The following is a 55,210-nucleotide window of genomic DNA, read 5'->3' as shown; positions in this document are numbered from 1 at the left end:
CAGGCGCAGGCCGCGCTGCCCGTCGCCGAGGCCCGCAGCACCGACTACGCCGCCGGGTTGGGGTGCGCCGACAACAGCTCGGCGGCGGCGTGTCTGCGGAGCCTGCCCGCCGACCGGCTGCGGGAGCCGGTGTGGTTCTACCGCATCGGTGACGACGAACTCACCGGTCCGGTGACCGACACCGCGGCGCTGCCGGACGACCCCGTGGCCGCGATTGCCTCCGGACGCGCTGCGCGGGTGCCGGTGCTCATCGGGACCACCCGCGACGAATTCACGCTGTTCGTCGGGTTGCAATACCTGCGCGAGAACCGGACCTACACCGATGCCGACTACCCGGAGCTGCTGGCGGACACCTTCGGCGCCGATGCGTCCGCGGTCGCCGAGCGGTACCCGCTCAGCGCGTTCTCCAGCGTGGCGCTGGCCTATGCGGCGAGTGTCACCGACGGGATGTTCGCCTGCGTCGGTGACCGGCTGGCCCAGGACCTGGCCCGCGCCCAGAGCGTCTACTTCTATGAGTTCAACGATCGAGGCGCCCCGGCTCCGGAGCCGCTGCGCACGCTGCCGTTCCCGGTCGGCGCGAGCCACTCGCTGGAGTTGCGCTATCTGTTCGACATCGGGGGTGCCCCACCCCTCGACGCCGCCCAACAGCGGCTGGCCGACCAGATGATCGACTACTGGTCGGCGTTCGTGAAGACCGGCGCACCTGTCGCCGCGGGCCAGCCGGACTGGCCGCAGGTCGACGCCGGGGTGATGTCGCTGCAGCCCGATGGCAGCCGCATGGTGGACGACTTCGCCCGGGTTCACCAGTGCCCGTTCTGGGCGGGCCTGCGGTGAGGTGACGGCCTGCGACGCCCATCGCGGGGCTTGGGTAGGCTGACGGTCGGTTTTGCGCACGTCGGGCCCATGCTCGGCGGCCGGACCGGGGATTTGGATCAAGCCCCCGGTCTGAGGCATACTGTTCGGGTTGCCTTGAGCCGGAACGTGCCGTCACGGACGTCCGGTGCGGGCATGCGACCGGCGCCCTAGCGGGCGCATCCGGTTTCCACCTCGTTCGCGACGATTCCGACGCAGACGAGTGTGCGCGAGGGTGACACACCCGACCGCGGGGGCCGGTGGACCACAGACAGAAAAACAGCGGCGGCACAGCCAGGCCCGACAGGGCTGCCAACGGCGAGGCCCGTGTGAGTAGTGAGGTAGGAGAAGCGTGGCGGGACAGAAGATCCGCATCAGGCTCAAGGCCTACGACCATGAGGCCATTGATGCCTCAGCGCGCAAGATCGTCGAGACGGTCACCCGGACGGGCGCCAGCGTGGTCGGTCCGGTGCCGCTGCCGACCGAGAAGAACGTGTACTGCGTCATCCGGTCCCCGCACAAGTACAAGGACTCGCGGGAGCACTTCGAGATGCGCACCCACAAGCGGTTGATCGACATCCTCGACCCGACGCCGAAGACCGTTGACGCGCTGATGCGGATCGATCTGCCGGCCAGCGTCGACGTCAACATCCAGTAGAAGCCCCCAGGAGAACGAACAGAAATGGCTCGTAAAGGAATTCTGGGCACCAAGCTGGGCATGACGCAGGTGTTCGACGAGAACAACAAGGTCGTGCCGGTGACGGTCGTGAAGGCCGGGCCCAACGTCGTCACGCGCATCCGCACCCCGGAGCGCGACGGATACAGCGCCGTGCAGCTCGCCTACGGCGAGATCAGCCCGCGCAAGGTGATCAAGCCCGTGTCCGGGCAGTACGCCGCCGCGGGTGTCAACCCGCGCCGTCACCTCGCCGAGCTGCGTCTCGACAGTGAAGACGCGGCAGCCGCCTACGAGGTCGGTCAGGAGCTGACCGCCGAGATCTTCGCCGACGGCAACTACGTCGACGTGACCGGCACCAGCAAGGGCAAGGGCTTCGCCGGCACCATGAAGCGTCACGGCTTCCGCGGCCAGGGCGCCAGCCACGGTGCCCAGGCAGTGCACCGCCGGCCCGGCTCGATCGGTGGCTGCGCCACCCCGGGCCGCGTGTTCAAGGGCACCCGCATGTCGGGGCACATGGGTAATGACCGCGTCACGACCCAGAACCTGAAGGTGCACAAGGTCGACGCCGAGAACGGCGTGCTGTTGATCAAGGGCGCCATCCCCGGACGCAACGGTGGGCTGGTCGTCGTCCGCACCGCAGTCAAGCGAGGCGAGAAGTAATGACACTCAAGATTGATGTGAACACACCGGCCGGCAAGAAGGACGGCAGCGTGGAGCTCCCCGGTGAGCTCTTCGACGTCGAGCCGAACGTCGCGCTGATGCACCAGGTGGTCACGGCTCAGCTGGCCGCCGCACGTCAGGGCACCCACTCGACGAAGACCCGCGGTGAGGTCTCCGGCGGCGGCAAGAAGCCGTACCGGCAGAAGGGCACCGGTCGCGCCCGCCAGGGTTCGACCCGCGCGCCCCAGTACACCGGTGGCGGCACCGTGCACGGCCCGAAGCCGCGCGACTACAGCCAGCGCACCCCGAAGAAGATGATCGCCGCCGCGCTGCGCAGCGCGCTGTCGGACCGGGCGCGCAACGACCGCATCCACGCCGTCACCGAGCTGGTGGAGGGGCAGACGCCGTCGACGAAGAGCGCCAAGGCGTTCCTGTCGACCCTGACCGACCGCAGGCAGGTGCTGGTCGTCATCGGCCGCGCCGACGAGACCAGCACGCTGTCGGTGCGCAATCTGCCCGGCGTGCATGTGATCTCGCCCGATCAGCTGAACACCTACGACGTCCTCAAGGCCGACGACGTGGTCTTCAGCGTGGAGGCGCTCAACGCTTACATCGAGGCGAACAACAAGTCGGAGGTGTCTGCCTGATGGCGACCGTGACCGATCCCCGCGACATCATCCTGTCCCCGGTGATCTCGGAGAAGTCCTACGGGCTCATCGAGGACAACGTGTACACGTTCATCGTGGCGCCGGACTCGAACAAGACCCAGATCAAGATCGCGATCGAGAAGATCTTCAAGGTCAAGGTCGAGTCGGTGAACACCGCCAACCGCCAGGGCAAGCGCAAGCGCACCCGCACCGGGTACGGCAAGCGCAAGGACACCAAGCGCGCCATCGTGACGCTGGCCGCGGGTAGCAAGCCCATCGACCTGTTCGGAGCACCGGCCTGACGCCGGGAGGGATAAACAGACATGGCTATTCGTAAGTACAAGCCGACGACCCCCGGTCGCCGCGGTGCCAGCGTCTCCGATTTCGCCGAGATCACTCGCGATCATCCGGAGAAGTCGCTGGTGCGCCCGCTGCACGGCAAGGGCGGTCGCAACGCGCACGGCCGCATCACCACCCGGCACAAGGGTGGCGGCCACAAGCGTGCCTACCGGGTGATCGACTTCCGTCGCCACGACAAGGACGGCGTCAACGCCAAGGTCGCTCACATCGAGTACGACCCGAACCGCACGGCGAACATCGCACTGCTGCACTACCTGGACGGCGAGAAGCGCTACATCATCGCGCCGTACGGCATCAAGCAGGGTGACACCATCGAGTCGGGCGCCAATGCCGACATCAAGCCCGGCAACAACCTGCCGCTGCGCAACATCCCGGCCGGCACGGTGATCCACGCGGTCGAGCTGCGGCCCGGTGGTGGCGCCAAGATGGCCCGCTCGGCCGGCGCCAGCATCCAGCTGCTCGGCAAGGAGGGCAGCTACGCCTCGCTGCGTATGCCCAGCGGTGAGATCCGCCGCGTCGACGTGCGCTGCCGTGCCACCGTGGGTGAGGTCGGCAACGCCGAGCAGGCGAACATCAACTGGGGCAAGGCCGGCCGCATGCGGTGGAAGGGCAAGCGCCCCACGGTCCGTGGTGTCGTCATGAACCCGGTCGACCACCCGCACGGTGGTGGCGAGGGCAAGACCTCCGGCGGCCGTCACCCGGTCAGCCCGTGGGGCAAGCCCGAGGGCCGCACCCGCAAGCCCAACAAGCCGAGCGACAAGCTCATCGTCCGACGCCGGCGCACCGGCAAGAAGCGCTAGGCCGGGAAGGAAACCGAGAGCGATGCCACGCAGCCTGAAAAAGGGCCCGTTCGTCGATGACCATCTGCTGAAGAAGGTCGACGTGCAGAACGAGAAGAACACCAAGCAGGTCATCAAGACCTGGTCCCGTCGGTCGACCATCATCCCTGACTTCATCGGGCACACCTTCGCCGTCCACGACGGTCGCAAGCACGTCCCGGTATTCGTCACCGAGGCGATGGTCGGGCACAAGCTCGGCGAGTTCGCCCCGACGCGGACCTTCAAGGGTCACATCAAGGACGACCGGAAGTCGAAGAGGCGCTAGGAATGACCACAGCCATCGAATATCCGTCCGCGACCGCCAAAGCGCGGTTCGTGCGCGTGTCCGCCACCAAGGCGCGCCGCGTCATCGACCTGGTCCGCGGCAAGAGCGTCGAGGAAGCCCTCGACATCCTGCGGTGGGCGCCGCAGTCCGCGAGCGAGCCGGTCGCCAAGGTGATCGCCAGCGCCGCGGCCAACGCGCAGAACAACGACGGCCTGGACCCCACGACGCTGGTCGTCGCCACGATCCACGCCGACGAGGGCCCGACCGCCAAGCGCATCCGGCCGCGCGCGCAGGGGCGTGCGTACCGAATCCGCAAGCGCACCAGCCACATCACGGTGATCGTCGAGAGCCGTCCGCCCAAGCAGGCCGGCAAGCAGGGCGCCTCGGCCAGTGCCTCGCGCGCCCGCCGCGCCCAGGCCAGCAAGGCGGCCTCCAGCAAGGCGGCACCGAAGGCCGAGACGAAGACCACAGATGCTTCGAGCGAAGCGAAGGAGGGCTCGGAGTAGTGGGCCAGAAGATCAATCCGCACGGCTTCCGCCTCGGTATCACCACCGACTGGAAGTCGCGCTGGTACGCAGACAAGCAGTACGCCGACTACATCAAGGAAGATGTGGCGATCCGCAAGCTGCTGGCCACCGGCCTGGAGCGGGCCGGCATCGCCGACGTGGAGATCGAGCGGACCCGCGACCGGGTGCGCGTCGACATCCACACCGCGCGTCCGGGCATCGTGATCGGCCGCCGCGGCACCGAGGCCGACCGTATCCGCGCCGACCTGGAGAAGCTGACCAAAAAGCAGGTTCAGCTCAACATCCTCGAGGTCAAGAACCCCGAGAGCCAGGCGCAGCTGGTCGCCCAGGGTGTTGCCGAGCAGCTGAGCAACCGCGTGGCGTTCCGCCGTGCGATGCGCAAGGCCATCCAGTCGGCGATGCGCCAGCCCAACGTCAAGGGCATCCGCGTGCAGTGCTCGGGTCGTCTCGGCGGCGCCGAGATGAGCCGCTCGGAGTTCTACCGCGAGGGTCGGGTGCCGCTGCACACGCTGCGTGCGGACATCGACTACGGCCTCTACGAGGCCAAGACCACCTTCGGCCGCATCGGCGTGAAGGTGTGGATCTACAAGGGCGACATCGTCGGCGGCAAGCGCGAGCTGACCGCCGCCGCACCTGCCGCGGACCGTCCGCGCCGGGAGCGTCCCGCCGGCCGTCCGCGCCGCAGTGGCGCGTCGGGCACGACGGCGACGAGCACCGACGCCGGCCGCGCCGCGTCGGGTGAAGCCCCCGCCACCCCCGAGGCCGCGGGCACCGAAGCGCCGGCAGCCGAGGCCACGACGCAGAATTCAGGGAGCTGAGCATGCTTATCCCTCGTAAGGTCAAGCACCGCAAGCAACATCACCCGCGCCAGCGGGGCATCGCCAGCGGCGGCACCTCGGTCAGCTTCGGTGACTACGGCATCCAGGCTCTGGAGCACGCCTACATCACCAACCGGCAGATCGAGTCCGCGCGTATCGCGATCAACCGGCACATCAAGCGTGGCGGCAAGGTGTGGATCAACATCTTCCCGGACCGCCCGCTGACCAAGAAGCCGGCCGAAACCCGAATGGGCTCCGGCAAGGGCTCGCCGGAATGGTGGGTCGCCAACGTCAAGCCCGGGCGCGTGCTGTTCGAGCTGAGTTACCCCAATGAGCAGATCGCCCGCGAGGCGCTGACCCGCGCGATCCACAAGTTGCCGATCAAGGCACGCATCGTCACCAGAGAGGAGCAGTTCTGATGGCAGTCGGAACCACGCCCGGCGAACTGCGCGAGCTCAGCGACGACGAACTGACCGACAAGCTGCGGGAATCCAAGGAAGAGCTGTTCAACCTGCGCTTCCAGATGGCCACCGGTCAGCTTGCCAACAACCGCAGGTTGCGCACGGTCCGTCAGGAGATCGCGCGCGTCTACACCATCCTGCGCGAACGTGAATTGGGTCTGGCCGCCGGACCCGGAGGTGAGGACTCGTAATGGCTGAAGCAAACACGAAGGGGCCGGCCAAGACGCCCCGCACCGAGAAGCCGCGCGGCCGCCGCAAGACCGCGATCGGTTACGTCGTCAGCGACAAGATGCAGAAGACCATCGTGGTCGAGCTCGAAGACCGCAAGATGCATCCGCTGTACGGCAAGATCATCCGGACCACCAAGAAGGTCAAGGCCCACGACGAGAACGGCGACGCCGGCGTCGGCGACCGCGTCTCGCTGATGGAGACCCGGCCCACCTCGGCCACCAAGCGCTGGCGCCTGGTGCAGATCCTCGAGAAGGCCAAGTAGGTCCGAAGTAGATCCGAGCGTATCCGACGCTCACCGCGCAGCCCCCGCACGCCTGATGGCGGCGGGGGCTTCTGCGTGCGCGCACGACCCTGACCACTGTGTCACGATCGTGGTTTTCGGATTTGCGTGAGCATCATTGGCATTACGCTGACCTGCGATGAGGGGGAATGTCGGGACAGCAGTGCGATTGCTCGCCGCGGTGACGCTGACAGCGTTGCTGATCTCGCCGGTGGCTATGAGCCAGCCGCCGGGAGACGGCGGGGTGTCCGCAGCGCCCACGTTGCCGCTCGTGCAGCTCGGAGCGCCCGCTGATCTGGCGTTTTACGGTATTCAGGGCACCGAAACCCTGACGATCCCGGTGCCGTCGGGCCTCGCGCCGGTTGCGTTGAACGTGACCACGCAACTGCCCGTGAATGTGCAGAGCGCAACCGTGACCGTCATGCAGGAGGACCGCACCCTCTCCCGCGTCGACATCCCGCCGGGTGAGCGTGTGCCGGTGTCCATTCCGCTCGCCGGGGCCGAGATCGTCGACAACGCGGTCACCGTCATCCTGCGCAGCTACCTGCTGCCGGTGCCGGGATACTGCCTGGATCCGACGAACCCGCTGCGGTTCTCCGACGGAGCCGTGGCGTTCGCCGGGGTGGAGATCGCACCCACGGTGGTGGCCGACTTCCTGCCGCCGGTGTTGCGCCAGCTGACGATCTTCGTCAGTGCCGAACCGTCGCAGGCGGAATCGGATGCCACGGTTCGTCTGGCCACTGCCATCGCCGCACAGTTCGGATCACAGGCGCCCGACATCATCGTCGTGCCCCTGCCCGACCGGCAGAGCGCGCCGCCGGGGCCGTCCGCGCCGCTGCAACGCCAGATCCTGATCAGGGAGGGACCCGACGTCGGGGTGTCCCTGCTGCCCACCGACGGGGTGCCCGCGCTGATCATCGAGGGGCCACCGGACGCGCTGGCCAACCAGAGCCGGCTGTTGGCCAGCGACGTCAACCGGTTGGCGCTCGCGTCCAAAGCGGTGGCGGGCCCGTTGAACTCGACGCCGCAGCTGCCCGGCGACCAGACCACGCTGCGTCGGCTCGGGCAGCCGGGCGTCAACGCGGTGGCGCTGTCACCTCAGGTGAACATCGGCCTGGACCAGACCCGCCTGGGCAGGTCGGCGCACGGCATCAGGGTGCACCTGCAGGGCTCTTACACACCGCTGCCCGAATCGATCGGCGGTCAGCTGGTCGCCGCCATCGCGGGGGAGACGATCGACCGCTGGCCCGCCGACTCGTCCGGTGCGATCGACCGCTGGGTCGACGTGCCCGACAGGCTGCTGCAGCGCTACACCAACCTGGGGTTGCGCCTGGACATCAGCGGAGACACCGGCCGCTGCGGTGAGTTCCAGCCGCTGACGCTGACCATCGACGGTGAGAGCCCGGTGCTGAGCAGCCCCGCCGACCCCCCGGTGCCCGGCGGCTTCCAGTCGATGCCGCAGTCGCTGATGCCCCGCACCGTGGTCGGCCTCGGCGGGGGGTTCGACGACCTGCGCCGCGCCACCGACATCATGGTGGGGCTGCAGCGACTCTCGGCGCTGCCGATCGACACCAGCGTCATGCCGCTCGGCGACGCCGTCGCCGATTCGGCGCCGGCGCTGTTGGTCAGCGCCGAACGCTGGACCGACGACACCATCGCGCTGCCGATCGAACCGGGCGCCGACGGTGAGTTGACGGTGCAGCGCGCCGGTGAACCGGGGGAGACCACCACGCTCACGCTGGATCCGGCGCTGCGGTTCGGTTCTCTGCAGACGGTGTACGACGACGGGCGCAGCATGCTGGTCGCCACGTCGAACGACGCCCCCGAGCAGGTCGACGCGCTACTGAGCTGGCTCGGCGAGAATGTCCAGCGCTGGTCGAGTCTGGACGGGACGGCGGTGATCGCCACCGCCGACCGCCAGCCCGTGGTGTACGGCGCCGACCAGGCCGAGGAGCAGGACACCGACGCACCGTCGACCCCCGACGCGGGCCTGCCGTGGTGGGCGTGGGCGGCGATCGCGCTGGCGGCGGTGTCGATCGTGCTGGCGGCTGCGGTGATCGTGGCGCGCGCACGACGGAAGTCGCCGACGTCATGACCGCCGGCCCGGCCACTGTCGAGGACGGGGGCGCGGCCGATGCCTCGTTCGCCCAGCGGTACTACGACCTGCACCCGGTCTACCGGCTCGCGCTGCGCTGGGGGTTCATCATCGCCGCGACCGGGGTCGCGTTCCACCAGAGCCTGATCAGCCTGGTCGAGGTCACCCGCAACGGCAGCCTGGGCGGCTACGTGTGGACCGTGCTGGCCGCGGCGATCCTGGTCGCCTTCGCCGTCGCGCGTCGCAGACGGACCGAACTGCCCATCCACGACCGCCAGACCGACATCATCGTCGGCCTGATGGCGATGGGCGTGGGAATCCTGATCCAGTGGGTGCTGCTGCCGCGGTACGACCTGTACTTCCTGCTGCTGCGACTCGACCTGGTCGCGATGTGGTTGTTCGTGACGTCGACGGCGGTGCTGCTGTTCGGCCTGCGCCCGGTCATCCGGTTCGCGTGGGTGTGGGGCATGCTGCTGATGGTTTTCCCGCTGCCCTACTACCTGGCCGTGTTGACCTTCGGTGGCGGCAAGACCAGTGCGGGCGCGGCGACACTGCTGATCTCCGGGGTGGGCGCCGGTATCGCGATGGGACGGACGTACCGCCGCGGGTTCGTCGCCTCCGTCGCCGCCTGGGTGATCGGATTCGCCCTGCTCGCCGTCATCACGATCTTCCTGCACGACGCCCCGCTGCTGGTGTACCAGCAGGTGCCTGCGCTGGCCGCCCTGTGCGCGGTGGGTGCAGCGGGCTACCTCCACGCCCGCCGCGGCCAGCCCAAGAGGGTGCTCGAACGCAAGGTCGAACCCATTGCCGCCAAACAGGTGTGGGCCGGTATCCCGCTGGTCCTGGTGTGCACTCTGGCCCTGGCACAATTCCAGCTTCCGAGCACCGACGGCGAAGCTCCCGCTCCGCGGTCGAGCCCCTACCCGCTGCGGCAGGAGATGCCGATGGTGGCGCCGCCGGGGTGGACCACCCAGAGCACCCAGAAGTTTCCGGTCTACCGGATGTTCGGGCCCGGCGCCGTGCTGGTGCGCCAGCGGATCACCGCCGACGTCGGTAACCCCCGCTGGGACAAGTTCTCCCGGCCCCGCACCCTTGTCGTCGACAGCACGGTCAGTACACGACCGTATGCGTTCCGCACCTTTCCCACACGCGTGCTCTACGGCCTCACGGCCGCCCGGATCAGCGAACCGCAGCCTGTTCAGCTGAGTGAGGACGTGGAGGGCCAGATGATCTCCGTGGTCGACGACGACCTGCTGGTGACCTGGGACTCGCTCGAGTTCATCTGGGGCGACGACGAACTCGCCCAGCGCGTGACGGTGTTCGCGGTCGACAACCACGAACCCGACGCGCCGTTCCCCGAGCCGACGCAGAGCCTGCTGCCGTCCATCTCGACGCTGCTGACCCTGCTGTTCCGCGGCAACGACGTCCTGTTCCAGGAGAAACCCACCTGGAAGGACGCCGCCTTGCTGACGACATTCGGCCGGGCGTTGATCGCCGCGCAGACGGGTTCACCGGCGTGAGCGCGCCGACCGAGGATCCCGACGCTGCGGAACTGACACCGGCACAGCGCCATGCGCTGCACCGGGCGATCGAGGGCCTGCGCGAAGACGACCCGCTGCGCTCGGCGGCGGTGGCGGTGGTGGGCTGGCAGCGGGTGCTGCTGTGGTCGGCGCTGCTCATCACGATCGTCTGCGCGGTGAAGTGGTCGATGGCCACCGCGGTGGTACTGGTCGGGGTGAGCACCGTCGCGTACCTGCTGACGATGACCGACCGGGTCCTGATCTTCCGGCAGGGCCTGCGCTCGCGGCCCATCGGCATCTCCGACGAGGCGGCCCGGGCGATCCCCGACGAGGATCTGCCGCCGTACACGATTCTGGTTCCCGCCTACAACGAGCCCGAAGTGGTGGGTGACCTCATCGGCGCGATGGCCGCCCTGGAATACCCCCGCGACAAGCTGCAGGTGCTGCTGCTGCTCGAAGCCGACGACGACGTCACCATCGCTGCCGCCCGCGCCTGCGCGGAGTCCGAGGCGATCACCCTGTGTCTGGTCCCGCCCGCGCATCCGCGCACCAAACCCAAGGCGTGCAACTACGGTCTGCATTTCGCGTCCGGGGAGATCGTCACGATCTACGACGCCGAGGATCTGCCCGAACCGCTGCAGTTGCGCCGCGTGGTGGCCGCCTTCCGGTCGCTGCCCGACAACGTGGCGTGCGTGCAGGCGAAGCTGGTGTACCACAACGGGCATCAGAACATCCTCACCGCGTGGTTCACCGCGGAGTACGGGCTGTGGTTCGGGTATCTGCTGCCCGGGATGATGGTGTCGACGTCGCCGATCCCGTTGGGCGGCACGTCGAATCATCTGCGTCGCGAGGTCCTCGACGAGATCGGCGCGTGGGATCCGTTCAACGTCACCGAGGACGCCGACCTCGGCCTGCGGATCGCCTCGAGCGGATACCACACCGCCGTGATCGACTCGTACACGCTCGAGGAGGCCAACAGCGACCCGATCAACTGGGTGCGGCAGCGCTCGCGCTGGTACAAGGGCTATCTGCAGACCTGGCTGGTCCAGATCCGCCGGCCCGTGCGGCTGTACAAGACCGTCGGGTTCCGCAGCTTCCTTCGGTTCAACCTCGTGCTGGGTGGCACCCCGATCGTGTCGGTGCTCAACCTGGTGTTCTGGCTCATCACCGTGCTGTGGTTCCTGGGGCAGCCGAAGGTGGTCGAGGAGGTCTTCCCGCCCTACATCTACTTCCCCGCGTTGGTGGCCCTGGTGCTCGGCAACGCCGCGACGATCATGATGAACCTGATCGCGCTGCGCGAGGACGACCGCAGCGATCTGCTGCTCGCCGCCATCACGGTGCCGATCTTCTGGGTGATGATGAGTGTTGCGGCCGCCAAGGGCCTGTACCAGATGATCCGTAATCCGTCCTACTGGGAGAAGACCTTTCACGGCCTGGCGGACAAACCGCCCGAACATCCCGCCGATACCCAGAAGCCCGACACTCGAAAAGCCGGGGCGCCATGACCCGGCGGCGCCTGCTGGTCATGGTGTTCTTCGCAGCGTTCGTCCTCTACGGTGCGGTGGGCTACTGGCTGCAGGTGCGGCACGGCTTCATCCTGGGTGACGCGCTGTCGCGCGTGACGGCGGCGCAGTCGGTGCTGTTCAGCCGGGACCCGCACCTGGCCGCCATCGGTTTCATCTTCACGCCGCTGACCGCGATGGTGCAGATACCGTTCCTGACATTGAGCCCGATCTGGCCCGATATCGCCGAACGCGCCTTCTCGGGCACGCTGATGTCGGCGCTGTTCATGGCCGGCGCGGTCGTCCAGATCGCCGGAATGGGCCTGGACCGGGGGCTGCCGCGCTGCTACACGCTGGCCGTCACCGCCGCATTCGCGCTCAACCCGATGATCGTGTTCTACGGCGCCAACGGGATGAGCGAGGCGCCGTTCATCTTCTTCATGTCGTGGGCGGTCCGCAGGCTGATCATGTGGATGGTCGACGACGATGTGCACCACCTCGTGACCGCGGGCGGTATCGCGATGGGATTGGCCTACCTGACCCGCTACGACGCGGTGGCCTGTGTCGCGGCAGCGGGCGTACTGGTCGGTGTCACCACCTACCGCCGCGCCGCACCGCCGCCCCGGGTCCGGCGGGCACTGCTCGACGTCATCCTGGTCAGCGGGCCGGGGCTGGCCACCTTCCTCGGCTGGGCCGCGATCAGCTGGTTGATCACCGGGGAGGCGTTCGCGCAGTTCACCTCTCAGTACGGCAACGCCGCGATCCTGGAGCAGTCCGGGGCATCCGCACCCTCGTTCGGCGGCGGGCTGCTGTTCGCCCTCGCCTGCATCACGCTGCTGGCGCCCACCCTGGTGCCCATCGCCATGTGGGGCGTGGCGCGTCGATGGGACACCCCGAACTGGCAGGTGATGCTGGTGCCGCTGGGCATCTATGGCGCCGCGCTGGCCTTCCAGGCCTACAGCTACGCGTCGGGGTCGACCTTTCCGTTCCTGCGGTTCTACATCATCGCCATACCGCTGACCGCCTGCCTGGCGATGCTGGCCGTCCCGGACGGGGTGCTCGTCGAGGCGCGGCGCCGGGGCCGCTACGCGCCGCCGCGCGTCGAGGCGCAGCCCCCTCGGCGCCGCGGGTGGCCGGCGTACGCCCCGGTGGCCCTGCTGTTCGCGGTCACCGTGCCGGTCACGGCGTGGGGGATGGGCATGCCCCGGTACGCGCCGCAGGAGTACGCGCTCGGCGCGGTGTTGTCGCCGGACCCGGACAACGTGACCGAACGCAAGGCCCTCGAACACCGCATCGCCGCGACGTTCTCGACCGAACGCACGATCGCCGACTATCTCGACAGCCTCGATCTGCCCGATTCGTCGGTGATCACCGATACGGTCTACGGGTTCGCGGTGCTGGCGGCGTCGGAGAACCCCAACACGTTCGTCATCCCGTCGGACGACGACTTCACCGAACGACTCAACGACCCGGCCGCCGAGGGAATCCGCTACCTGCTGGCGGTGCCCAACGAAGGGCGGGGCGTCTCCGATGCCCTGAATCTGCGCTACCCCACCCTCTACGAGACCGGTGCCGACATCGCCACTCTGGAACTGGAGATCCCCAACGACGGCGACAGTCAGCCCGATTGGCGGCTCTACCGGGTCAACGAACCCGCGGTGAGGGACTAGCGAGGAATCAGCCGACCTCGCCATTCGAGCCGGTGTAGTGTCTGCCGCGAGCAGGGCTGACGCGGCACCACCGACAGGGACGGGGCGTTATGGCGACGGAGTTCAACGGCAGGATCGAACTGGACATCCGGGATTCCGAACCGGATTGGGGCCCCTACGCGCCGCCCACCGCGCCGCCCGACGCCCCCAACGTGCTCTATCTCGTCTGGGACGACGTGGGTATCGCGACCTGGGACTGCTTCGGTGGGCTGGTCGACATGCCGGCCATGCGCCGCATCGCCGAACGCGGAGTCCGGCTTTCGCAGTTCCACACCACCGCCCTGTGCTCGCCCACGCGTGCCTCACTGCTGACCGGCCGCAACGCCACCACGGTCGGCATGGCGATCGTCGAAGAGTTCACCGAGGGTTTCCCCGGCATCAACGGCCGCATTCCCCCTGACACCGCCCTGATCTCGGAGGTGCTCGCCGAACGCGGCTACAGCACGTCCTGTGTCGGAAAATGGCATCTGACGCCGCTGGAAGAGTCCAATCTCGCTGCCACCCGCCGACACTGGCCACTCTCCCGCGGCTTCGACCGGTTCTACGGGTTCATGGGCGGCGAGACCGACCAGTGGTACCCGGAACTGGTCTACGACGGGCATCCGGTCGAGGCGCCCGCCACGCCGGAGGAGGGTTACCACTTCTCCAAGGACATGGCCGACCGGACCATCGAATTCATCCGTGATTCGACGATGATCGCACCGGACAAACCCTGGTTCTCCTACGTCTGCCCGGGCGCCGGACATGCCCCCCATCATGTGTTCACCGAGTGGGCGGACCGCTACGCCGGCACCTTCGACATGGGTTACGAACAGTACCGAGAGATCGTGCTGGAGAACCAGAAGCGGCTCGGCATCGTCGCGCCGGACACCGAGCTCTCCCCGGTCAACCCGTACAGCGATGTCACCGGCCCGGACGGGCAACCCTGGCCCGAGCAGGACACGGTGCGTCCGTGGGATGAGCTCAGCGAGGACGAGAAGAAGCTGTTCGCCCGCATGGCCGAGGTGTTCGCCGGTTTCCTGTCCTACACCGATGCGCAGATCGGCCGCATCCTGGACTATCTCGAGGAGTCCGGTCAGCTCGACAACACCATCATCGTCGTGATCAGTGACAACGGCGCCAGCGGTGAGGGCGGGCCGAACGGATCCGTCAACGAGGGCAAGTTCTTCAACGGCTACATCGACACCGTCGAGGACAGCATGCGCTTCTTCGACGAACTGGGCGGCCCCACGACCTACGGGCACTACCCGATCGGGTGGGCGATGGCGTTCAACACCCCGTACAAGCTGTACAAGCGCTACGCCTCGCACGAGGGCGGGATCGCCGATGCCGCGATCATCTCCTGGCCCGCAGGTATTTCCGCGCACGGAGAGATCCGCGACAACTACGTCAACGTCTGCGACATCACCCCGACGGTGTACGACCTGCTCGGGATCGTGGCGCCGGCCACCGTGAAAGGCATTCCGCAGAAACCGTTGGACGGCGTCAGCTTCAAAGTGGCCCTGGCTGATCCGGACGCACCCACGGGAAAGGAGACCCAGTTCTACACGATGCTGGGCACCCGGGGCATCTGGCACCGGGGCTGGTTCGCCAGCGCCGTGCACCCCGCCGCGCCGTCGGGGTGGTCGCATTTCGACCAGGATCGCTGGGAGCTCTTCCATCTCGACGTCGACCGCAGCCAGTGCCACGACCTGGCCGCCGAATACCCCGACAAGCTCGCCGAACTGCAGGCGCTGTGGTTGTCGGAAGCCGAGAAGTACAACGGCATCCCGCTGTCCGATCTGGGTGTGTTCGAGATGATCAGCCGGTGGCGGCCCTCGCTGGCCGGCGACCGGACGAGCTACGTCTACTACCCGCACACCGCCCCGGTCGCGGTCGGCGGCTGCGTCAACATCGCGGGCCGGTCGTTCTCGGTGCTGGCCGACGTGACCGTCGACAGCGGGGACGTGCGCGGCGTGCTGTTCAAACAGGGTGCGGGACATGGTGGTTACGTGCTCTACGTCGACGAGGGCCGACTGCAGTTCGTGTACAACTTCTTCGGCGAGGAGGAACAGCACGTCGGCGCGGACGACCCGCTGCCCGCGGGCGCCCACGTCGTCGGGGTCGGCTTCGCGCGCACCGGCACGGTGGAGGGCAGCCACACCCCGGTCGGGGACGTCACGCTGTATGTCGACGGCGCGGCGGTGGCTTCCCGCACCGGCGTCAAGGCCCACCCGGTGATGTTCGGCCTCGCCGGCGGCGGGGTCAGCGTGGGCCGCAATGCGGGGCAACCGGTGTCGACGGCCTACCGGGCGCCCTTCGAGTTCACCGGCGGCACGATCGGCCGGATCGTCGTCGACGTCTCGGGCGCGCCCTACCTCGACGCCGAGCGTGAGCTCGGCCGGGCCTTCGCCAGGGACTGACGGTGCCGCGCCGCCTCGCCGTCGTCGTACTGCTCGTCGCGCTGGCCGGGTCGGCGTGCACGCGCAGCAGCGACGGCGTGCCGGTGGCCGCCCCCGGCGCGCAGCAGAGCACCAGCACCACCACCGCGACGACGGGGCGCGACGAGCCCGCACCCGGGGTGGTGCCGACCCCGGGGCCGTCGGCCGGCCCGGAGCCGCTCTGCGCGCCGGCGTCCCTGCCGCCGGTGCGCACGGTCGCCCTGGTGGCCGATCCGGACGCGCCGACGGCCACGGTGGCCGTGCCGGACGGATGGTCGATGTCCGGCGGCAACGGCGACGTCGGTGCCGAACTCAACGGCCCGGCGGGCATGCGGGCGGTGGTCACGATCGCTGCGACCGACGCCGACGCGGAGACGGCCTTCCGCGAGTACGCCGACCAACTCACCGCCGACAGCTCGATCACCACGCTCAGCGTGCTGCCGGGAGAGCTGTGCGGACTGTCCGGGCAGACGCTGCTCGGCATCCTGTCCGACGGCACGCAGACCGTCCAGTACCGCGACCGCATCGTGCACGTCCCGACCGGCGGGCGTGACTACCTGATCGCCGTGCACGTCACGGCACCGTCCGACGCGCCCGGATTCGACGAGCCGGCGGCGCTGCTGACCGACGACTTCGAGATCGGCCTACCCTGAACCGCATGCTCACCGACCTCGTCGACATCGACGGCGGTACGTTCCGGATGGGTTCGACCCGCTTCTACCCCGAAGAGGCGCCCACCCACACCGTCAGCGTCGCCCCGTTCGCGATCGAGCGCCATCCGGTGACCAACGCGCAGTTCGCCGAATTCGTCGGCGACACCGGCTATCGGACCGTCGCCGAACTCGCGCCCGACCCGGCGCTGTTCCCCGGCGCCGCCGCCGAGGATCTGGTGCCCGGAGCGCTGGTCTTCCGCCCTACGACCGGGCCGGTCGATCTGCGCGACTGGCGTCAATGGTGGCAGTGGGTTCCCGGCGCGGACTGGCGGCACCCCTTCGGACCGGGCAGCGCCGTCGACGCCGTCGCGGACCGGCCCGAGCACCCGGTGGTGCAGGTCTGTTACGCCGACGCCGCCGCCTACGCACGCTGGGCCGGCCGGCGCTTGCCGACCGAAGCGGAATGGGAGTTCGCGGCGCGCGGCGGATCGACGTCGACCTACCCCTGGGGTGAGGAACCCGCGCCCGGCGGCCAGGTGATGGCCAACACCTGGCAGGGTCGCTTCCCGTACCGCAACGACGGTGCCCTCGGCTGGGCGGGCACCTCGCCGGTCGGCACCTTTCCGCCGAACGGCTACGGGCTGGTCGACATGATCGGCAACGTGTGGGAGTGGACGACGACCCGGTTCAGCGGCCACCACGAGATGGGTGGCGGCACTCAGACCTGCTGTCCGGCAACGGGTCCCGATCCCGCACTGGTGCAGGCGCTCAAGGGTGGATCGCATCTGTGCGCGCCGGAGTACTGCCACCGGTACCGGCCGTCGGCACGTTCACCGCAATCCCAGGACAGCGCGACCACCCACATCGGTTTCCGCTGCGTCACCGGCGCGTAGGTTGGTGTGATGGTTGACGCGGTCGCCGATCTCGGGGCGCAGAAGTTCGTGTCGTTGACGACGTACAAGCGCAGCGGTGAGGCCGTCGCGACACCGATGTGGGTGGCGGAGCAGGACGGTCGGCTCGCGTTCTGGACGCCGTCGGACAGCTGGAAGGTCAAGCGCGCCCGCCGCGACCCCAGGGTGTCGATCGCCCCGTGCAGCCGCACAGGTTCCGTGCCGGCCGGCGCACCCCGGGTCGGTGGCCACGCGGAGGTGCTCGACGACGACGCCGACGTGCGCCGCGTGCGGGCCGCGATCAAGCGCAAGTACGGCCTGGTGTTCCACGTGGTCACCGTCGTCGAACGGGTGATGCGGCGCGGCCGCGAGGAGCGCACCGCGCTGCTGGTGACCCTGGACTGACGGGTCAACCGGTGGCGGACAGCGTCGCGCGCGGCGACAGCCGCAGGTGCCCCAGCCATGCGGTGCCCGCCGTGAGCGCTGCGGCCAGACCGAACGGCACCGCGACGTGGATCCGCAGCAGCAGGGCGCCCACCAGGGCGCCGGCGAAGATCGCCACGATCGCCCCGAGTCGGCGGTTGAACACCGCCCCCCGCCCGCCGCGCGACCACGTCTCGCCCGCCAGCGACGCCAGCGTCGACGTGACGACCACCGTCGTCATGTCGGCGACCGCGACCGCTCGCGCGGCGACGGCCTGCTGACCCATCACCGCTGCCGTCGTCGCGGCGAGCACCACCTTGAGCAGCGGCCCCGCCTCGGACCCGGTGAACGCCGCGACGACGGTCAGCACCGTCAGCGCGAGTGCGCCGACCGAGAGCAGCACCGTCACCCGGTGATGCCAGCCCGGCGGGTCCAGTGAACGAGGCTTGCGCAGCACCAGCCCGGCCACCCACGCCGCCGCGGTGAACGCGACGAGCGCGACCGCCGGGCCCAACACCGGCAGCTCGTCGGCCCCGGCGACACCCATTCCGAGGATCACGATGTTGCCGGTCATGTTGCCGGTGAACACCCGGTCCAGGGCCAGGAAGCCGACCGCGTCGACCACCCCGGTGACGAAGGTCAACGACATGGTCGCCGCCAGGGCGAGACGGTCGCGGTCCGGTACAGCGAGCATCGTCGGCCTCAGAACACCAGCAGCGCGAACACCGTGCTCAGCACGAGTCCGGTCACCACCGGCAGGAAACACTTACGCGCCAGCGTGAGGACCGGAACACGCGCGAAACCGGCGACGGCGATCAACGACGACCACGCCACGAGCGTCCCACCGCCCGACCAGATGTTGCCCATCTGGCCGATCGCCGCCAGCGTCGACGGGTCCATCCCGCCGGCCGGGCCGAGCGCGCCGGCGAGCGCACCGGTCAGGGGCAGACCGCTGAATCCGGAGCCGTCGAGGCCCGCGACGATGCCGACGATCAGCACGCCGAATGCCAGCACCACGGGGTTGGGGGTGATGTGCGACTGCGCGGCGCTGATCAGGTCGAACAGAAACGCCGGCGGGGTCGCGGTCTCGGGCAGGCTCAGGATGCGGCCGGCGAAATCACCGTTGCCGATGAAGAAGAAGCCCGCGATCGGCAACACGATCCCCATGGCCTTGAACGCGAAGACCAGGCCGTCGGTGATGTGCGCCGAGGAGCTCTCGAGGAAGTTGCGCTTGTCGTTGGTCACGCACGCGGCGAACAGGAGCAGCGCCGCGATTCCGCCGACGATCCCGGCTGCGTCACCGCCCTGCAACGGCGGCACCAGGGAGGTGAACTTACCGAGCAGCAGGTAGGCGATGAAGGCGAAGTAGGCGGTGGGGACCAGCACGGCGAATACCTTGGCCGAGTTCGTCTTCGGCGGATCAGACGGCGCCGGATCGGCCACCGGTTCGGTGCGCACCAGCGTCGCCGCGGCCGCCGGACGCGCCTCGGTCACGGGCCCACCGGAATCGACCGGCGAGTCCGCGGGGCGGGCCCCCGTCGGGCCACCCTGGCCGCCACCGGCGGCACCGCCGCCGCTGCCCGCGCTCCCGGCGCTCTCGCCGCCGGTCATGCCGAACTTGTCGGCCTTGTTCTCCCAAGCGACGAGCAGCTCCGGCGACGGCTTGCGCCACGTGCGGCGCTGTGTGACGTAGGTGACCAGCAGTGCCACCACGCCCACGATCAAGGACAGCACCAGCGACTTGTCCGCCACACTGTCGGGGTCGACACCGGCCGCCGTGGCCGAGATGCCGGGGGCGACCTTGATGATGTAGTCGGCGGACAACGCCATGCCCTGTCCGGCGATGGCGATCACCATGCCCACCGACAGCGGTGTGAGGCCGGCGCGGATCGCCACCGGGATCAGCACGGCACCGACGAGCGGTACCGCCGGTGTGGGCCAGAAGAACAGCGAGATCACGTAGGTGACGAGCGCCAGGATCAGGAAACTGCTTGTGCCCGCGCGCATCACGCGCCGGAACGGGGTCACCATCAGCCGATCGGCCCCCATCTCGCGCAGCGCGCCGAGCATCGCGGTGACCAGCGCGATGATCAGGAAGATGTTGAACAACTCCTGGGCGGCCACCAGGCTGGCATTGAAGATCGACGACAGACCGGTGATGATGCTGCCCGAGAACGCCCACGCCGTCAGCATCGTGGCGGCCACGGCCGGCACCACGATGTTCTTGCGCATCGCCATCGTGATCAGGATGACGACGATGCCGGCCAGATAGATCCAGTGCGCGGCAGTCAGTTGAACTTGCATAGGCAGGGCCCTTCGTCGCAACTGCTCGTGGGCTGTGCAGTCTGTTGGTGGAATGCTCGGCGTGTCGACCGTCACGGTCAACGCTCACAGTGCACACCGGTTTGTGGCCACCTATGTGCAATATGCTCCGAGCTTGTCGGTGAGATGTCAGCGCGTTTCAGGCAGGTAACAATGTCGGCGAAAACCGACACGGGGCGACTTCGCAGGTGTTAGAGCCCGATTCCGGCTCGCTGTGCGCACTGTTCAGATTCGGTCGCCCCCGCTGTGCACGATGCCCTCGGCGTAGGCTGCCGGTCCGGCCCCGTCGGTGAGACAGTGGGCGTGACGCGATATCAGGCCCGCACGGGCATCCCCGACAGATCGATGGTGACCTCCGAGCGACCATGACAGACACCGACATTCAGCGCCCGGGCGCCGCCGGCCGGCCGCAGGGCGACGGCACGCCGCTGGCGCTGGCGGCGCTGCTCGCCGGCACGTTGGTGGGCACGGTCAGCAACAACGTGGTCAACGTCCCGCTGCCGGCCATCCTCGAGGAGTTCGACGCCCCGCTGAGCAGCGGGGTCTTCGTCGTGGTCGGTTTCCTGCTGACGTTCACCGCCACGATGCCGCTGGTGGGCTGGATCGGGGATCGGTTCGGCCGACGCCGGGTGTACTGCGTGGCGTTGATCGGCACCGCGGTGTGCGCGGTCGGCGCGGCCACTGCCCCCTCGCTGCAGCTGCTGGTCGTCTGGCGCTGCCTGGGCGGTTTGCTCGCCGCCGCGTTCGCCCCCGCTGTGATGGGCCTGCTCACCTGGCTGTTCGACGGGGACAGGCGGGGCCGCGCGGTGGGTGCCTGGGCTTCGGTCAACGGAATCGGACAGGCGGCGGGCCCGGCCATGGGCGGCTTCGTCGCCGATGCGTGGGGGTGGCGGTGGGTGTTCGTGCCGTTGGTGCCCGTCGCGCTGGCCGGCCTGATCGGCACGCTGCGTCACATCCCGGCCTACCCCGGCACCAGGATGCGGTTCGACCTGACGGGGGCATGCGCACTGACGTTCGGCTCCGGCCTGTTGATCCTCGGGGTCGCCCTCATCCCCGCGCCGGGCACCACCGCCGCCGTCCTGGCGCTGCTCGGCGTCGCGGTGGCGGTCCTGAGCTTCTTCGTCTGGCACTGCCTACGGGTCGAGAACCCGTTCGTCGCCGTGCGACTCGTCGCCGAGGTGCGCTTCGTCCGCAGCTCGGTGGCGGCGTTCACGCAGATGTTCGCACTCGGCGCGATGTTGCTGGCGATCCCGCTCTACCTCATCACCCAGGGCAGGTCCGCTTCGGCGGCCGGATTGGTGTTGCTCACCGTGCCGGCCACGATGGCCCTGCTGGGGCCGCTGGTCGGTCGCTACCTGGATCGTCTCGGTCCGCGCCGGGTGATGCGCACCGGCCTGGTGCTGCTGATCGTCGCCCAGGCGGGACTGGCGGCAGCCGTCTCGGGCCGCTTCGGTGCCGCGCACGCCGTGTTCGTCGCCGTCACGGTGATCCTGGTCCTCGCCGGTGTGGGTATCGCCCTGGTCCAGACGCCGGCCGCGACGGGCGCGACCCGTTCGCCGGCGGGTGCGCACGGCACCGGGCTGGGGTTGTACAACCTGGCCAGGTTCGGTGGTTCGGCGATGGGCGCGGCGTGGGTGGCCATCGCGCTTCACCTGGCGTCCTATCCGGCGGTGTTCGCGCTGACCGCGGTGATGGCGGGGCTGGGCCTGCTCGCCTCCTTCTGCGGCGCCGACCCGCCGTGAGGCGGCTTCAGCGATAGCGGGCTTCCCGGTCCACGGCCGCATGGACGTCGGCGAGCATGTCGATGCGGACCGCCAGCCACACGGTGAACTGGTTGTCCGGCACCCGGATGTCGAGTCCCAGGGCCCGTGACATGCGGTCCAGCTTGGCCAGCATGGTGTTGCGGTGGACGTTGAGGGCCCGCGCGGTGGCGTTGACGTTGCCGCCGTGGGACAGGTAGCCGATCAGGGTCTCGACCAGATCAGGTGCCGACCGCAACGGGCCCAGGACGTCCTGGACGAGCGCGCGGCTCTGCTCGGTGTCGGTGATGTCCGCCAGGACGGCGAAGCTGCGCAGTTGCTGATACGAGATGGCCCCGGTCCGGCTCAGTCGACGCGCGATACCCAGCGCGACACGGGCCTCCCGGTAGCCCCCGGACACCTCGCCCGCGCCCCGCGCCGGACGCCCGTAGGCCACGGCGACCGGACTGCCACGACGGGACTCCAGTTCCGCCGCCATCGCCTCGGCGTACTGGGTCATCTCGCGGCGCATCGAGGTCTCGTCGTCGCCGCGCAGGGAACGCACGACCACCAGGACGTCGCCGATGACGGTGACATACGAGCGCACCGCGGGGTCGGGGGCGACGCCCGCGGCGTACCGTGCCAACCGCACCATCGACGCGGTCGGATTGTCCACCCCGCGCGGTACCGCACCGGGTGCGACGAAAACGCCGAAGCGGGAATCGATGTCGATCTCGTGGTACTCGGCCCGGGCGCGCATGTCGTGCTCGCTGGAGAAGTGGCCGTGCACGAGCGCCTGGACGAAGTCACCCCGGGCGCGTTCCTCGGCCTCGTCGACGCTGTGCTGGCGCAGCATCTCCGAGCCGATGATCGCCGTGGCCTGCTCGGTGACCACCACGTGCCGGGCCAGGTCGTGCGTCCCCGGCTCGTCGCTGGGCACCAGCACGAGGACCCAGCCCTCGAAGGATTTGCCCAGTCGGATCGCCGTGGACACCACCGTCCAGGTCCCGGCCGGCGTGTCGACCGTCTCGACCCGGGTGTCGTGGTGTGCCGAGCGGCGCGCCGAGGCGGGGAGATCGGTGGTCAGCATGCCGAGGATCGACTCGCTGATGGCTTCGGCGACGTCCGGCGCGATGCCGTGGTGCGCGACCAGGTTTCCGCGTGCGTCGAGCGCCAGCGCCGGATTGCGCGCCAGATTGGAGACCTCGCGGATCAGCAGCTGCAGCCCGGCTCCGCGGTGGAACAGTCCGGCCAGCGACGCGTGCACATGCGTGGCGTAGCGCATGACGTGCACCTCGCGGCTCAGCGCACGCTCGGCCAGCAGGCGGTTCAGTGCGGCGAAACCCGCCGGGAAGGCCATCTCGATGACGACGAGGTGCCCCGGCAACCGCCGGCCGGGAAAGTCGACGGGTGCCGCACCGTCGATGACCAGGGTGGTCGCACCGCGCGCGGCCAGGGCGGCCAGGGCGCCGCCGTTGCCCAGCAACGCTTCGGGCCGGCTGTACACCGCGACGCCGTCGAGCGGGTCGTGGCGGGAGAGAACTTCGGAAAGCGGTAACACCCAGTGCAACTCGCGATCGAGATGGTCGCCGCCGGCGACCACACGGGCCCCGGACATCAACGCTTCGTCGAGCAGTCCGGCGACGGTCAGTCGATCGTCGTCATGTCCTACCGGCGCCATGTCTCACCTGCTCTGATTCGTGGGCTCCCGATTCGCCTGTACACCGAATACACCGGGAACCGCTCCACACACTATGTGCAGTGTGACCCGGATGCGCGCCGAACCGGGGACATGTTGACCCGGGACTGGGTGCGGCGCCGTTGGTAGACATCTCCACAGGCGCAATGCCTGTCAGCGCAACCCACAGGAGTGAGAACCACCATGCACCAGATCTATCGGATCAATCTCGACGATGCCCTCCCGTTGCTTGCGGCCGGCCGGGCCAAGGCCGAGGAGATCGGCGTCAAGCAGACGCTGTGCATCTGCGACGACGGTGGCAACGTCGTGGCGTTGCACCGGCTTCCCGGCGCACGGTTGACCGGTGTGGACATCTCGATAGCCAAGGCCTTCACCGCGGCGGGGCACGAACGGGCCACCCATCTGTTCAACGAGCCGCCCAACGGTCCCGCGCTGCCGGGTAACGAGGCGTTCGGTATCAGCCACATGCTGCCGGGCAAGTTCGCGATCTTCGTCGGCGGCTTTCCGCTGGTGTTCAACGGTCAGATCGTCGGCGGCGTGGGCATCAGTGGCGGCAACGGCGCCCAGGACAAGGAGGTCGGCGCGGCGATCCTCGCCGAGTTCGAGTCGATGACCGCCGCGGTCGGCGCGCGCTGACCGACTGTGCACTCTGACCTGCGAATGCCGATGAGCAACGGTGAAGTTGTCCATGGTCAACACGTCGGCATGTTCGCTAACGTCGCTGTTGCCGAGGATGATTCGCGACGATGCGTGATCTCACCACTGCGGCGGAGACCGAATCAATCACTGCAACAGCGGTTTTCGTGGATCGCATGCCACGGCAGCCAACCCATCCCCACTGACGATCAGGAGTCCTACCGATGACCCAACTTCTCGGGCGCGACGAGTTCCGCGCGCAACTCGAAGACGCCATCAAGGGCCGCGAGGCCAAGAACGCGTCGTTCTCCAAGGCGTGGGCCGAGGGTCGGCTCGAGCGCCACCACTTCGCCCGCTGGGCCGAAAACCACTTCCACTACGTCGGTCCGTTCGCCGACTACCTGGCCAACATCTACGCCAACACCCCCGACGAGTTCACCGGGGCCAAGGACTTCACGCTCCAGAACATGTACGAGGAGGAACTGGCCGACATCCGCCACACCGATCTGCTGATCAAGTTCGGCGAGGCGTGCGGTACCACCAAGGAACGCATCGAGGACCCGAACAACATGAACGCGATCACCCGCGGTCTTCAGTCGTGGTGCTACGCGGTGTCGCAGCGCGAGCATTTCGTGGTGGCGACCGCGGCGCTGGTCGTCGGCCTGGAGTCCCAGGTGCCCAGCATCTACACCAAGCAGATCGTGCCGCTGCGGGAGGTGTACAAGTTCACCGAGGACGAGATCGAGTTCTTCGATCTGCACATCACCTCCGATGTGGTGCACGGCGAGCGCGGCTACCAGATCGTGCTCGACCATGCCGACACGCCGCAGTTGCAGCAGCGCTGCCTCCAGTTGGTGCGCTGGGGCGCCGAGATGCGGTTCTCCTACACCAAGGGCCTGTACGACACCTACGTCGCGCCAGAGCTCGAGCCAGTAGCCGTTTGAGTGATCTCGGCGTGATCGGTTGCGCCGGCCGCAACCGATCACGCCGGCGTCACCACGAGTCGAGGAGTCCGATGACCGCGGAATGGGTGGCCGTGGCCACCGTCAACGAGATGGGCCGACGCCGCAAACTGCGGGTGGAGCTGGACGACGTGGCCATCGCTCTGTTCCAGGCCGGCGGCCGGGTGTACGCCTTCGCCGATCTGTGCGTGCACCAGGACAGATCGTTGTTCAAGGGCACGCTGTTGCACGGCAAGGTGATCTGCCCAGGCCATCAGTGGCAGTTCGACCTGGAGACCGGCTACGAAGCCGACCAGGACCGCTGCCAGCCGACCTATCCGGTGCGCGTCGACGACGCCGGCACCATCTACGTCCAGCCGACGCCGAAGCGCGCCGGGGCCGCCGCCGAGGCAGAACAGGAGGCGCGGGCATGACCCGGCGCACCGTCGTCACCATCGGAGCCGGGCAGGCCGCCGCCGTCGCCGCCCGCAACCTGCGCAGGAGAGGGTTCGACGGGCGCATCGTGCTTCTCGGCGACGAACCCCACCCGCCGTACCAGCGGCCGCCGCTGTCCAAGGAGTTCCTCAGCGGCGCCGAGGGTCTCGACTCACTGTGGATTCTCCCGCCGAAGTGGTTGGCCGACAACGACATCGACATCATCACCGGCGTCGAGGTGCGCCGGGTGGATGCGGCGACGAGAGCCGTGCAGATCGACGGTCGCCCCGACATCGAGGCGGACGCGGTGCTGTTCGCCACCGGTGGCCGCCCACGCACGCTGCCCGTGCCCGGCCCGCGCCCCGACCTGATCCACTACCTGCGCACGCTCGACGACGCCACCCGGTTGGCGCCCCAGCTCACGGCGGGGCGGCGGCTGGCCATCGTCGGCGCCGGCTTCATCGGTCTGGAACTGGCCGCCACCGCCACCGCGGCGGGCGTGCACGTCACGGTCGTCGACCCGGCGCCGCTCCCGCTGGCACGGGTCATCGGGACCGCCATGGGGGAGGCCGTGTGCCGGTTGCACCGCGACAGCGGTGTCGACCTGCGCACGGGGTCGGCGCTGCACGCTGTGCGCACCACCGCTGACGGCGTGGTCGTCGACATCGCCGACGGCAGCACCGTGCACGCCGACGTGGCCGTCGTCGGGATCGGCATCGAGCCCAACATCGCCGCCGCGGCGGCGACCGGGCTGCACCTCGACGACGGCATCGTCACCGACGCCGCCGGACGCACCAGCATTGCGCACATCTTCGCCGCCGGCGATGTCGCGCGCCGCTACTCGCCCCGGGCCGGCACGCATGTGCGCCTCGAACACTTCGACAACGCCAGCAGGCAGGGCACCGCGGTGGCCGACGCCATCCTCGATCGGGGCACCGGTTCCGATGAGCCGCCGTGGTTCTGGTCCGACCAGCACGGCCGCAACCTCCAGTTCGTCGGTACCGCATCCGGTGACCCGCTGATCCGGGGTGACCTCGACGGCATGGACTTCACCGGCGTCTACCTGCAGGACGGGGCGGTCTGCGGTGCGTTCAGCGTCGAGCGCGGCGAGGACATCATGGCGGTGCGGGAACTGCTGGGCCGCGAGGTCGACACCGCGGCGCTCTGCGACGAAGACACCGACCTGTGGGATCTGGTCTACGACGACGAAGAGGTGCATGCATGAGCGACGGTCTGAACTTCATCGGCGGCACCTGGGTGCCCGCCGCCTCGGGGGAGACCTTCACCCGCCGTAACCCGGCAGACCCGACCGACGTCGTCGGCACCTTCCCGGCGTCGGGCCCGCGCGATGTCGCGACAGCGGTCGACCACCTGGACAAGGCCGCACCCGACTGGGCGGCGACCTCCCCGGAACGGCGCGCCGCGGTGCTGGAATCCGCTGCCGCTCATCTGGAAGCCGGCAGTGCGCAGCTGATCGACGAACTGGTGCGCGAAGAGGGCAAAACGGTCGCCGAGGCGACGATGGAGGTCAGCCGCACTCCGGCGAACCTGCGTTTCTACGCCGCCGAAGCCACCCGATGCGGTGGCACCACCTTTCCCGTCGGCGGTGACACGCTGCTGTACACGGTGCGCGAACCCGTGGGCATCGTCGGGGCCATCACACCGTGGAACTTCCCGCTCAACATCCCCTCCCGAAAGCTCGGGCCCGCGCTCGCCGTCGGAAACCCGGTGCTGTTCAAGCCGTCCGAGCTGACCCCCCTGATGGGACAGCGCCTCGTGGAGGCACTGCTGGCCGGCGGGCTGCCGCCCGGCGCCATCGCGCTGGTCCAGGGTGACGGCTCGGCGGGCGCCGCTGTGGCCGCCGACGACCGGGTCGCCGCCGTCACCTTCACCGGGTCGACGGGCGTGGGGCGGTCCATCTACGGGCAGGTGGGACCGCACCGGCGGGTGCAGCTGGAGATGGGTGGCAAGAACCCGGTGGTGGTGGCCGACGACGCCGACCCGGACCGGGCCGCGGCGCTGATCGTCAAGGGCGCCTTCGGACTGTCCGGTCAGGCATGCACCGGGACCAGCCGCGTGATCGCCACCGACGCGGTGCACGACGAGCTCGTCGAACGCGTCGTCGCCCGCGCGCAAGCGTTGCGGGTCGGCCCGGGGGTGCAGGCCGGCATCGACATGGGTGCCCTGGCCAGCGCCGAGCAGCTCGAGAAGTTCGTCAGCTACGTGCAGATCGGCACCGCCGAGGGAGCGCAGCTGCGCTGCGGCGGATCCACCGTCGACGTGCCCGGCCACGATGGCGGATTCTTCGCGCAGCCGACCGTGTTCACCGACACCACGCCGAGCATGCGGATCGTCACCGAAGAGGTGTTCGGACCGTTGCTGGCGTTCCAGCGGGCCGGATCGCTGCGCGAGGCCATCGAGTTGGCCAACGCCACCGAATACGGACTCTCGGCGTCGATCATCACCGGCGACCTGGCCGTCGCGCAGACGTTCGTGCGGGAGTCGCGCACCGGTCTGGTCAAGGTCAACCAGCCGACGACGGGGATGGCGATGAACGCGCCCTTCGGCGGCTACAAGGCGTCGTCCACCGCGACGTTCAAAGAACAGGCCGGACCCTCGATGATGGAGTTCTACCTCACCGAGAAGACCGTGTACCTCAATTCCGCGAGTTGATCGACCACTACAGAAAAACGGAGTATGACAATGGAATTCGTTCGTGTGGCGCGATCAGGTCAGGTGCCCGAGGGGATCGTGCGGCGGTTCTATGCCGGTGAGCACGAGTTCGCGGTGGCCCGACTGAACGGCAAGGCCTACGCCACCTCCAACTACTGCACCCATCTGGACTGCCTGCTGTCGTCGGGCAAGCTGCGTGACGACGGCATCGGATGCTCCTGTCACGGAAGCGCTTTCGACCTCGAGACCGGTGAACCCATCAGCCCGCCGGCCACCGAGCCCATCCAGACGTTCCCGGTGCAGGAGCGCGACGGCGAGATCTTCGTCGGCGTCGAACCCGGTCAGATGCCCGCCGGCCCCACCCGGCGGGCCCGTCGAGGAGCCTGATGGACACGCGGCGGCCGCCGGCCTTGTCTGCCGGTGGCATGGTCAGCAGCAGTCATCCGGCCGCGAGCCTGGCCGGGGCGCGGGTACTGGCCGACGGTGGCAACGCCGTCGATGCGACGCTGGCGATGGCGGCGTTGACCTGGCTGACGCTCCCCGGGCAATGCGGCATCGGCGGGGACGCGTTCGCGGTGGTGCGGGAGCCCGACGGCCGGGTCTGGACCGTCAACGGCTCCGGCTACGGGCCCGACGGCGGAACGCCCGACTTCTACGCCGACAGAGGGTTTTCCGCGATCCCGCTGGACGGCGCACTGGCCGTCGCGGTACCCGGCGCACCTGCGGCGCTGGCACGTCTGCACACCGAAGGCGCCACGTGGTCGCTGGAGCAGTTGTGGGAACCCGCCGCGCGCATCGCCGAGAGCGGTCTGCCGTGTTCGGCGCGAACCGCCGGCGACGTCACCACGGCTCTGACCGCGGTGTGCGCCGACGCCGATCTGAAATCGGTCTACGCCCCGCAGGCACGCCCGCCGCATGTCGGCACCCGGTTGGCGCAGCCCGAGTTGGCGCGGACCATCCGCGAACTCGCCCGCGACCCGGGCAGGTTCTACACCGGTGGGTTCGCCGACCGCGCGGTCTCCGCATTGCAGGCCGGGGGCGCGCCGTTCAGCGGGGCCGAGTGGGCCGCGGGCGCGCACGTCGCCGCCGAACCGGCGGTGTCCGGGCGCTACGCCGGGGCGGTCGTGCACCAGACACCGCTGCCGACACCGGGCTGGATGGTGTTGCAGCAGGCCGCGTTGTGCGACGGCGTCGTCGGCTTCCACGGGTGGATGACGGCCGAGGCGATCGACTGGCTGGCGCGCTCGGCCAGGCTGAGCTTCGCCGACCGCCTGGCGCTCTGCGGCGCCGACAACGACGGTGCGCGCTATGTGCTGCAACCCGAACGCCTCGGCCTCCAGCGCCGCGACCTGGAGAGCCGTTGCGAGCAGCGGACACCGGTCGATGTCGGGATCGGCGACACCACCTCCACGGTGGCCGTCGACTCCGACGGTCGTGCGGTCAGTTTCATCCATTCGCTGGCCTTCACGTTCGGCGCCAAGTTCACCGTGCCGGGCACCGGGGTGATTCTCAACAACCGGTTGGGCCGTGGTGCCTACCTGATCCCCGGTCACCCCAACGAGGTGGCGCCGGGGCGCAAGCCGTTGCACACCCTCAACGCCTGGGTCGTCACCGACGACGCCGGCGCGCTGTTGCATGCGGGCAACACCCCCGGCGGCGACGGGCAGGTGCAATGGAACATGCAGCTGATCTCGCACCTGCTCGATCACGGACTCGATCCCGCTGAGGCGGTGTCCGCGCCGCGCTTCACCGTGTTCCCCGGTTCCGACGCCGACGTGGTCGGCGCGACCGAGGAACTGCGAATCGAGGACACGGTCCCGGACACTGTCCGATCCGAGTTGGCGTCCCTGGGGCACCGAGTGGTCACCCAGGGGGCGCTCGACGCCGGCGGCAGTGCCCAGATCATCTCGCTGGACGAGCGAGGTGTGCTCTCCGGGGCCGCCGACCCGCGGCAGGAGGGGGTCGCGCTCGGTGTCGACTGAGCGTCCGGTCCCGCGTCCGCAGGGCGACTACGTGCCGGCGGTGCTGCACGACGGTGTCGTCCACACCGCGGGCATGACGCCGCGGCGCGACGGCGTGCTCGCGTTCACCGGTGTGGTGGGGGACGGGGTCGACCCGGATCAGGCGCGGGTGGCGGCCGGGTTGGCGGCAGGCAACGCACTGGTCGCTGCTCGGGCGGCGATACCCAGCGGGGTCGCACTACGGTGTCTGAAGATGACGGTGTTCATCGCGTGCACAGCGGAATTCACAGCTCTGTCGGCAGTGGCCGACGGGGCGTCCGCGGTGCTGGTCGACGAACTCGGCGAGGTCGGTCGTCCTGCCCGTAGCGCAATCGGGGTGTGCGCATTGCCCTCCGGCGCGCCGGTCGAGATCGAACTCGTCTGCGCAGTGGTCGTCTGACATCCCCATAGCAGAAGTGGTTGGTCTCGATGCGATTTCAGCAGAATCGGTGCACGATGCACAGGACACGGCGGAGAGGTCGAGCAGGATGACCTTTGCGGGTGAACAACGGTCGTCATAGGTTCATCGAATCCATTGGTGCCTGAAGCCAATCGGATCGGTGAGAGCACCACGTGATCGGGAGGACGCCGAATGGAATTGCTGGCAGCTCATTGGGTCTATCTGGCGGGTGTGCTGGCACTGATCGGATTCATGGTCGCCCGCAAGAGCGTTGTCGTTCCGGCGATCCTCGCGACGTTGCTGACCACGTGGGTCTACACGGGCAGCGTCTTCACCGGAATCGGGAGCGTCTTCAGCGCAGCAGCGGTGGCCACCACCGAGTTCCTCAACATCTTTCTCGTCCTTGCGGCGGTGATCGCGATGATCGGCGCGATGAAGACCATCGGCGCTGAGCGAATGATGGTGGAACCGTTGGCCAAACTGATGCGCAACAACGTGATCTCCTACTTCGCTCTCTTCGCCGTCACCTACGTGTTGTCCATGGTGTTCTGGCCGACCCCGGCGCTGGCGCTCATTGCTCCGTTCTTGTTGCCCGCCGCAATTCGGGTGGGGCTGTCCCCGTTGGCGGCGGCGATGGCGATCGCCATCGCAGGCCAGGGCATGGCGCTCGCCTCTGATTACGTGATCGGCGTGGCGCCGGAATTGTCGGCGGGGGGAGCAGGCGTACCCGCGGACATGATCGCCAACCGGGCGTTGATCCTGAGTTGGGTGGTGGGGGCGGTCGCGGTGTCGATCACCTACGTGCTCCACGTCCGGAATCCGGGCAACGGACGTGTCCGCCGCCTGGTGCGCCGAGAGCCTGCGACCGTGGCGGCGGACGGAGGCGACGCCAGCGTGCCTGCCGCGGTGGGAGAGGCGCTGCTGGCCAAGCGGGCGCCCGCCGGCGCCGACTCGCCCGGGTCGGGTGAGGGTGGAGCGGCGTACGGCCCAGACGACCTCGAGGAGGATTCTGGCGAGGTCCGCCCGCCGTGGACTCGGCTGTTCGCCTTACTGGTGCCTGCGGCCTTCGGTCTTCTGGTGGTGGTCATGATCATGGGCAAGTTCACCGACTGGGTACCGGGAGTGGACAGCGGAAACGGAGCGGCGCTGGTCGGCGGTCTTGCGCTGCTGCTGACTCTCGCGGTGTCGCTGACCACCGGAGGGGAACACCGGATCGAGGCTGCGGGAGGACATTTCGTCGACGGCCTGGTCGCGGCGTTTCGGGCCATGGGTGTGGTGATCCCCGTGGCCGGCTTCGTGCTGATCGGCATCTCCGACTTCGCGGGCCGGATCATGCAGCTACCGGAGGACGTCGAGCCGCCGTCGTTCCTGTTCGATCTGATCTTGAGCGGGCAGCAGTACATCCCCGACAACCCGGTCCTGCTGATGGTGGCGATGTTGGTCGTCGGCATGCTGATCGGTCTGGATGGGTCGGGGTGGACGGGTCTGCCCTTCACCGGTGGGCTGGCGGAGGCGTTGTCGCACTCCTCGGGACCGGAGACCACGGCGACACTCGCGGCGATCGCGCAGAACGCCGCGGGCTGGACCGGAGGCGGCACGTTGATCATCTGGTCATCTCTGGTCGCGGTGGCCGGCTTCACCGGTGTCCCCGTCGTCACCCTGGCGCGCCGCCTCTTCATACCGGTGGTGGCCGGGTTGCTACTGAGTGTTGTTGTCGCCGCGGTGATCTGGTGAGCTCCGTGGACAGCCCCGTGCTGGACACGCCGGCGGGTAGCGACATGCCCACCTCGGTTCGCGCGGCTGCCCGCCTGATCAGAGACGGGAGCCTGACCGCCGACACACTCGCAGAGATGTGTCTGCACCGGGTGCGCGCAGTCGACCCGCAGGTGCGGGCGTTCGTCGGCGTCGACGAGCCCGCGGTGCGTGCGCAGGCACGCGAACTCACCCGGGAAGCGCGCGCCGGTCGGCTGCGCGGGCCGCTGCACGGGGTGCCGGTCGCAGTGAAGGACGTCATCGACGTCGCGGGGATGCCCACCCGGTGCGGGTCGAACGTCACCGATCCGGTGGCCGCAGCTGCCGACGCGCCTGCCGTCGGGCGGCTACGCGCGGCAGGGGCGCTCATCTTCGGGAAAACGCACACGCACGAGTTCGCCCATGGCGTCACCACACCGCCCACCCGCAATCCGTGGGATCTGGAGAAGATTCCTGGGGGATCGAGCGGTGGCTCTGCAGCCGCCGTCGCCTCCGGGCAGTGCCTGGCCGCGTTGGGCAGTGACACCGGCGGTTCGATCCGGGTGCCGTCGGCGTTGTGCGGGGTGGCGGGTCTACGGCCGGGCCGCGACGACATCCCCGTCGAGGGAGTCGCAGCCTTCTCGCCGCGGCTGGACACCTGCGGACCGATCGGGCGCGACGCTCACGACCTCGCCCTGCTCCACGCCGTGCTCAGCGGAGGACGAGGCACGCTGCCGTCGGACGTCGGCGGGCTGACCGCCGGAATCGTCGGTGCGCAGACAGGTGAGCTCGGGGACGGAGTCGGCGAGGCCGTCGCCGCCGTGGCCGACGTCATGGCGGAAGCGGGTGTGCGGGTGCGGCCGGTTTCGGTGCCGCCGTTCGACGCGTGGAGCGCGCCGCGCGCACAGTTCGTGCTGACGGACTTTCTCGAAGTCCATCGCGACGCCGGCTTCTACCCTCAGCGGACGGATCGCTACACCGCCGAGGTGGCGGGGTACCTGCGGCACGCCGAGACCATCCCGGCAGCGGTGCGGACCGCGGCGATCGCTGCACTCGATGAGCTCGCACGGCGTCTGGCGGCTTCCTGTGCCGCCGTCGACGTGGTGGTGTTGCCGACCACCCCGGTCACCGCGCCCCGCATCCGGGACTGCGCATATGAACCCGACCAGGCGGGACGGGCGGCGGTGATCGGCACCCTGATGAGACTGTGCGGTCCGTTCAGCTGGTGTGGCTGGGCGGCGGTATCGGTGCCCTGCGGATTCGACGCCGGCGGGATGCCGATCGGGGTCCAGATCGCCGGTCGCAGCGCGTCCACGGTGCTCGCGGTCGCCGCGGCCTACCAGGACCGCACCGGCCATCACCTGCGCGAACCGATGCCGATGCCGTCGCGCCGTCGCGAGGCCCCCGCCGTCGGCTGACGGCACGCCATCCCCGCCCCGGCCTGCTCGGCGGAGTCCTCGTCCGAGCCGGCCGAATCCTCACGCCAGCCGCCGGAGACCGGCGATTTGGAGCATTCCCCGAGCTCACCTAGTATATGGGGGTTGCCTCGGGCAGACCTCGGTTCTCTTCATGCGAGAAAACCCTGCGTGCCTCTTGGGGTGACATGAATTAGTGACAAGACCGCGCACGTCAGGTCGGTATCTGCCGTGCACACAGTAACCAGGTCGAGGAGATCTAGTGATTCAGCAGGAATCGCGGCTGAAGGTCGCCGACAACACGGGCGCCAAGGAGATCTTGTGCATCCGCGTGCTCGGTGGCTCGTCGCGGCGCTACGCCGGCATCGGTGATGTCATCGTGGCGACGGTCAAGGACGCCATCCCCGGCGGCAACGTCAAGCGTGGCGACGTCGTCAAGGCCGTCGTGGTGCGCACCGTCAAGGAGCGCCGCCGCGCCGACGGAAGCTACATCAAGTTCGACGAGAACGCCGCCGTCATCATCAAGCCCGACAACGACCCGCGTGGCACCCGCATCTTCGGGCCCGTCGGTCGCGAACTGCGCGAAAAGCGCTTCATGAAGATCGTCTCGCTCGCCCCGGAGGTGTTGTAGATGAAGGTCCGCAAGGGCGACACGGTGCTCGTCATCTCCGGCAAGGACAAGGGCGCCAAGGGCAAGGTTCTGGTGGCCTACCCCGACCGCGAGAAGGTCCTGGTCGAGGGCGTCAACCGGATCAAGAAGCACACCCCCGAGTCGCGCACCGAACGTGGCGCGTCCTCCGGCGGCATCGTCACCCAGGAGGCGCCGATCGCGGTCTCCAACGTGATGCTGCTCGATTCCGACGGCAAGCCGACGCGCGTCGGCTACCGCGTCGACGACGAGACCGGCAAGAAGGTCCGCATCGCCAAGACCAACGGCAAGGACATCTGACATGACCACCACAGAAACCAAGGCTCTGCCGCGCCTCAAGCAGCGCTACCGCGAAGAGATCCGCGACTCCTTGCAGAAGGAGTTCGGCTACGCCAACGTGATGCAGATTCCCGGCATCACCAAGGTGGTCGTCAACATGGGCGTCGGTGACGCCGCCCGCGACGCCAAGCTGATCAACGGCGCCGTCAACGATCTCGCGCTGATCACCGGCCAGAAGCCCGAGATCCGCCGGGCCCGCAAGTCGATCGCCCAGTTCAAGCTTCGTGAGGGGATGCCGATCGGCGCCCGCGTCACGCTGCGCGGCGACCGGATGTGGGAGTTCCTGGACCGCCTGATCTCGATCTCGCTGCCGCGTATCCGTGACTTCCGCGGCCTGAGCGCCAAGCAGTTCGACGGCACCGGCAACTACACCTTCGGGCTGACCGAGCAGTCGGTGTTCCACGAGATCGACGTGGACTCGATCGACCGGCCCCGCGGCATGGACATCACCGTCGTCACCTCGGCGACGAACGACGACGAGGGGCGTGCGCTGCTGCGGGCGCTCGGCTTCCCGTTCAAGGAGAACTGAGCACATGGCAAAGAAGGCTCTGGTCAACAAGGCCAACAAGAAGCCGAAGTTCAAGGTGCGGGCGTACACGCGCTGCAACAAGTGCGGCCGTCCGCACGCGGTGTACCGCAAGTTCGGCCTGTGCCGAATCTGCCTCCGCGACATGGCGCATGCGGGCGAACTGCCCGGCGTGGCGAAGTCCAGCTGGTAACGACAGCCGGCACTACCCAAGACCACTTACCGACAACAGGTTGCGGTAGGCCTCCGGATCACGGAGGAACCACCGCGAGAAAGGTGAACCGGCTGTCATGACCATGACGGATCCGATCGCAGACTTCTTGACACGTCTGCGCAACGCCAACTCGGCGTACCACGACGAAGTGACCTTGCCGCACAGCAAGATCAAGGCCAACATCGCCGAAATCCTCAAGAGTGAGGGCTACATCAGCGACTACCACACCGAGGACGCCCGCGTGGGCAAGGCGCTGGTGGTGCGGCTGAAGTACGGCCCCAGCCGGGAACGCAGCATCGCGGGCCTGCGCCGGGTCAGCAAGCCCGGCCTTCGGGTGTACGCCAAGTCCACCAACCTGCCGCGCGTGCTCGGCGGGCTCGGGGTGGCCATCATTTCCACGTCGTCCGGTCTGAGGACCGACCGCCAGGCCGCCCGCGAGGGCGTCGGCGGCGAAGTCCTCGCCTACGTGTGGTGAGGGGTAGATAGAACATGTCTCGCATTGGAAAGAATCCGGTTCCGGTTCCGGCCGGGGTGGACGTGACGATCGACGGCCAGAACGTGGCAGTCAAGGGTCCCAAGGGCACCCTGACGCTCGACGTCGCCGAGCCCATCGTGGTCTCGCGTGACGACGATGGCGCGATCGTGGTCACCCGGCCCAACGACGAGCGACGCAACCGTTCGCTGCACGGCCTGTCGCGCACGCTGATCGCCAACCTGGTGACGGGTGTGACTCAGGGCTACACCACGAAGATGGAGATCTTCGGCGTCGGCTACCGCGTGGTGGCCAAGGGCAGCGACCTCGAGTTCGCGCTGGGCTACAGCCATCCGGTGCTGATCACCGCTCCGGAGGGCGTGACGTTCGCGGTCGAGACGCCCACCAAGTTCTCGATCTCCGGCATCGACAAGCAGAAGGTCGGCCAGATCGCGGCGAACATCCGCCGCCTGCGCAAGAGCGATCCCTACAAGGGCAAGGGAATCCGCTACGAGGGCGAGCAGATCCGTCGCAAGGTCGGAAAGACGGGTAAGTAAGCAATGGCTACCAAGACGGACACCAAAGACACCGGCAAGCCGGTGGGCAAGAACATCTCCGAGACGCGCCGCGTCTCCCGCCTGCGCCGCCACGCGCGGCTGCGCAAGAAGATCGCCGGCACCGCCGAGCGGCCGCGTCTGGTCGTGCACCGGTCGTCACGGCACATCCATGTGCAGCTCGTCGACGACCTGGCGGGGGCGACCCTCGCGGCGGCCTCGTCGATCGAGGCCGACGTGCGCGCCCTCGACGGCGACAAGAAGGCCCAGAGCACGCGGGTCGGTCAGCTGATCGCCGAGCGAGCCAAGGCCGCCGGCATCGACGAGGTCGTGTTCGACCGCGGCGGGTACACCTACGGCGGACGGATCGCGGCGCTGGCCGACGCTGCCCGCGAAGGTGGGCTGAAGTTCTGATGCACAACACGGACCTGACAAAGACTGGAAGGATTGCATGATGGCCGAGCAGGCTGCAGGAGCCGGCGGGCCCTCGAGCGACAACCGCGACAGCAGGGGTGGCCGGGACGACCGTGGCGGTCGTGGACGCCGCGACGATCGGGGCGGCCGTGGTGGCCGCGACGACCGCGGCGACAAGAGCAACTACCTCGAGCGCGTGGTCACGATCAACCGTGTCTCGAAGGTCGTCAAGGGCGGTCGGCGGTTCAGCTTCACCGCGCTGGTGATCGTCGGTGACGGCAAGGGCATGGTCGGAGTCGGTTACGGCAAGGCCAAAGAGGTTCCGGCCGCGATCGCCAAGGGCGTCGAGGAAGCACGTAAGAACTTCTTCCGGGTGCCGCTGATCGGTGGCACCGTCACTCACCCCGTGCAGGGTGAGGCGGCGGCCGGTGTCGTCATGCTGCGTCCGGCCAGCCCCGGTACCGGTGTCATCGCCGGCGGCGCATGCCGCGCGGTGTTGGAATGTGCCGGCGTCCACGACGTGCTGGCCAAGTCGCTGGGCAGCGACAACGCGATCAACGTGGTGCACGCGACCGTCGCCGCGCTGAAGTTGTTGCAGCGCCCCGAAGAGGTCGCGGCTCGCCGTGGCCTGCCCATCGAAGATGTGGCGCCCGCTGGCATGCTCAAGGCCCGGCGTGAAGCCGAGGCCGTCGCTGCCAGCGCCGCACGTGAGGGAACGGCGTAACAACCATGGCAGAGCTCAAAATCACCCAGGTGCGCAGCACCATCGGTGCGCGCTGGAAGCAGCGGGAGACCCTGCGGACCCTCGGGCTGCGCAAGATCCGCCAGTCCGTGGTCCGCGAGGACAATCCGCAGACCCGCGGGCTGATCAAGACGGTCCACCATCTCGTAACAGTTGAGGAGGTCTAGAGCAGATGAGCGAGATCATCAAGCTGCACGACCTTCGCCCCGCGCCGGGCGAGAAGACGCCCAAGACCCGCGTCGGCCGCGGTGAAGGCTCCAAGGGTAAGACCGCAGGCCGCGGCACCAAGGGCACCAAGGCCCGCAAGAACGTCCCGGTGATGTTCGAGGGTGGTCAGATGCCGATCCACATGCGTCTGCCCAAGCTCAAGGGCTTCAAGAACCGGTTCCGTACCGAGTACGAGGTCGTCAACGTCGGCGACATCAACCGGCTGTTCCCGCAGGGCGGCGACATCGGTGTCGACGAGTTGGTCGCCGCCGGCGCGGCGCGCAAGAACACGCTGGTCAAGGTGCTCGGCGACGGCAAGCTGACCGTCAAGGTCAACGTCACCGCGCACAAGTTCAGCGGCAGCGCCCGCGAAGCCATCACCGCTGCCGGTGGGACCGCCACCGAGCTGTGATCGACCGCGCCTGACGTACCAGCAGAACCCCCGCCCCGCCCGCCGGAGCGGGGGTTCTCTGTTGCGGCGCCACGTAATGCCGGAGCCGGGTCCGGCGATTACACTTTCGAACGCCGAGCAACGAGGAGCAGTCATCATTCACACCACACGCAGGATCGCCGCCGCGTTGGTCGTGGCCGGATTCGCCTTGGGCAGCGCCGCCACCGCCCACGCGCAAACCGATGACGAGCGGTTCGTCAACGCCGTCGACACACTCGGTATCGAGACCGCCGCGACCCCGGAAGAGCTGCCCGCTGTCGGGCACCACGTCTGCGACATGCTCACCGCCGGGCTGGTGGGCAATCCCAACCCGGTGCCCGCCGTTCGGGGGGTGGTCACGACGCTGGCCGGCAACGGCATGAGCAAGGAGCAGGCCGTCGGTCTGATGCGGGCGTCCTCGGCGGTCTACTGCCCGCAGTTCGCCCGGTTCATGGGCCGCTAGCACCTGTCCGCGGCGTCGGTAGGCTCGACGCCATGTTCTCTCTTCTGTCCGGCGTGCCCGGCGTAGACGAAGTCCGCGCGTTCGTGCGCAAGGTCGACACCGCCCGACACCAAGGCGTCGCCAACGGGTGCATCCTCGAGCTGGATCTGCAGAACGCGCCACCGGAGAGCGCCGGGTTCGATCCGGTCGCGGTGCTGTCCGGAATCGTCGGCTCAGGCCGGCCGATGCTGCTACGCGATGTGGTGGCCGCCCTGCACCGTGCTGCCGAAGATCCCCGCGTCGCCGGTCTGATCGCCCGGGTGCAGATCGACGCCGCCCCACCCGGACCCGTGCAGGAATTGCGTGAGGCGATCGCGGCGTTCACCGCCGCCAAGCCGTCCCTGGCGTGGGCCGAGACCTACCCCGGAACGCTGTCCTACTACCTGGCCTCGGCTTTCGGCGAGGTGTGGATGCAACCGTCGGGCACCGTCGGGCTGATCGGCTTCGCCACCAACGCGTTGTTCCTGCGCGACGCGCTGGACAAGGCCGGTGTGGAGGCGCAGTTCGTCGCACGCGGTGAGTACAAGTCCGCGGCGAATCTGTTCACCCAGGACGGTTACACCGAGGCCCACCGGGAGGCCGACACCGCCCTGGTCGAGAGCCTGCGCACCCAGGTGTGGGACGCGGTCGCGTCGTCGCGCGGCATCGAGCGCTCAGCACTCGATGCGCTGGCCGACCGGGCCCCGCTGCTGCGCAACGACGCCGTGTCCGCGAACCTGGTGGACCGGATCGGTTTCCGCGACGAGGCATACGCACGGATCGCCGAACTGACCGGCGCCGACGACATCTCGCCCGAGCAGGGCGACGCCGACGCCGACGACGCCCCGCCGCGGTTGTACCTATCTCGATACGCGCGCACCGACCGGCCGGGAATGCCTGCACCGAGCCTGCCCGGCCGCAAGTCGGCCCGGAAGGTGGCGGTCGTCAATCTCGTCGGACCCATCGTCAGCGGACGCGGTGGCCGCCAAGTGTCACCGCTGGGCAGTTCTGCGGCCGGGGGTGACACCATCGCCGCGGCTCTGCGGCAGGCCGCCGCCGACGACGAGGTGGCGGCCATCGTGCTGCGCGTCGACAGCCCGGGCGGATCGGTGACCGGGTCGGAGACGATCTGGCGGGAGGTGGTGCGGGCCCGTGAGAGCGGTACACCTGTGGTGGCCTCGATGGGGGCGGTCGCCGCATCCGGCGGCTACTACGTCTCCATGGCCGCGGACAAGATCGTCGCCAACGCCGGGACCATCACCGGATCGATCGGCGTGGTCACCGGCAAGCTCGTGGCGCGCGATCTCAAGGAAAAGCTGGGTGTCGGGTCGGACAGCGTGCGTACCAACGCCAATGCCGACGCCTGGTCCGTCAACGCCCCGTTCACCGAGGAGCAGCGCGCGCAGGTCGAGGCCGAGGCCGATCTGTTCTACCAGGACTTCGTCCGTCGCGTCGCCGACGGCCGCGCCATGACTGTCGAGCAGGTCGAGCAGGTGGCCCGCGGACGGGTGTGGACCGGTGCCGACGCGCTGGAGCGCGGACTGGTCGACGAACTCGGCGGGCTGCGGACCGCCATCCGTCAGGCCAAGGCGCTGGCCGGAATCGACGAGGACACCAAGGTCGAGATCGACAATCTGCCCGGCACATCGCTGCGGGACATGTTGCGGCCCAAGCCCTCCTCGCAGCCGGCGGCCGCTTCGCTGTCGACTGTGGTCGGCTCGGTGGTCATGCGCACAGTCGGTGAGGCACTGGATCAGACGCAGCGCTCCCTGTCCGGTGCCAACGTTCTGTGGTTGGGAGACAACCGCTTCTAGCCAGGCCTGTCTGGGAAGAGCGCGGGTTTGTCGGTGGTGGCCGCCGATCTGTGTAGCTCTGGCCGCAGCGGTCGGTTTTTGTCGGACCCTGGTGCTTTGATGGGTTCATGTCCTCTGCTGCAGCGTCTTTGGTTGACGATGAGGTGTCGCCGAAGGAGCGGTTGGCGGAGTTGTTTGAGCAGATCGCGGAGTTGACCGGTCAGCGCAACGCCATCGATGCGCAGATCGTGGACATCGTGGCCGAGATCGATCATGGTGGGTTGGCCGGGATGACCGGGGCGCGGTCGATCTCGGCGTTGGTGGCGTGGAAGACCGGGGTGTCACCGCGTAATGCGAAGACGATCGCGGCGGTGGCGGCGCGTGGTGGGCAGTTTCCGCGGTGTGTGGCCGGGTTGCGGGAGGGCCGGTTGTCGTTGGATCAGGTCGGGGTGCTCGCCGAGCGTGCCGCTGATGGTTCTGATGATCATTATGTGGAGTTGGCGTCGGTGGCGACGGTGACCCAGTTGCGCAAGGCGGTCAGCCTGGAGCCGCGCCCCGATGCGGCCCCGAAACCGCAGCCAGAACGCGGGATCTCGCGCACCGATCATGGTGAGTCGGTGACGTATCGGATCACGGTGTCCAAGATCGAGGCCGCCAAGGTCGATGCTGCCCTGGCCGGCAAGCGTGACGGGTTGATCGCGGACTGGAAACGCGACCACGACCAGCAGCCCGATGCCGCCACCGGCTCGAGCGCCGACCCCGACGCTCCCACCCCCGATGCCGACGGCGGCCATGGCGAGTCCCCTGCCGACACCAGTGACCTCGATGGCGTCGCTGACGCCACAACCGACCCCGACGCCGGCGGCGTCGGTGGTGACTTCTCGGACGACGTCTCCGACGTCTTCGCTGATCTCACCGACGGCCCGGGTGGCGACGCCGAGGGCGCTCCGCGTGCGCCGATGCCCACTACCGTGGATGCGTTCCTGGAGTTGATCGAGAGCGGCTGGGACGGCGAGGTGGCCCGGCGCCCGCACGCCCAGCACACCACCGTGGTCGTCCACGTCGACGCGCAGTCGAAGGTGGGGGCGCTGCATCTGGGTCCGCTGCTCACCGACGCCGAACGCCAGTACCTTTCCTGTGATGCGACCTGTGAGGTGTGGTTCGAACGCGCCGGACGCCCGATCGGCGCCGGCCGGGCGACCCGCACGGTCAACCGGCGGCTGCGCCGCGCGCTCGAGCATCGGGATCGCTGCTGTGTGGTACCCGGCTGCGGCGCGACCCGCGGCCTGCACGCCCACCACCTACGGCATTGGGAGAACGGCGGGCTCACCGAGCTGGAGAATCTGGTGCTCGTCTGCCCGTACCACCACCGGCTGCACCACGCCGGCGGCATCACCCTCACCGGGCCCGCCCACCAACTCGTGGTCACCGACGCCGACGGCCAGCACCTGACCAACGCCTCGCTGGCCCGCCCACCCACACAACCCCCACCGGACGTCGCCCCCTGCACGGGGCCGACCGGCGAACGCGCCGACTGGTGGTGGTACGAACCCTTCCAACCCCAACCACCACCGAGAAACTAGGGCGAGTGGGCGTCAGTGTGAGCGCCTCCCGGGCGCCAACGGCCAGACACGAAAGGCCGACCCCTAGCGCACCGCGCTGACGTAGACGATCTCGCCGAGCGGGTCGGTGTCCTCGGCCACTTCGGGCGGTGTGAGGCCGTGCCGCATGAACAAGTCATAGCGGGGGATTCCCGACACCTGCCAGCCGGTCTCGGTGAGGTACGGCATCACGTGGCTGCGCTCCCCGGAGTACACGAGCTCGGCCATGTCGATGTCGAGACCGTGCTCCCGCAGCGGAGCGGACAGCTCGCGCGCCTTGTCGGCGTCGAAATCGATGATGCCCGGGGCGTATTCAGTGGCCAACGTGCTGCCCGGCGCGGACAGCGCGGTGATCTGATCGAAGAGCCGGTCCTGGGCGTCGGGTGGCAGATAGATCAACAACCCCTCGGCGAGCCAGGCGGCCGGCGCGGAGGGATCGAAGCCGGCCGCGCGCAACGCCGACGGCCAATCCTCACGCAGATCGATCGGGATGGCCCGCCGCTGCGCGGTCGGTCGCGCACCGGCCTCCGCCAGAGTCGCCGACTTGAACTCGATCACCTTCGGTTGGTCCAGCTCGTAGACGACCGTCCCCGTCGGCCACGGCAGCCGGTAGGCGCGTGAGTCCAGCCCCGAAGCCAGGATCACCACCTGACGGATCCCGGCCGCCGTCGAGTCGATGCAATGGTCGTCGAAGAACTTGGTCCGCGAGGCCATCGCGTCGATCATCGCCCGCAGCCGCTCCGGTGACGAGTTGGGAATCTGCGAGAGGTCCAGGTCGCCATCGAGCATCTTGGTGAAGAAGTTCAGCCCCACCGCCCGCACCAGCGGCGCCGCCCACGGATCGTCGATCAGCGGGTCGTCTGCTGCGCTGGCCATGGCCCGGGCCGCGGCCACCATCGTCGCCGTCGCGCCGACACTGGAGGCCAGATCCCAGGAATCGTCACCGGTGCGTGCCATCCGCGCTCCTATCCCAGCTGCGCCGTCAGGTAACCGGAGTCGCCCGTCAACGCGATCAACTCATCAGCCGGCGGTGCAAACCCGTTGGCCACGTAGGCGTCCGAATTCGGCTGCACCGTCACCGACCATCCTTGCGCACGCAGGTGGTCGGCCGCGGAGTTGCGGGTCCCGGTGTAGAACAACTCGGTCAGATCGATCGTGCTGCCGAGGCGGCGGCCACGTTCGGTCATCGCCTTGGCCCAGTCACCGGTCAGCGCCTTGGCGTCCATGTGCTCGGTGGCCAACCGGCTGCCCGGCGCCGACAGTTCGGTGACGGCGTCCAGCAGCCGGTCCTGCGCCTCGGGCGGCAGATAGATCAGCAGCCCCTCGGCGATCCACGCCGTGGGCTGGCCGGGATCGAATCCGCCGTCGCGCAGTGCCCGCGGCCAGTCGTCGCGCAGATCGACGCCGACGGTTCGGCGCTCGGCCGCCGGCGTCGCACCGGCGTCGGTGAGCACCTGGGTCTTGAAGTCGATGACGGCGGGCTGATCGATCTCGAACACGACCGTGCCCGCCGGCCAGGCCAACCGGTAGGCGCGGGTGTCCAGACCGGAGGCCAGAATGACGGCCTGCCGGATTCCGGCCGCGCACGCATCGGTGAACAGCTGATCGAAGAACCGGGTGCGCACAGCGATGTGTTCGCACATCTGCCGTGCGCTGAACAACGGGTCGTCGACGTCGAGCTGACCCTCGGCCATCTTGACGAAGTGGGGCAGCCCCACCGCTTTGACCAGGGTGGCCGCGTACGGGTCCTCGATGAGCGGATCGGGCCCCCGGCTGGCCAACGCGCGGGACGCCGCCACCGATGTGGCGGTGGCGCCCACGCTGGACGCCAGATCCCAGCTGTCACCGTCGGTGCGCATCGTCGCAGCCCTACTTCGTCGCCGACACGTAGACGACCTCGGCGAATCCCTCGTCGTCGTCCAGCGGCGCCAGGCCGTAGCGGACCAGCAGATCGTTGGTGGGGGTCGGGTCCACGGTCCACCCGGCCTTGCGCAGGTAGTCGGTGACGTCATTGCGCTCACCGAGGAACACGAGCTCGGAGAAGTCGAGGTCGAAACCCTGGTCGCGCCAGCGGTCGGTGGACTGCTGCATCCGCTCCCGCAGTTCCTGCTCGTCGACGTCGTGATGCGACGGCACCGCTTCGGCGCCCAGTCGGCTGCCGGGCGCGCTCAGTTCGCCGATCTGGTCGAGCAGACGGTCCTGCCCGTCGGGTGGTAGGTAGCCCAGCAGGCCTTCGGCGATCCAGGCTGTCGGGGCGTTGGCATCGAAGCCGGCGGCGGCCAGGGCCGCCGGCCAGTCCTGACGCAGATCGATGCCGACGGTGCGCAGCTGTGCGGTCGGCTCGGCGCCGAGGCCGGCCAGCGTCGTCGTCTTGAACTCGATCACCTCGGGTTGATCGATCTCGTAGACCACCATGTCCTGCGGCCAACCGAGTCGGTAGGCGCGGGCGTCCAGTCCGGAGGCCAGGATGACGGCCTGGCGGACTCCGGCGGCCGCTGCGTCGGCGAAGAAGTCGTCGAAGAAGCGGGTCCGGGCGGCCATGCCGTCGGCGAACCGGCTCATGCCGACGGGGGAGGAGCCGCCGTCGCCGTCCCCGGCGTCCAGATCGGCGGGGGTCAGTTCACCCGTGGCGAGCCGGGTGAAGAAATCGATACCGACCGCGCGCACCAGGGGCGCGGCGAACGGATCGTCGATGACCGGCTGGTCGGCGCGGCTGGCGACCGCCCGTGCGGCGGCCACCATCGTCGCGGTGGCGCCCACGCTGGAGGCGAGATCCCAGGTGTCGTTGTCAGTACGTGGCATGCCCATCCCTCGAGACGTATTAGTTAGGCGAGTTAATGACTTGATCCCACTGTACGCGCCGAATCGAGCGTCGAATCGGGCGTCGAATGGGGCTCGGATTCGGGCCAACGGAGATGCAACTGTTAGTCTCGTAGACTGTTTGGACGCGTGACCTGCGCAGGCCAATCGCCTGCCGGTCCCGTCGCGTATACGACTTAACCACGACGCTGGTCACGCCAGCCACGGAGCACGCCGCGATCGTCACTCGGCCGTGCAGGAGGAAAGAGTGCTCTCGGCTTTCATCTCATCACTGCGAACGGTCGACCTGAGGCGAAAGATCCTGTTCACGCTGGGCATCGTCCTTCTCTACCGGGTGGGTGCCTCGGTCCCCTCGCCGGGCGTGAACTACCCCAACGTGCAGCAGTGCATCACCCAGGCCACCGGCGGTGAGTCCGGGCAGATCTATTCGCTGATCAACCTGTTCTCCGGCGGTGCGCTGCTGCAGCTGTCGGTGTTCGCCGTCGGCGTCATGCCGTACATCACCGCCAGCATCATCGTGCAGCTGCTCGGCGTGGTGATCCCGCGCTTCGAACAGCTCCGCAAGGAGGGGCAGGCGGGACAGGCCAAGCTCACGCAGTACACCCGGTATCTGACGATCGCGCTGGCGATCCTGCAGTCCACCAGCGTCGTCGCGCTGGCCGCCAACGGCGGCCTGCTGCAGGGCTGCTCGCTGGACATCATCCAGGGCCAGAGCGAGGGCCTGAACTTCGTCACCCTCGCCACGATGGTCATCGTCATGACCGCCGGCGCGGCGCTGGTGATGTGGATGGGCGAGCTGGTCACCGAGCGTGGCGTCGGCAACGGCATGTCGCTGATGATCTTCGCCAGCATCGCCGCCGCCATCCCCGGCGAGGGCAAATCCATCCTGGACAGCCGCGGCGGCATGGTTTTCACGCTGGTCTGCATCGCGGCGCTGATCATCATCATCGGTGTGGTCTTCGTCGAGCAGGGCCAGCGCCGGATCCCGGTCCAGTACGCCAAGCGGATGGTGGGCCGGCGCATGTACGGCGGCACGTCGACCTACCTGCCGTTGAAGGTCAACCAGGCCGGCGTCATCCCGGTCATCTTCGCGTCGTCGTTGATCTACATCCCGCACCTGATCACCCAGCTGATCACCAGCGCCAGCGACAACCCCAGCACCGGCTGGTGGCAGTCGTTCGTCGCCGACTACCTGACCAACCCGGCCGATCCGGTCTACATCGCCCTGTACTTCGGCCTGATCGTGTTCTTCACCTACTTCTACGTCTCCATCACGTTCAACCCCGACGAACGTGCTGACGAGATGAAGAAGTACGGCGGGTTCATCCCGGGCATCCGGCCCGGCAAGCCGACCGCGGACTACCTGCGGTTCGTGCTGTCGCGCATCACGCTGCCCGGCTCGATCTACCTGGGCAGCATCGCCGTCCTGCCGAACCTGTTCCTGCAGGTCGGCAACACCGGGTCGGTGCAGAACCTGCCGTTCGGCGGCACTGCGGTGCTGATCATGATCGGCGTCGGCCTGGACACCGTGAAACAAATCGAAAGCCAGCTCATGCAGCGCAACTATGAAGGGTTCCTGAAGTGAGAATCGTGTTGTTGGGACCGCCGGGGGCGGGCAAAGGCACCCAGGCGCAGAAGCTGGCCGAGAAGCTCGAGATCCCACAGATCTCCACCGGCGACCTGTTCCGGTACAACATCACCAACGGCACCGAGCTGGGTCTGGAGGCGAAGAAGTACCTCGACGCCGGTGACCTGGTGCCGGCCACGTTGACCAATGCGCTGGTCGACGACCGCCTCGACGACGAGGATGCGGCGCAGGGATTCATCCTCGACGGGTTCCCCCGCTCGGTGGAGCAGGCCAAGGCGCTCGACGAGATGCTCGCCAAGCGCAACCTGTCGCTGGACGCCGTCCTGGAGTTCCGGGTCCCCGAGGAAGAACTCGTCACCCGTCTCAAGGGCCGCGGCCGCGCCGACGACACCGAAGACGTCATCCGCAACCGCTTCAAGGTCTACCGCGACGAGACGGCCCCGCTGCTCGACTACTACAGCGACAACCTCGCCACCGTGGACGCCGTCGGTGAGCTCGACGAGGTCTTCGCCCGTGCGCTGAAGGCGCTCGGCCGCTGATCCTGCGTTGATGGTCTCCCTGCCCGGCCTGCGTGGCCGCAAGACGGTGCCCCAGCGAAGCGCCGGTGAGCTCGACGCGATGGCAGCGGCGGGCGCGCTCGTCGCCGCCGCGCTGCGCGCCGTGCACCGGGCCGCTGCGCCCGGCGTGAGCACCCACGACCTCGACCAGGTGGCCGAGGCGGTGATCCGCGACGGCGGCGGCATCCCGTCGTTCAAGGGCTATCACGGTTTCCCGGCTTCGATCTGCTCGTCGGTCAACGACCGCGTCGTGCACGGCATCCCGTCGGCCACCGAGACACTGGCCGCCGGCGATCTGGTGTCCATCGACTGTGGTGCGATCCTCGACGGCTGGCACGGGGACTCCGCCTTCACCTTCGGGGTCGGTGCGGTCATCCCCGTCGACGACGCGCTGTCGCAGGCGACGCGGGAGTCGATGCAGGCCGGGATCGCGGCCATGGTGCCGGGTAACCGCCTCACCGACGTCTCGCACGCCATCGAGCAGGGCACCCGCGCCGCCGAGAAGCGCCACGACCGGCGGTTCGGGATCGTGGCCGGCTATGGCGGCCACGGCATCGGGCGGGAGATGCACATGGATCCGTTCCTGCCCAACGAGGGTGCGCCCGGCCGGGGCCCCTACCTGGCGGTGGGTTCGGTGCTTGCCATCGAACCGATGCTCACCCTCGGCACCACCAAGACCGTCGTGCTCGAGGACGGCTGGACCGTGGTCACCGCGGACGGCTCGCGCGCCGCGCACTGGGAGCACACCGTCGCCGTCACCGACGACGGGCCGCGCATCCTGACGCAGGCCGTCTGACCACGAGGAACAGCTGTGCCTGCCCGACCGCCGGCCGACGAGGGCGACAAGCCCGACCCGATCGCCGTCGCCCGCACCAACTGGGAGCGCTCCGGATGGGCCGAGGTGGCCGACGGCATGGTCGCGGTGACGTCCGTGATGCGCGCGCACCAGATTCTGCTGGCCCGCGTCGAAACGGCGCTGCGGCCCTATGACCTGAGTTTCTCGCGCTTCGAGTTGCTGCGCTTGCTGGCGTTCAGCCGCACCGGCGCGCTGCCGATCACCAAGGCCTCCGACCGGCTGCAGGTGCACGTCACCAGCGTCACCCACGCGATCCGACGGCTGGAGGCCGACGGCCTGGTCGAGCGGTTGCCGCATCCCACCGACGGACGCACCACCCTGGTGCGGATCACCGAGCTGGGCCGCTCCACCGTCGAGGACGCCACAGTCACGCTCAACGACGACGTGTTCGCCGACATCGGCATGTCCGACGAGGAGTCGCGCGCCCTGGCGGCATCGATCCAGACGCTGCGCCACAGCGCCGGCGACTTCTGAGCGGGGCGGTTCCCCGCGAGAGTGCACGCTCGGTAGTTGTCCGAGCCGATCTGCGACAGGGAATGCACGTTCGCGGTCAGGGTGTCGCGGGCGGCGATGCCGAGCTGGGCACCGGGATCGTGGCGGTGACCGCGGTGCCCGAGCCGGGCCGTGAGCGGATGTTGAGCCGTCCACCGACGATCTCGGCGCGCTCGGCCATCGACAGCAGCCCATAGCCGCCCATCTCGTCGCTGCCCAGCGGATGCTCCAGGGTGTCGAAGCCGACACCGTCGTCGACGATCTCGAGCCGGGCGACGTCGCCGTTGTCACCGGTGTCGACCGTGAAGGTCAGCCGGGCCTCGGTGGCCCCGGCGTGTTTGACGACGTTCTGCAGGCACTCCTGGGCGATGCGGTACAGCGCCAGCTCGATGTGGTCGGGCAGGCGCACGTCGGCGAGGTCGGTGCGGACGTCGACCTGCGGGATGGAGCGCGCCAGGCTGGCCAGCCCGCCGGAGAGCCCCAGGTCGTCCAGCACCGGGGGCCGCAACCCGCTGATCGCGGCGCGGGCCTCCTGCAGCGTGAGCTCGGCGAGCTCACGGGCGCGGTCGAGCTGTTCGGTCAGCGCCGACCGGTCGTCGATCGACTTGGCGGCCTGTGCGGCGGCGTCGAGCCGGTAGCTGAGCGTGACCAGCCGCTGGGAGATGCCGTCGTGGATGTCTCCGGCCAGTCGCCGGCGCTCCAGTTCCTGAGCCTCGATGACCTGCTCTACGAAGTTCTCGTGGGCGCGCTCACGGGCGACCAGTTGCCGGTGGAGCCGCGCCTGGTGCATCGCGCCGGCGATGAGCCGGCCGATGACGAGCAGCAGCTCGACGTCGCGGTCACCGAACTCGCGCTGCGCCACGGTGTGCACGTTGAGCACCCCCACCAGCCCGCCGGGGTCGGTCTCCATCGGCACCGACACCATCGACGTGAAGTCCCGGCCGCGCAGCGACTGGAACGGCAGGTACCTCGGATCGGACTCCTTGTCGTCGAGGATCACCACCGGCTCCCGGTGGCTGGCCACCCAGCCCGAGATGCCCTGGCCCAGCGGCAGCCGGATCTTGCCCACCTCGGAGTCGAAGGGCGGGGTTGCCCCGGCCAGCGTCAACGACCGCTCGGTGTCGTCGAGGACGTGCACGAAACACACATCGCTGTCGGTGGCGGCGGTGATGATCCGCGCGGCCGCGGCGGCCAGCGGCTCCACCCCGGGGCCGCTGGAGGCAGCCTGGATCAGCTCGCGCAACAGAGCCAGTTCGCGGTCGGCGGCCAGCAGGGGACGCGCGCTCACTGGTAGATGCCTTCCCGCAGCGCCGTGGCGACTGCCCCGGTGCGGTCGCTGACACCGAGCTTGCGGTAGATCGAACTCAGATGCGTCTTGACGGTCTCGTCTCCGATGACCAGCTTGGCCGCGATCGCCCGGTTGGACAGCCCGTTGACGACCAGCGCCAGGATCTCGCTCTCCCGCTGGGTCAAGCCCTGGCGGGCGCCGGGCCAGAACTCCGCGCGCTGGATGCGGGCCGCGGTGTCGACGGCCCTGGCCGCCATCCCCGGGTCGATGGCGGTCTCGCCGCTGTTGACGAACTCGAGCTGACGGACCAGCTCCTCGCTGCTGATGCTCTTGAGCAGATAGCCCGACGCGCCGACCCGCAACGCCTGGAACAGGTACTGCTCGTCGTCGTAGACCGACAGCATGACGACCTTGCGGTCGGGGTCGCGTTCGCGCAGCTGCTGGCACACGTCCAGACCGCTGGACCCCTGCATCCGGACGTCGCAGAGCACGATGTCCGGATCGAGGTCACCCACGACGCTGAGGACCCGCTCGGCGCCGACAGCCTGCCCCACCACGGTCACCCGGCTGTCGAACGCCGCGAGCATCGCCTTGAGCCCCTCGATGACCATCTCGTGGTCATCGACCAGGACGATCCGCACCGGCGGGGCTGAACCCATGGCCATACCTTAAGGCTGCCCGTGGGAGTGTCCGGACAACTTGGCGCGCCGAATCCCCCACATGGGGGAGGCGCGCACTGTGTGATCTGGGACACGATGTTCCTCGTGCAGCCCACACAGCAGAGAGCTTGGCGAGCCGGTCGATTCTGGTGGGATTGGCCCCAGCCCAGCGAAACGACAGTGCAACCGCTTCGCGCGATGATCTTCGATCTCGACGCGCTGGCCGACATCGAGACCGCGGGTCACCGCGCCGCGTTCAACGCGGCGTTCGACGAATTGAACCTCGGGATCCACTGGTCGGAGGCTCGGTACCGGCAGTTGCTGGCCCTCAGCGACGAACGTCGCCGGGTCGCCGCCGAACTCCGCAAGCGTGGCATCGGCACCGAATGCGACGTGCTGGCGGAGTTGCTGGTCGACGAGGTCTGCGCGACCAAGGAGATGATCCTCGCCGAGACCATTCTCGACGCGGACATCACCGCGCGGCCGGGCATGGTCGACCTGATCACCGAGGCGTTCGGCGCCGGCATCGGCATCGGCATCGTCAGCAGTGGCAACCACGCGTGGGTCGAGCCGTTGGTGCGTCAACTGGTCGGCGACGGAGTCGTGGGTGCGGTGGTCACCGCCGACGACGCGCCGGCCGGCGAACTGTATCGCGCGGCGCTGGCCGAGCTCGGCGTCACCGCATCCGACTCGCTGGCCTTCGTGGCGTCCCCGGCGACTCAGCGCATGTGTACGTTGGCGGGCCTGGCGAGTGTGCTGGTCGCCGACGGCAGCGCGCCCCTGCGGGTCGCCGACTGCCAGCGACTGCGTGATGCGTCGCCGCACGCCCGCCGCCCCTCAGCGGCCTGACGAGATCGTCGAGACTGCGTCAGGCGCGGAGAAGTTCGAGTGGAGCGCGCGGCCAGCGCAGTCTGAACGTCACTCACGTCAGCTGCGCAGCATCTCGATGATCGCGCTGAAGTCCTTGTCGGCGTGCTCGGCGGCGAACTGCTCGTAGATCTCGGCGGCATGACTGCCCAGCGGCGCCGACGAGCCGGAGGACTGCACGGCCGCCATCGCCAGGCCGAGGTCCTTGTTCATCAACGCGGTGGCGAATCCGGGTTTGAAGCCGTTGTTGGCCGGGGACGTCGGAACCGGGCCCGGCACCGGACAGTTCGTGTGCACGGCCCAGCAGTTGCCGGTCGCGCCGGTGATGACGTCGAACAGCGACTGCGCGGGCAGGCCCAACTTCTCGGCGAGCACGAAGGCCTCGCCGATCGCGATCTGCTGCACGGCCAGCACCATGTTGTTGCACAACTTGGCGGCCTGCCCGGCGCCCGACGCGCCGCAGTGGATCATCTTGCCCGCCATGGGTTCCAGCACCGGCTTGGCCCGCTCGAACGCCGACTCGTCACCGCCCACCATGAATGCCAGCGTGCCGGCGGTCGCACCCTTGATGCCCCCGGACACCGGGGCGTCGATCTGGGCCAGCCCACGCTCGGTCGCCTGCGCGTTGACGGCGCGGGCGTCGTCGACGGAGATCGTGGACGTATCGATCAGCAGTGCACCGGATGTCGCCGCGGGAACCACCTCGGCGTAGACGCTCTTGACGATGTCGCCGTTGGGCAGGGAGGTGATCACCACGTCGGCGCCGGCGACCGCGTCCGCGGCGGCGTCGAACACGGTGGCCCCCTTGGCCGCGGCGGCCTCTTTCAGCGCGGTCACCGGGTCGAAGCCGTGCACGGTGTGGCCGGCCGAGACCAGATTGGCCGCCATGGGTCCACCCATGTTGCCCAGCCCCAGGAACGCGATCGTCGTCATGTGTTCTCCCGTCGCTTCGTTACGACGCGCGTGCCCGGGCGGCCGCTGACCGTCCGATGACCACCCGCATGATTTCGTTGGTGCCCTCCAGGATGCGGTGCACCCGCAGATCCCGGACGATCTTCTCCAGCCCGTACTCGCGCAGGTAGCCGTACCCGCCGTGCAGTTGCAGTGCCTTGTCGGCGACCTCGAAGCAGGCGTCGGTGACGTGGAGTTTGGCCATCGCGCACAGTTCGACCTTGTCGGGGTGGGAATCGTCGAGGGCCCGGGCGGCGCGCCACAGCATCATCCGCGAGGTCTCCAGCGCTGTTGCCATGTCGGCCAGCGTGAATCGGATGGTCGGCTCGTCGAGCAGCGCGCCGCCGAAGGCCTGCCGGTCGGCCAGATAGGCGGCGGCCTTGTCGTAGGCGGCCTGCGCGCCGCCCAGCGAGCACGCGGCGATGTTGATGCGGCCGCCGTTGAGGCCGTTCATCGCGATGCCGAATCCGGTGCCCTCGCCGTCGGTGCCGCCGAGCATCGCCTCGGCGGGTACGCGGGCCCCTTCCAGGATGACCTGCCGCGTGGGCTGGGCATTCCAGCCCATCTTCTGCTCGTCGGCTCCGAAACTCAGCCCGGGGGTGTCCTTGTCCACCAGGAACGCCGAGATGCCCCGCGGCCCTTCGCCTCCGGTGCGGGCCATCACCAGGTAGACGTCTGAGGAGCCCGCCCCGGAGATGAATTGTTTGACGCCGTCGAGCACGTAGTCCGATCCGGACCGAATCGCCTTGGTGCGCAGGGCGCTTGCATCGGAGCCGGCGCCCGGCTCGGTCAGGCAGTAGCTGGCGATGGCCTCCATCGAGGCCAACCGCGGCACCCAGCTCTTGCGCTGCTCCGGCGTGCCGAACGAATCCACCATCCATGCGCACATGTTGTGGATCGACAGGAAAGCCGACACCGTCGGGTCGGCGGTGGCGAGCTTCTCGAAGATCCGTACCGCGTCGATGCGCCGCAGCCCGCTGCCGCCGACGTCCTCGTGGCAGTAGATGGCCGCCATGCCGAGTTCGGCGGCCTCCCGTAGCGCGTCGGTGGGGAAGTGGTGGCTCTGATCCCAGTCGAGGGCGTGCGGAGCCAGCCGCTTGTCGGCGAACGCGGCCGCCGTTTCGGCGATCACGCGTTCGTCCTCGTCGAGGCCGAAGTAGTCCATCGGTGCGGGTACCTACTTCATGGTGGGGATGACGAACTCAGCCCCGTCTTTGATGCCCGAGGGCCAACGCGATGTGACGGTCTTGACCTTGGTGTAGAACTGGATCGACGCCGGTCCGTGTTGGTTGAGGTCGCCGAATCCGGAGCGCTTCCAACCGCCGAAGGTGTGGTAGGCCACCGGAACCGGGATGGGTACGTTGACCCCGACCATGCCGACCTGGACGTTGGCCACGAAGTCGCGGGCCGCGTCGCCGTCGCGGGTGAAGATCGCCACCCCGTTGCCGTACTCGTGCTTGCTCGGCAGGCTCAGGGCCTCGTCGTAGTCCTGGGCTCTGACGATGCACAGCACCGGACCGAAGATCTCGTCGGTGTAGATCGACATGTCGGTGGTGACGTGGTCGAACAGGGTGGGCCCGATGAAGTAGCCGCCGGAGAGGTCCTGGTCGTCGAAAGTCAGCTCGTCGGAGCTGCGTTCGCGGCCGTCGACCACCAGGTCGGCACCGGCCTCCACACCTTGGCCGATGTAGTCGCGCACCCGCTTGAGCGCGGCCTCGGTGACCAGCGGTCCGTAGTCGGCCTTGGGGTCCAGGCTGTGCCCGACGCGCAACTGGTTGATGCGCTCCACCAGGCGGTTGCGCAGCCGGTTCGCCGTCTCCTCGCCGACCGGTACCGCCACGCTGATCGCCATGCAACGTTCACCGGCGCTGCCGTAGCCGGCACCGATCAACGCGTCGACAGCCTGATCGAGATCGGCGTCGGGCATCACGATCATGTGGTTCTTGGCGCCCCCGAAACATTGCGAGCGCTTCCCGTTGGCGGCGGCGGTGGAGTAGATGTACTGCGCGATGTCGGAGCTTCCGACGAACCCGACCCCCTGGATGTCGGGGTGGGTGAGAATCGCGTCGACGGCCTCCTTGTCGCCCTGCACGACCTGGAACACCCCGGCGGGCAGACCCGCCTCGAGGAACAGCTCGGCCAGCCGCACCGGCACCGACGGATCGCGCTCGGAAGGCTTGAGGATGAACGCATTGCCGCAGGCCAGTGCGGGGCCGGCCTTCCACAGCGGGATCATCGCCGGGAAGTTGAACGGCGTGATGCCGGCGACCACGCCGAGGGGCTGACGCAGCGAGTAGACGTCGATGCCCGAGCCGGCGCCCTCGGTGTACTCCCCCTTGAGCAGGTGGGGGATGCCGATGGCGAACTCGATGACCTCGATGCCGCGCTGGATGTCGCCCTTGGCGTCCGGGATGGTCTTGCCGTGCTCGAGGCTCAGCAGCTCGGCCAGTTCCTCGGTGTGGGCGTTGACCAGTTCGATGAACTTCATCATCACCCGGGCGCGGCGCTGCGGGTTCCAGGCGGCCCACTCTTTCTGGGCTTCGGCCGCCGAGGTGATGGCGGTGTCGACGTCGGCCGCGCTGGCGAGGACGACCTGCGACTGCACCTGGCCGGTGCTGGGGTTCATCACGTCGGCGGTCCGGGTGGATGCCAGCTCGGTGCGCTTGCCGTCGATGAAGTGGGGGATCCGTGTGGTCATGCTCAAACCTTCCGCGTCGATACTTGGATATCCTAGTAATTGGCCGGCGGGGATGGCAAGAGGTTCTCGACGCGAACGGCGCTCAGCGTCCGCGCAGCGCCTCGACGAACGCGAGGGTGTCCTGCCACGTGGGGAGCACACCGCTGGATTCGATGTCGGCGAGGGTGGGCGCCTCGGCGTCCCGGCCCGACAG

61 protein-coding genes (2 of these 61 only partly in view) are annotated in these 55,210 nt (G+C 68.7%); 49 read left to right on the top strand and 12 right to left on the bottom strand.

The window, feature by feature from the left end; genetic code table 11:
* The 20 genes from ACEWX3_RS23245 to ACEWX3_RS23150 all read left to right on the top strand — a co-directional run.
* On the top strand, window positions 1-834 hold the 3' portion of the coding sequence (locus ACEWX3_RS23245; protein WP_374159928.1) for a carboxylesterase/lipase family protein. It extends 744 nt beyond the left edge of the window; only the last 834 of its 1,578 coding nucleotides appear in the window; its start codon lies off the left edge, out of view; the stop codon is at window positions 832-834.
* 370 nt (window positions 835-1,204) lie between these two features.
* Complete coding sequence (gene rpsJ, locus ACEWX3_RS23240) at window positions 1,205-1,510, top strand: 30S ribosomal protein S10 (RefSeq protein WP_003883485.1); 306 nt, start codon at window positions 1,205-1,207, stop codon at window positions 1,508-1,510.
* Between the two features lie 24 nt (window positions 1,511-1,534).
* The gene (gene rplC / locus ACEWX3_RS23235; RefSeq protein WP_207065437.1) at window positions 1,535-2,188 is read left to right on the top strand and encodes a 50S ribosomal protein L3; all 654 of its coding nucleotides are present in this window, start codon (window positions 1,535-1,537) and stop codon (window positions 2,186-2,188) included.
* The gene (gene rplD, locus ACEWX3_RS23230; RefSeq protein WP_152515695.1) at window positions 2,188-2,835 is read left to right on the top strand and encodes a 50S ribosomal protein L4; all 648 of its coding nucleotides are present in this window, start codon (window positions 2,188-2,190) and stop codon (window positions 2,833-2,835) included. Before rplC ends, rplD begins: the two co-directional genes overlap by 1 nt.
* Complete coding sequence (gene rplW / locus ACEWX3_RS23225; RefSeq protein WP_152515696.1) at window positions 2,835-3,137, top strand: 50S ribosomal protein L23; 303 nt, start codon at window positions 2,835-2,837, stop codon at window positions 3,135-3,137. Before rplD ends, rplW begins: the two co-directional genes overlap by 1 nt.
* A gap of 21 nt (window positions 3,138-3,158) precedes the next feature.
* Window positions 3,159-3,995: a 50S ribosomal protein L2 gene (gene rplB, locus ACEWX3_RS23220; RefSeq protein WP_152515697.1), complete on the top strand. Its 837-nt coding sequence runs from the start codon at window positions 3,159-3,161 to the stop codon at window positions 3,993-3,995.
* A 22-nt stretch (window positions 3,996-4,017) separates the two neighbouring features.
* Window positions 4,018-4,299 (top strand): 30S ribosomal protein S19, encoded by a 282-nt coding sequence (gene rpsS / locus ACEWX3_RS23215; protein WP_003892827.1) that lies wholly within the window; start codon window positions 4,018-4,020, stop codon window positions 4,297-4,299.
* Between the two features lie 2 nt (window positions 4,300-4,301).
* The gene (rplV, locus tag ACEWX3_RS23210; RefSeq protein ID WP_207065435.1) at window positions 4,302-4,805 is read left to right on the top strand and encodes a 50S ribosomal protein L22; all 504 of its coding nucleotides are present in this window, start codon (window positions 4,302-4,304) and stop codon (window positions 4,803-4,805) included.
* On the top strand, window positions 4,805-5,644 hold the full coding sequence (gene rpsC, locus ACEWX3_RS23205; protein ID WP_207065434.1) for a 30S ribosomal protein S3: 840 nt from the start codon (window positions 4,805-4,807) through the stop codon (window positions 5,642-5,644). The genes rplV and rpsC overlap by 1 nt, the downstream gene beginning before the upstream one ends.
* A gap of 2 nt (window positions 5,645-5,646) precedes the next feature.
* A complete protein-coding gene (rplP, locus tag ACEWX3_RS23200) occupies window positions 5,647-6,063 on the top strand; it encodes a 50S ribosomal protein L16 (RefSeq protein ID WP_036343514.1) in 417 nt (138 codons plus the stop codon).
* Entirely contained in the window at window positions 6,063-6,296 is a 234-nt protein-coding gene (gene rpmC / locus ACEWX3_RS23195; protein ID WP_152515700.1) for a 50S ribosomal protein L29, read from the top strand. Before rplP ends, rpmC begins: the two co-directional genes overlap by 1 nt.
* A complete protein-coding gene (rpsQ, locus tag ACEWX3_RS23190; RefSeq protein WP_152515701.1) occupies window positions 6,296-6,598 on the top strand; it encodes a 30S ribosomal protein S17 in 303 nt (100 codons plus the stop codon). The genes rpmC and rpsQ overlap by 1 nt, the downstream gene beginning before the upstream one ends.
* 157 nt (window positions 6,599-6,755) lie before the next feature.
* Window positions 6,756-8,711 (top strand): hypothetical protein, encoded by a 1,956-nt coding sequence (locus ACEWX3_RS23185; RefSeq protein ID WP_374157805.1) that lies wholly within the window; start codon window positions 6,756-6,758, stop codon window positions 8,709-8,711.
* Window positions 8,708-10,231 carry a hypothetical protein gene (locus ACEWX3_RS23180; protein WP_374157804.1) on the top strand — a complete coding sequence of 508 codons (1,524 nt, stop codon included), beginning with the start codon at window positions 8,708-8,710 and terminating at the stop codon, window positions 10,229-10,231. The genes ACEWX3_RS23185 and ACEWX3_RS23180 overlap by 4 nt, the downstream gene beginning before the upstream one ends.
* Window positions 10,228-11,736 carry a glycosyltransferase gene (locus tag ACEWX3_RS23175; RefSeq protein ID WP_374157803.1) on the top strand — a complete coding sequence of 503 codons (1,509 nt, stop codon included), beginning with the start codon at window positions 10,228-10,230 and terminating at the stop codon, window positions 11,734-11,736. The genes ACEWX3_RS23180 and ACEWX3_RS23175 overlap by 4 nt, the downstream gene beginning before the upstream one ends.
* Entirely contained in the window at window positions 11,733-13,403 is a 1,671-nt protein-coding gene (locus ACEWX3_RS23170) for an ABC transporter (protein WP_374157802.1), read from the top strand. The genes ACEWX3_RS23175 and ACEWX3_RS23170 overlap by 4 nt, the downstream gene beginning before the upstream one ends.
* Before the next feature lie 89 nt (window positions 13,404-13,492).
* Entirely contained in the window at window positions 13,493-15,844 is a 2,352-nt protein-coding gene (locus ACEWX3_RS23165; protein WP_374157801.1) for a sulfatase-like hydrolase/transferase, read from the top strand.
* Between the two features lie 2 nt (window positions 15,845-15,846).
* Window positions 15,847-16,515 carry a hypothetical protein gene (locus ACEWX3_RS23160; protein WP_207065429.1) on the top strand — a complete coding sequence of 223 codons (669 nt, stop codon included), beginning with the start codon at window positions 15,847-15,849 and terminating at the stop codon, window positions 16,513-16,515.
* 5 nt (window positions 16,516-16,520) lie between these two features.
* Window positions 16,521-17,408 (top strand): formylglycine-generating enzyme family protein, encoded by an 888-nt coding sequence (locus tag ACEWX3_RS23155; RefSeq protein ID WP_374157800.1) that lies wholly within the window; start codon window positions 16,521-16,523, stop codon window positions 17,406-17,408.
* A 9-nt stretch (window positions 17,409-17,417) separates the two neighbouring features.
* Entirely contained in the window at window positions 17,418-17,810 is a 393-nt protein-coding gene (locus tag ACEWX3_RS23150) for a PPOX class F420-dependent oxidoreductase (RefSeq protein WP_207065427.1), read from the top strand.
* A gap of 4 nt (window positions 17,811-17,814) precedes the next feature.
* On the opposite strand, the gene ACEWX3_RS23145 is transcribed toward ACEWX3_RS23150, so the two are convergent.
* A complete protein-coding gene (locus ACEWX3_RS23145; RefSeq protein ID WP_374157799.1) occupies window positions 17,815-18,522 on the bottom strand; it encodes a YoaK family protein in 708 nt (235 codons plus the stop codon).
* Between the two features lie 8 nt (window positions 18,523-18,530).
* Window positions 18,531-20,132: a hypothetical protein gene (locus ACEWX3_RS23140; RefSeq protein ID WP_207065425.1), complete on the bottom strand. Its 1,602-nt coding sequence runs from the start codon at window positions 20,130-20,132 to the stop codon at window positions 18,531-18,533.
* Between the two features lie 383 nt (window positions 20,133-20,515).
* Here ACEWX3_RS23140 and ACEWX3_RS23135 point away from each other — a divergent pair, with 383 nt between their 5' ends.
* On the top strand, window positions 20,516-21,892 hold the full coding sequence (locus ACEWX3_RS23135; RefSeq protein ID WP_374157798.1) for an MFS transporter: 1,377 nt from the start codon (window positions 20,516-20,518) through the stop codon (window positions 21,890-21,892).
* Window positions 21,893-21,899: 7 nt separating this feature from the next.
* On the opposite strand, the gene ACEWX3_RS23130 is transcribed toward ACEWX3_RS23135, so the two are convergent.
* Window positions 21,900-23,570, bottom strand: a complete 1,671-nt coding sequence (locus ACEWX3_RS23130) for a PucR family transcriptional regulator (RefSeq protein WP_374157797.1) — start codon at window positions 23,568-23,570, stop codon at window positions 21,900-21,902.
* A gap of 201 nt (window positions 23,571-23,771) precedes the next feature.
* Between ACEWX3_RS23130 and ACEWX3_RS23125 the strand changes: the two genes are divergently transcribed.
* From ACEWX3_RS23125 to ACEWX3_RS23015, 23 genes are all read left to right on the top strand, one after another.
* Window positions 23,772-24,224, top strand: a complete 453-nt coding sequence (locus ACEWX3_RS23125) for a heme-binding protein (RefSeq protein ID WP_374157796.1) — start codon at window positions 23,772-23,774, stop codon at window positions 24,222-24,224.
* Between the two features lie 224 nt (window positions 24,225-24,448).
* The gene (locus ACEWX3_RS23120) at window positions 24,449-25,168 is read left to right on the top strand and encodes a TenA family transcriptional regulator (protein WP_152515714.1); all 720 of its coding nucleotides are present in this window, start codon (window positions 24,449-24,451) and stop codon (window positions 25,166-25,168) included.
* 71 nt (window positions 25,169-25,239) lie between these two features.
* A complete protein-coding gene (locus ACEWX3_RS23115) occupies window positions 25,240-25,599 on the top strand; it encodes a Rieske 2Fe-2S domain-containing protein (protein ID WP_207065422.1) in 360 nt (119 codons plus the stop codon).
* Complete coding sequence (locus ACEWX3_RS23110) at window positions 25,596-26,825, top strand: NAD(P)/FAD-dependent oxidoreductase (RefSeq protein WP_374157795.1); 1,230 nt, start codon at window positions 25,596-25,598, stop codon at window positions 26,823-26,825. Before ACEWX3_RS23115 ends, ACEWX3_RS23110 begins: the two co-directional genes overlap by 4 nt.
* Window positions 26,822-28,273: an aldehyde dehydrogenase family protein gene (locus ACEWX3_RS23105; RefSeq protein ID WP_374157794.1), complete on the top strand. Its 1,452-nt coding sequence runs from the start codon at window positions 26,822-26,824 to the stop codon at window positions 28,271-28,273. The genes ACEWX3_RS23110 and ACEWX3_RS23105 overlap by 4 nt, the downstream gene beginning before the upstream one ends.
* A gap of 30 nt (window positions 28,274-28,303) precedes the next feature.
* On the top strand, window positions 28,304-28,660 hold the full coding sequence (locus ACEWX3_RS23100) for a non-heme iron oxygenase ferredoxin subunit (protein ID WP_152515718.1): 357 nt from the start codon (window positions 28,304-28,306) through the stop codon (window positions 28,658-28,660).
* Window positions 28,660-30,255, top strand: coding sequence for a gamma-glutamyltransferase family protein (locus ACEWX3_RS23095; RefSeq protein WP_374157793.1), 1,596 nt, complete (start codon window positions 28,660-28,662; stop codon window positions 30,253-30,255). The genes ACEWX3_RS23100 and ACEWX3_RS23095 overlap by 1 nt, the downstream gene beginning before the upstream one ends.
* Window positions 30,245-30,673 (top strand): RidA family protein, encoded by a 429-nt coding sequence (locus ACEWX3_RS23090; protein WP_374157792.1) that lies wholly within the window; start codon window positions 30,245-30,247, stop codon window positions 30,671-30,673. The genes ACEWX3_RS23095 and ACEWX3_RS23090 overlap by 11 nt, the downstream gene beginning before the upstream one ends.
* A gap of 192 nt (window positions 30,674-30,865) precedes the next feature.
* A complete protein-coding gene (locus ACEWX3_RS23085; RefSeq protein WP_286182616.1) occupies window positions 30,866-32,407 on the top strand; it encodes a permease in 1,542 nt (513 codons plus the stop codon).
* Window positions 32,404-33,822, top strand: coding sequence for an amidase (locus tag ACEWX3_RS23080; protein ID WP_374157791.1), 1,419 nt, complete (start codon window positions 32,404-32,406; stop codon window positions 33,820-33,822). Before ACEWX3_RS23085 ends, ACEWX3_RS23080 begins: the two co-directional genes overlap by 4 nt.
* Before the next feature lie 259 nt (window positions 33,823-34,081).
* Window positions 34,082-34,450 (top strand): 50S ribosomal protein L14, encoded by a 369-nt coding sequence (gene rplN, locus ACEWX3_RS23075; protein ID WP_067091049.1) that lies wholly within the window; start codon window positions 34,082-34,084, stop codon window positions 34,448-34,450.
* A complete protein-coding gene (gene rplX, locus ACEWX3_RS23070; RefSeq protein WP_152515722.1) occupies window positions 34,451-34,768 on the top strand; it encodes a 50S ribosomal protein L24 in 318 nt (105 codons plus the stop codon). It abuts the gene before it with no gap.
* A 1-nt stretch (window position 34,769) separates the two neighbouring features.
* The gene (gene rplE / locus ACEWX3_RS23065) at window positions 34,770-35,336 is read left to right on the top strand and encodes a 50S ribosomal protein L5 (RefSeq protein ID WP_152515723.1); all 567 of its coding nucleotides are present in this window, start codon (window positions 34,770-34,772) and stop codon (window positions 35,334-35,336) included.
* Window positions 35,337-35,340: 4 nt separating this feature from the next.
* Window positions 35,341-35,526 carry a type Z 30S ribosomal protein S14 gene (locus ACEWX3_RS23060; protein WP_152515724.1) on the top strand — a complete coding sequence of 62 codons (186 nt, stop codon included), beginning with the start codon at window positions 35,341-35,343 and terminating at the stop codon, window positions 35,524-35,526.
* Window positions 35,527-35,623: 97 nt separating this feature from the next.
* A complete protein-coding gene (rpsH, locus tag ACEWX3_RS23055; RefSeq protein WP_374157790.1) occupies window positions 35,624-36,022 on the top strand; it encodes a 30S ribosomal protein S8 in 399 nt (132 codons plus the stop codon).
* Between the two features lie 14 nt (window positions 36,023-36,036).
* On the top strand, window positions 36,037-36,576 hold the full coding sequence (rplF, locus tag ACEWX3_RS23050) for a 50S ribosomal protein L6 (RefSeq protein WP_207065416.1): 540 nt from the start codon (window positions 36,037-36,039) through the stop codon (window positions 36,574-36,576).
* A 3-nt stretch (window positions 36,577-36,579) separates the two neighbouring features.
* Window positions 36,580-36,987, top strand: coding sequence for a 50S ribosomal protein L18 (gene rplR / locus ACEWX3_RS23045; protein ID WP_322486663.1), 408 nt, complete (start codon window positions 36,580-36,582; stop codon window positions 36,985-36,987).
* Window positions 36,988-37,027: 40 nt separating this feature from the next.
* The gene (gene rpsE / locus ACEWX3_RS23040) at window positions 37,028-37,711 is read left to right on the top strand and encodes a 30S ribosomal protein S5 (RefSeq protein ID WP_173011966.1); all 684 of its coding nucleotides are present in this window, start codon (window positions 37,028-37,030) and stop codon (window positions 37,709-37,711) included.
* A gap of 5 nt (window positions 37,712-37,716) precedes the next feature.
* On the top strand, window positions 37,717-37,896 hold the full coding sequence (gene rpmD / locus ACEWX3_RS23035; RefSeq protein ID WP_014814261.1) for a 50S ribosomal protein L30: 180 nt from the start codon (window positions 37,717-37,719) through the stop codon (window positions 37,894-37,896).
* 5 nt (window positions 37,897-37,901) lie between these two features.
* Entirely contained in the window at window positions 37,902-38,348 is a 447-nt protein-coding gene (gene rplO, locus ACEWX3_RS23030; protein WP_163673196.1) for a 50S ribosomal protein L15, read from the top strand.
* A 172-nt stretch (window positions 38,349-38,520) separates the two neighbouring features.
* Window positions 38,521-38,829 (top strand): DUF732 domain-containing protein, encoded by a 309-nt coding sequence (locus ACEWX3_RS23025; RefSeq protein WP_235682495.1) that lies wholly within the window; start codon window positions 38,521-38,523, stop codon window positions 38,827-38,829.
* A 32-nt stretch (window positions 38,830-38,861) separates the two neighbouring features.
* Window positions 38,862-40,661: a signal peptide peptidase SppA gene (gene sppA / locus ACEWX3_RS23020; protein WP_374157789.1), complete on the top strand. Its 1,800-nt coding sequence runs from the start codon at window positions 38,862-38,864 to the stop codon at window positions 40,659-40,661.
* 107 nt (window positions 40,662-40,768) lie between these two features.
* The gene (locus ACEWX3_RS23015; protein ID WP_374157788.1) at window positions 40,769-42,223 is read left to right on the top strand and encodes a DUF222 domain-containing protein; all 1,455 of its coding nucleotides are present in this window, start codon (window positions 40,769-40,771) and stop codon (window positions 42,221-42,223) included.
* Window positions 42,224-42,286: 63 nt separating this feature from the next.
* Here the strand turns inward: ACEWX3_RS23015 and ACEWX3_RS23010 are convergent, their stop codons facing one another.
* The 3 genes from ACEWX3_RS23010 to ACEWX3_RS23000 are packed head-to-tail and all read right to left on the bottom strand — an operon-like array spanning window position 42,287 to window position 45,043.
* Window positions 42,287-43,198, bottom strand: a complete 912-nt coding sequence (locus ACEWX3_RS23010) for a class I SAM-dependent methyltransferase (RefSeq protein ID WP_374157787.1) — start codon at window positions 43,196-43,198, stop codon at window positions 42,287-42,289.
* Window positions 43,199-43,206: 8 nt separating this feature from the next.
* On the bottom strand, window positions 43,207-44,100 hold the full coding sequence (locus ACEWX3_RS23005; protein WP_207065626.1) for a class I SAM-dependent methyltransferase: 894 nt from the start codon (window positions 44,098-44,100) through the stop codon (window positions 43,207-43,209).
* A 10-nt stretch (window positions 44,101-44,110) separates the two neighbouring features.
* Entirely contained in the window at window positions 44,111-45,043 is a 933-nt protein-coding gene (locus ACEWX3_RS23000) for an SAM-dependent methyltransferase (protein WP_221349432.1), read from the bottom strand.
* Window positions 45,044-45,308: 265 nt separating this feature from the next.
* Between ACEWX3_RS23000 and secY the strand changes: the two genes are divergently transcribed.
* The 4 genes from secY to ACEWX3_RS22980 are packed head-to-tail and all read left to right on the top strand — an operon-like array spanning window position 45,309 to window position 48,536.
* The gene (gene secY, locus ACEWX3_RS22995) at window positions 45,309-46,646 is read left to right on the top strand and encodes a preprotein translocase subunit SecY (RefSeq protein ID WP_163673202.1); all 1,338 of its coding nucleotides are present in this window, start codon (window positions 45,309-45,311) and stop codon (window positions 46,644-46,646) included.
* A complete protein-coding gene (locus ACEWX3_RS22990) occupies window positions 46,643-47,188 on the top strand; it encodes an adenylate kinase (RefSeq protein WP_152515737.1) in 546 nt (181 codons plus the stop codon). Before secY ends, ACEWX3_RS22990 begins: the two co-directional genes overlap by 4 nt.
* Before the next feature lie 10 nt (window positions 47,189-47,198).
* Entirely contained in the window at window positions 47,199-48,002 is an 804-nt protein-coding gene (map, locus tag ACEWX3_RS22985; RefSeq protein WP_374157786.1) for a type I methionyl aminopeptidase, read from the top strand.
* Window positions 48,003-48,017: 15 nt separating this feature from the next.
* Window positions 48,018-48,536 (top strand): MarR family transcriptional regulator, encoded by a 519-nt coding sequence (locus ACEWX3_RS22980; protein ID WP_221349430.1) that lies wholly within the window; start codon window positions 48,018-48,020, stop codon window positions 48,534-48,536.
* A 76-nt stretch (window positions 48,537-48,612) separates the two neighbouring features.
* On the opposite strand, the gene ACEWX3_RS22975 is transcribed toward ACEWX3_RS22980, so the two are convergent.
* Both ACEWX3_RS22975 and ACEWX3_RS22970 read right to left on the bottom strand, forming a co-directional pair.
* Window positions 48,613-49,842: a GAF domain-containing protein gene (locus ACEWX3_RS22975; protein ID WP_374157785.1), complete on the bottom strand. Its 1,230-nt coding sequence runs from the start codon at window positions 49,840-49,842 to the stop codon at window positions 48,613-48,615.
* Entirely contained in the window at window positions 49,839-50,501 is a 663-nt protein-coding gene (locus tag ACEWX3_RS22970) for a response regulator transcription factor (RefSeq protein WP_152515741.1), read from the bottom strand. The genes ACEWX3_RS22975 and ACEWX3_RS22970 overlap by 4 nt, the downstream gene beginning before the upstream one ends.
* A gap of 96 nt (window positions 50,502-50,597) precedes the next feature.
* Here ACEWX3_RS22970 and ACEWX3_RS22965 point away from each other — a divergent pair, with 96 nt between their 5' ends.
* A complete protein-coding gene (locus ACEWX3_RS22965; protein WP_374159927.1) occupies window positions 50,598-51,350 on the top strand; it encodes an HAD family hydrolase in 753 nt (250 codons plus the stop codon).
* 78 nt (window positions 51,351-51,428) lie between these two features.
* On the opposite strand, the gene mmsB is transcribed toward ACEWX3_RS22965, so the two are convergent.
* The 4 genes from mmsB to rfbC form a co-directional block, all read right to left on the bottom strand.
* Entirely contained in the window at window positions 51,429-52,301 is an 873-nt protein-coding gene (gene mmsB / locus ACEWX3_RS22960) for a 3-hydroxyisobutyrate dehydrogenase (RefSeq protein ID WP_207065620.1), read from the bottom strand.
* Window positions 52,302-52,320: 19 nt separating this feature from the next.
* Window positions 52,321-53,484 (bottom strand): acyl-CoA dehydrogenase family protein, encoded by a 1,164-nt coding sequence (locus tag ACEWX3_RS22955; RefSeq protein WP_207065619.1) that lies wholly within the window; start codon window positions 53,482-53,484, stop codon window positions 52,321-52,323.
* Window positions 53,485-53,496: 12 nt separating this feature from the next.
* Window positions 53,497-55,017 (bottom strand): CoA-acylating methylmalonate-semialdehyde dehydrogenase, encoded by a 1,521-nt coding sequence (locus ACEWX3_RS22950; RefSeq protein ID WP_374157784.1) that lies wholly within the window; start codon window positions 55,015-55,017, stop codon window positions 53,497-53,499.
* Between the two features lie 82 nt (window positions 55,018-55,099).
* Window positions 55,100-55,210, bottom strand: partial view of a dTDP-4-dehydrorhamnose 3,5-epimerase gene (gene rfbC / locus ACEWX3_RS22945; RefSeq protein ID WP_374157783.1) — the end only. The gene runs 492 nt beyond the window's last position; the window shows 111 of its 603 coding nt (coding positions 493-603); its start codon lies off the right edge, out of view; it ends in the stop codon at window positions 55,100-55,102.

The organism is Mycobacterium sp. G7A2 (assembly GCF_041902445.1).
GTDB lineage: Bacteria > Actinomycetota > Actinomycetes > Mycobacteriales > Mycobacteriaceae > Mycobacterium.
Note: the sequence above shows the minus strand (reverse complement) of the source record. Positions and strands in the feature narration are given on the sequence as shown.

Excerpts from the sequence above, each read along its gene's own strand:
- rplC (WP_207065437.1), top strand. The coding sequence starts at position 1,535 with ATGGCTCGTAAAGGAATTCTGGGCACCAAGCTGGGCATGACGCAGGTG.
- rplD (WP_152515695.1), top strand. The coding sequence starts at position 2,188 with ATGACACTCAAGATTGATGTGAACACACCGGCCGGCAAGAAGGACGGC.
- rplW (WP_152515696.1), top strand. The coding sequence starts at position 2,835 with ATGGCGACCGTGACCGATCCCCGCGACATCATCCTGTCCCCGGTGATC.
- rplB (WP_152515697.1), top strand. The coding sequence starts at position 3,159 with ATGGCTATTCGTAAGTACAAGCCGACGACCCCCGGTCGCCGCGGTGCC.
- rpsS (WP_003892827.1), top strand. The coding sequence starts at position 4,018 with ATGCCACGCAGCCTGAAAAAGGGCCCGTTCGTCGATGACCATCTGCTG.
- rplV (WP_207065435.1), top strand. The coding sequence starts at position 4,302 with ATGACCACAGCCATCGAATATCCGTCCGCGACCGCCAAAGCGCGGTTC.
- rplP (WP_036343514.1), top strand. The coding sequence starts at position 5,647 with ATGCTTATCCCTCGTAAGGTCAAGCACCGCAAGCAACATCACCCGCGC.
- rpmC (WP_152515700.1), top strand. The coding sequence starts at position 6,063 with ATGGCAGTCGGAACCACGCCCGGCGAACTGCGCGAGCTCAGCGACGAC.
- rpsQ (WP_152515701.1), top strand. The coding sequence starts at position 6,296 with ATGGCTGAAGCAAACACGAAGGGGCCGGCCAAGACGCCCCGCACCGAG.
- ACEWX3_RS23185 (WP_374157805.1), top strand. The coding sequence starts at position 6,756 with ATGAGGGGGAATGTCGGGACAGCAGTGCGATTGCTCGCCGCGGTGACG.
- ACEWX3_RS23180 (WP_374157804.1), top strand. The coding sequence starts at position 8,708 with ATGACCGCCGGCCCGGCCACTGTCGAGGACGGGGGCGCGGCCGATGCC.
- ACEWX3_RS23170 (WP_374157802.1), top strand. The coding sequence starts at position 11,733 with ATGACCCGGCGGCGCCTGCTGGTCATGGTGTTCTTCGCAGCGTTCGTC.
- ACEWX3_RS23165 (WP_374157801.1), top strand. The coding sequence starts at position 13,493 with ATGGCGACGGAGTTCAACGGCAGGATCGAACTGGACATCCGGGATTCC.
- ACEWX3_RS23155 (WP_374157800.1), top strand. The coding sequence starts at position 16,521 with ATGCTCACCGACCTCGTCGACATCGACGGCGGTACGTTCCGGATGGGT.
- ACEWX3_RS23150 (WP_207065427.1), top strand. The coding sequence starts at position 17,418 with ATGGTTGACGCGGTCGCCGATCTCGGGGCGCAGAAGTTCGTGTCGTTG.
- ACEWX3_RS23145 (WP_374157799.1), bottom strand. The coding sequence starts at position 18,522 with ATGCTCGCTGTACCGGACCGCGACCGTCTCGCCCTGGCGGCGACCATG.
- ACEWX3_RS23140 (WP_207065425.1), bottom strand. The coding sequence starts at position 20,132 with ATGCAAGTTCAACTGACTGCCGCGCACTGGATCTATCTGGCCGGCATC.
- ACEWX3_RS23135 (WP_374157798.1), top strand. The coding sequence starts at position 20,516 with ATGACAGACACCGACATTCAGCGCCCGGGCGCCGCCGGCCGGCCGCAG.
- ACEWX3_RS23130 (WP_374157797.1), bottom strand. The coding sequence starts at position 23,570 with ATGGCGCCGGTAGGACATGACGACGATCGACTGACCGTCGCCGGACTG.
- ACEWX3_RS23125 (WP_374157796.1), top strand. The coding sequence starts at position 23,772 with ATGCACCAGATCTATCGGATCAATCTCGACGATGCCCTCCCGTTGCTT.
- ACEWX3_RS23120 (WP_152515714.1), top strand. The coding sequence starts at position 24,449 with ATGACCCAACTTCTCGGGCGCGACGAGTTCCGCGCGCAACTCGAAGAC.
- ACEWX3_RS23115 (WP_207065422.1), top strand. The coding sequence starts at position 25,240 with ATGACCGCGGAATGGGTGGCCGTGGCCACCGTCAACGAGATGGGCCGA.
- ACEWX3_RS23110 (WP_374157795.1), top strand. The coding sequence starts at position 25,596 with ATGACCCGGCGCACCGTCGTCACCATCGGAGCCGGGCAGGCCGCCGCC.
- ACEWX3_RS23105 (WP_374157794.1), top strand. The coding sequence starts at position 26,822 with ATGAGCGACGGTCTGAACTTCATCGGCGGCACCTGGGTGCCCGCCGCC.
- ACEWX3_RS23100 (WP_152515718.1), top strand. The coding sequence starts at position 28,304 with ATGGAATTCGTTCGTGTGGCGCGATCAGGTCAGGTGCCCGAGGGGATC.
- ACEWX3_RS23095 (WP_374157793.1), top strand. The coding sequence starts at position 28,660 with ATGGACACGCGGCGGCCGCCGGCCTTGTCTGCCGGTGGCATGGTCAGC.
- ACEWX3_RS23085 (WP_286182616.1), top strand. The coding sequence starts at position 30,866 with ATGGAATTGCTGGCAGCTCATTGGGTCTATCTGGCGGGTGTGCTGGCA.
- rplX (WP_152515722.1), top strand. The coding sequence starts at position 34,451 with ATGAAGGTCCGCAAGGGCGACACGGTGCTCGTCATCTCCGGCAAGGAC.
- rplE (WP_152515723.1), top strand. The coding sequence starts at position 34,770 with ATGACCACCACAGAAACCAAGGCTCTGCCGCGCCTCAAGCAGCGCTAC.
- ACEWX3_RS23060 (WP_152515724.1), top strand. The coding sequence starts at position 35,341 with ATGGCAAAGAAGGCTCTGGTCAACAAGGCCAACAAGAAGCCGAAGTTC.
- rpsH (WP_374157790.1), top strand. The coding sequence starts at position 35,624 with ATGACCATGACGGATCCGATCGCAGACTTCTTGACACGTCTGCGCAAC.
- rplF (WP_207065416.1), top strand. The coding sequence starts at position 36,037 with ATGTCTCGCATTGGAAAGAATCCGGTTCCGGTTCCGGCCGGGGTGGAC.
- rplR (WP_322486663.1), top strand. The coding sequence starts at position 36,580 with ATGGCTACCAAGACGGACACCAAAGACACCGGCAAGCCGGTGGGCAAG.
- rpsE (WP_173011966.1), top strand. The coding sequence starts at position 37,028 with ATGGCCGAGCAGGCTGCAGGAGCCGGCGGGCCCTCGAGCGACAACCGC.
- rpmD (WP_014814261.1), top strand. The coding sequence starts at position 37,717 with ATGGCAGAGCTCAAAATCACCCAGGTGCGCAGCACCATCGGTGCGCGC.
- rplO (WP_163673196.1), top strand. The coding sequence starts at position 37,902 with ATGAGCGAGATCATCAAGCTGCACGACCTTCGCCCCGCGCCGGGCGAG.
- sppA (WP_374157789.1), top strand. The coding sequence starts at position 38,862 with ATGTTCTCTCTTCTGTCCGGCGTGCCCGGCGTAGACGAAGTCCGCGCG.
- ACEWX3_RS23015 (WP_374157788.1), top strand. The coding sequence starts at position 40,769 with ATGTCCTCTGCTGCAGCGTCTTTGGTTGACGATGAGGTGTCGCCGAAG.
- ACEWX3_RS23010 (WP_374157787.1), bottom strand. The coding sequence starts at position 43,198 with ATGGCACGCACCGGTGACGATTCCTGGGATCTGGCCTCCAGTGTCGGC.
- ACEWX3_RS23005 (WP_207065626.1), bottom strand. The coding sequence starts at position 44,100 with ATGCGCACCGACGGTGACAGCTGGGATCTGGCGTCCAGCGTGGGCGCC.
- ACEWX3_RS23000 (WP_221349432.1), bottom strand. The coding sequence starts at position 45,043 with ATGCCACGTACTGACAACGACACCTGGGATCTCGCCTCCAGCGTGGGC.
- map (WP_374157786.1), top strand. The coding sequence starts at position 47,199 with ATGGTCTCCCTGCCCGGCCTGCGTGGCCGCAAGACGGTGCCCCAGCGA.
- ACEWX3_RS22970 (WP_152515741.1), bottom strand. The coding sequence starts at position 50,501 with ATGGGTTCAGCCCCGCCGGTGCGGATCGTCCTGGTCGATGACCACGAG.
- ACEWX3_RS22965 (WP_374159927.1), top strand. The coding sequence starts at position 50,598 with ATGTTCCTCGTGCAGCCCACACAGCAGAGAGCTTGGCGAGCCGGTCGA.
- mmsB (WP_207065620.1), bottom strand. The coding sequence starts at position 52,301 with ATGACGACGATCGCGTTCCTGGGGCTGGGCAACATGGGTGGACCCATG.
- ACEWX3_RS22955 (WP_207065619.1), bottom strand. The coding sequence starts at position 53,484 with ATGGACTACTTCGGCCTCGACGAGGACGAACGCGTGATCGCCGAAACG.
- ACEWX3_RS22950 (WP_374157784.1), bottom strand. The coding sequence starts at position 55,017 with ATGACCACACGGATCCCCCACTTCATCGACGGCAAGCGCACCGAGCTG.